The sequence below is a fragment of the Candidatus Nitrosopumilus sp. bin_68KS genome (assembly GCF_054095825.1).
This window is the reverse complement of sequence record NZ_JBSWSP010000004.1, coordinates 1-57,211: the sequence shown is the minus strand read 5'-3', so window position 1 is coordinate 57,211 and position 57,211 is coordinate 1. Positions and strand designations below refer to the sequence as shown.

Annotated in this window: 61 protein-coding genes, 1 tRNA gene, 1 other RNA gene and 1 pseudogene; 42 read left to right on the top strand and 22 right to left on the bottom strand. The window is 32.1% G+C overall.

Features of this window, described 5'->3' with window-relative positions; all coding sequences use genetic code 11:
* The 6 genes from ACW9W3_RS01260 to ACW9W3_RS01235 form a co-directional block, all read left to right on the top strand.
* A partial coding sequence (locus tag ACW9W3_RS01260; RefSeq protein ID WP_457764363.1) for a S8 family serine peptidase occupies window positions 1-1,695 on the top strand: 1,695 nt, incomplete at its 5' end.
* A gap of 138 nt (window positions 1,696-1,833) precedes the next feature.
* A complete protein-coding gene (locus ACW9W3_RS01255; protein WP_457764362.1) occupies window positions 1,834-2,745 on the top strand; it encodes a DNRLRE domain-containing protein in 912 nt (303 codons plus the stop codon).
* A 131-nt stretch (window positions 2,746-2,876) separates the two neighbouring features.
* Window positions 2,877-2,953 (top strand) — tRNA-Pro (locus tag ACW9W3_RS01250).
* A 144-nt stretch (window positions 2,954-3,097) separates the two neighbouring features.
* The gene (locus ACW9W3_RS01245) at window positions 3,098-3,343 is read left to right on the top strand and encodes a hypothetical protein (protein WP_457764361.1); all 246 of its coding nucleotides are present in this window, start codon (window positions 3,098-3,100) and stop codon (window positions 3,341-3,343) included.
* 137 nt (window positions 3,344-3,480) lie between these two features.
* On the top strand, window positions 3,481-6,774 hold the full coding sequence (locus tag ACW9W3_RS01240; protein ID WP_457764360.1) for a lamin tail domain-containing protein: 3,294 nt from the start codon (window positions 3,481-3,483) through the stop codon (window positions 6,772-6,774).
* Window positions 6,775-6,808: 34 nt separating this feature from the next.
* Window positions 6,809-7,300, top strand: coding sequence for a DUF367 family protein (locus ACW9W3_RS01235; RefSeq protein WP_457764359.1), 492 nt, complete (start codon window positions 6,809-6,811; stop codon window positions 7,298-7,300).
* Here the strand turns inward: ACW9W3_RS01235 and ACW9W3_RS01230 are convergent.
* Window positions 7,285-9,747, bottom strand: coding sequence for an ABC transporter substrate-binding protein (locus tag ACW9W3_RS01230; RefSeq protein WP_457764358.1), 2,463 nt, complete (start codon window positions 9,745-9,747; stop codon window positions 7,285-7,287). The genes ACW9W3_RS01235 and ACW9W3_RS01230 overlap by 16 nt on opposite strands.
* Before the next feature lie 80 nt (window positions 9,748-9,827).
* Here ACW9W3_RS01230 and ACW9W3_RS01225 point away from each other — a divergent pair, with 80 nt between their 5' ends.
* A complete protein-coding gene (locus tag ACW9W3_RS01225) occupies window positions 9,828-10,481 on the top strand; it encodes a hypothetical protein (protein WP_457764357.1) in 654 nt (217 codons plus the stop codon).
* Here the strand turns inward: ACW9W3_RS01225 and ACW9W3_RS01220 are convergent.
* From ACW9W3_RS01220 to ACW9W3_RS01210, 3 genes are read right to left on the bottom strand one after another with little or no spacing between them, the layout of a single operon-like run.
* Window positions 10,465-12,213: a DUF2070 family protein gene (locus ACW9W3_RS01220; protein ID WP_457764356.1), complete on the bottom strand. Its 1,749-nt coding sequence runs from the start codon at window positions 12,211-12,213 to the stop codon at window positions 10,465-10,467. The genes ACW9W3_RS01225 and ACW9W3_RS01220 overlap by 17 nt on opposite strands.
* Window positions 12,214-12,220: 7 nt before the next feature.
* Window positions 12,221-12,388 (bottom strand): preprotein translocase subunit Sec61beta, encoded by a 168-nt coding sequence (locus ACW9W3_RS01215; RefSeq protein ID WP_457764355.1) that lies wholly within the window; start codon window positions 12,386-12,388, stop codon window positions 12,221-12,223.
* A 34-nt stretch (window positions 12,389-12,422) separates the two neighbouring features.
* The gene (locus tag ACW9W3_RS01210) at window positions 12,423-12,755 is read right to left on the bottom strand and encodes an Sjogren's syndrome/scleroderma autoantigen 1 family protein (RefSeq protein ID WP_457764354.1); all 333 of its coding nucleotides are present in this window, start codon (window positions 12,753-12,755) and stop codon (window positions 12,423-12,425) included.
* Window positions 12,756-12,859: 104 nt separating this feature from the next.
* Between ACW9W3_RS01210 and yciH the strand changes: the two genes are divergently transcribed.
* Together yciH and ACW9W3_RS01200 are read left to right on the top strand one after the other, a co-directional pair.
* Window positions 12,860-13,168: a stress response translation initiation inhibitor YciH gene (gene yciH / locus ACW9W3_RS01205; protein WP_457764353.1), complete on the top strand. Its 309-nt coding sequence runs from the start codon at window positions 12,860-12,862 to the stop codon at window positions 13,166-13,168.
* 6 nt (window positions 13,169-13,174) lie between these two features.
* Window positions 13,175-14,164 (top strand): CPBP family glutamic-type intramembrane protease, encoded by a 990-nt coding sequence (locus tag ACW9W3_RS01200; protein WP_457764352.1) that lies wholly within the window; start codon window positions 13,175-13,177, stop codon window positions 14,162-14,164.
* On the opposite strand, the gene ACW9W3_RS01195 is transcribed toward ACW9W3_RS01200, so the two are convergent.
* The 3 genes from ACW9W3_RS01195 to cofD form a co-directional block, all read right to left on the bottom strand.
* On the bottom strand, window positions 14,153-15,061 hold the full coding sequence (locus ACW9W3_RS01195) for a transcription initiation factor IIB (RefSeq protein ID WP_457764351.1): 909 nt from the start codon (window positions 15,059-15,061) through the stop codon (window positions 14,153-14,155). The two genes, ACW9W3_RS01200 and ACW9W3_RS01195, sit on opposite strands and share 12 nt — an antisense overlap.
* A gap of 111 nt (window positions 15,062-15,172) precedes the next feature.
* Window positions 15,173-15,811 carry a 2-phospho-L-lactate guanylyltransferase gene (gene cofC / locus ACW9W3_RS01190; RefSeq protein ID WP_457764350.1) on the bottom strand — a complete coding sequence of 213 codons (639 nt, stop codon included), beginning with the start codon at window positions 15,809-15,811 and terminating at the stop codon, window positions 15,173-15,175.
* Window position 15,812: 1 nt separating this feature from the next.
* Window positions 15,813-16,733 carry a 2-phospho-L-lactate transferase gene (gene cofD / locus ACW9W3_RS01185; RefSeq protein WP_048116674.1) on the bottom strand — a complete coding sequence of 307 codons (921 nt, stop codon included), beginning with the start codon at window positions 16,731-16,733 and terminating at the stop codon, window positions 15,813-15,815.
* 116 nt (window positions 16,734-16,849) lie between these two features.
* Between cofD and ACW9W3_RS01180 the strand changes: the two genes are divergently transcribed.
* Window positions 16,850-18,217 (top strand): hypothetical protein, encoded by a 1,368-nt coding sequence (locus ACW9W3_RS01180; RefSeq protein ID WP_457764349.1) that lies wholly within the window; start codon window positions 16,850-16,852, stop codon window positions 18,215-18,217.
* A gap of 20 nt (window positions 18,218-18,237) precedes the next feature.
* Here ACW9W3_RS01180 and rnpB read toward each other — a convergent pair.
* An RNA gene (gene rnpB, locus ACW9W3_RS01175) (RNase P RNA component) lies at window positions 18,238-18,517 on the bottom strand.
* A gap of 33 nt (window positions 18,518-18,550) precedes the next feature.
* Window positions 18,551-19,180 carry a class I SAM-dependent methyltransferase gene (locus ACW9W3_RS01170; RefSeq protein ID WP_457764348.1) on the bottom strand — a complete coding sequence of 210 codons (630 nt, stop codon included), beginning with the start codon at window positions 19,178-19,180 and terminating at the stop codon, window positions 18,551-18,553.
* Between the two features lie 402 nt (window positions 19,181-19,582).
* On the opposite strand from ACW9W3_RS01170, the gene ACW9W3_RS01165 reads away from it, so the two are divergent.
* A complete protein-coding gene (locus tag ACW9W3_RS01165) occupies window positions 19,583-22,540 on the top strand; it encodes a hypothetical protein (protein WP_457764347.1) in 2,958 nt (985 codons plus the stop codon).
* Here the strand turns inward: ACW9W3_RS01165 and ACW9W3_RS01160 are convergent, their stop codons facing one another.
* The 5 genes from ACW9W3_RS01160 to ACW9W3_RS01140 form a co-directional block, all read right to left on the bottom strand.
* A complete protein-coding gene (locus ACW9W3_RS01160) occupies window positions 22,541-23,755 on the bottom strand; it encodes a geranylgeranyl reductase family protein (RefSeq protein ID WP_457764346.1) in 1,215 nt (404 codons plus the stop codon).
* Window positions 23,756-23,809: 54 nt separating this feature from the next.
* Window positions 23,810-24,019 (bottom strand): hypothetical protein, encoded by a 210-nt coding sequence (locus ACW9W3_RS01155; protein WP_457764345.1) that lies wholly within the window; start codon window positions 24,017-24,019, stop codon window positions 23,810-23,812.
* Window positions 24,020-24,252: 233 nt separating this feature from the next.
* Window positions 24,253-25,014, bottom strand: coding sequence for an SDR family NAD(P)-dependent oxidoreductase (locus tag ACW9W3_RS01150; protein WP_457764344.1), 762 nt, complete (start codon window positions 25,012-25,014; stop codon window positions 24,253-24,255).
* Window positions 25,015-25,075: 61 nt separating this feature from the next.
* The gene (locus tag ACW9W3_RS01145; protein ID WP_457764343.1) at window positions 25,076-25,954 is read right to left on the bottom strand and encodes an NAD(P)-dependent oxidoreductase; all 879 of its coding nucleotides are present in this window, start codon (window positions 25,952-25,954) and stop codon (window positions 25,076-25,078) included.
* A 27-nt stretch (window positions 25,955-25,981) separates the two neighbouring features.
* Complete coding sequence (locus tag ACW9W3_RS01140; RefSeq protein WP_457764342.1) at window positions 25,982-26,368, bottom strand: hypothetical protein; 387 nt, start codon at window positions 26,366-26,368, stop codon at window positions 25,982-25,984.
* Between the two features lie 81 nt (window positions 26,369-26,449).
* On the opposite strand from ACW9W3_RS01140, the gene ACW9W3_RS01135 reads away from it, so the two are divergent.
* From ACW9W3_RS01135 to ACW9W3_RS01115, 5 genes are all read left to right on the top strand, one after another.
* Entirely contained in the window at window positions 26,450-26,818 is a 369-nt protein-coding gene (locus ACW9W3_RS01135) for a C2H2-type zinc finger protein (RefSeq protein WP_457764341.1), read from the top strand.
* 339 nt (window positions 26,819-27,157) lie between these two features.
* Window positions 27,158-27,355, top strand: coding sequence for a hypothetical protein (locus tag ACW9W3_RS01130; protein WP_457764340.1), 198 nt, complete (start codon window positions 27,158-27,160; stop codon window positions 27,353-27,355).
* 32 nt (window positions 27,356-27,387) lie between these two features.
* Complete coding sequence (locus ACW9W3_RS01125) at window positions 27,388-28,050, top strand: DsbA family protein (RefSeq protein ID WP_457764339.1); 663 nt, start codon at window positions 27,388-27,390, stop codon at window positions 28,048-28,050.
* The gene (locus tag ACW9W3_RS01120; protein ID WP_457764338.1) at window positions 28,051-28,530 is read left to right on the top strand and encodes a hypothetical protein; all 480 of its coding nucleotides are present in this window, start codon (window positions 28,051-28,053) and stop codon (window positions 28,528-28,530) included. It abuts the gene before it with no gap.
* 83 nt (window positions 28,531-28,613) lie between these two features.
* A complete protein-coding gene (locus ACW9W3_RS01115; protein ID WP_457764337.1) occupies window positions 28,614-29,732 on the top strand; it encodes a tyrosine-type recombinase/integrase in 1,119 nt (372 codons plus the stop codon).
* Here the strand turns inward: ACW9W3_RS01115 and ACW9W3_RS01110 are convergent.
* On the bottom strand, window positions 29,725-30,333 hold the full coding sequence (locus ACW9W3_RS01110) for a hypothetical protein (RefSeq protein ID WP_457764336.1): 609 nt from the start codon (window positions 30,331-30,333) through the stop codon (window positions 29,725-29,727). The two genes, ACW9W3_RS01115 and ACW9W3_RS01110, sit on opposite strands and share 8 nt — an antisense overlap.
* A gap of 75 nt (window positions 30,334-30,408) precedes the next feature.
* Here ACW9W3_RS01110 and ACW9W3_RS01105 point away from each other — a divergent pair, with 75 nt between their 5' ends.
* The 5 genes from ACW9W3_RS01105 (at window position 30,409) to ACW9W3_RS01085 (ending at window position 33,874) form a co-directional block, all read left to right on the top strand.
* Window positions 30,409-30,537 carry a hypothetical protein gene (locus ACW9W3_RS01105; RefSeq protein WP_457764335.1) on the top strand — a complete coding sequence of 43 codons (129 nt, stop codon included), beginning with the start codon at window positions 30,409-30,411 and terminating at the stop codon, window positions 30,535-30,537.
* A 701-nt stretch (window positions 30,538-31,238) separates the two neighbouring features.
* Window positions 31,239-31,787 carry a hypothetical protein gene (locus ACW9W3_RS01100; RefSeq protein ID WP_457764334.1) on the top strand — a complete coding sequence of 183 codons (549 nt, stop codon included), beginning with the start codon at window positions 31,239-31,241 and terminating at the stop codon, window positions 31,785-31,787.
* A gap of 144 nt (window positions 31,788-31,931) precedes the next feature.
* Complete coding sequence (locus ACW9W3_RS01095; protein WP_457764333.1) at window positions 31,932-32,216, top strand: SHOCT domain-containing protein; 285 nt, start codon at window positions 31,932-31,934, stop codon at window positions 32,214-32,216.
* Window positions 32,217-32,255: 39 nt separating this feature from the next.
* The gene (locus ACW9W3_RS01090) at window positions 32,256-33,515 is read left to right on the top strand and encodes a hypothetical protein (RefSeq protein ID WP_457764332.1); all 1,260 of its coding nucleotides are present in this window, start codon (window positions 32,256-32,258) and stop codon (window positions 33,513-33,515) included.
* Window positions 33,516-33,517: 2 nt separating this feature from the next.
* Window positions 33,518-33,874: a hypothetical protein gene (locus ACW9W3_RS01085; RefSeq protein WP_457764331.1), complete on the top strand. Its 357-nt coding sequence runs from the start codon at window positions 33,518-33,520 to the stop codon at window positions 33,872-33,874.
* Window positions 33,875-34,883: 1,009 nt separating this feature from the next.
* Here ACW9W3_RS01085 and ACW9W3_RS01080 read toward each other — a convergent pair.
* Window positions 34,884-35,291: a hypothetical protein gene (locus ACW9W3_RS01080; protein WP_457764330.1), complete on the bottom strand. Its 408-nt coding sequence runs from the start codon at window positions 35,289-35,291 to the stop codon at window positions 34,884-34,886.
* Between the two features lie 34 nt (window positions 35,292-35,325).
* Here ACW9W3_RS01080 and ACW9W3_RS01075 point away from each other — a divergent pair, with 34 nt between their 5' ends.
* Together ACW9W3_RS01075 and ACW9W3_RS01070 are read left to right on the top strand one after the other, a co-directional pair.
* Complete coding sequence (locus tag ACW9W3_RS01075; RefSeq protein ID WP_457764329.1) at window positions 35,326-35,751, top strand: hypothetical protein; 426 nt, start codon at window positions 35,326-35,328, stop codon at window positions 35,749-35,751.
* Between the two features lie 48 nt (window positions 35,752-35,799).
* A complete protein-coding gene (locus tag ACW9W3_RS01070; protein ID WP_457764328.1) occupies window positions 35,800-36,372 on the top strand; it encodes a hypothetical protein in 573 nt (190 codons plus the stop codon).
* An 8-nt stretch (window positions 36,373-36,380) separates the two neighbouring features.
* On the opposite strand, the gene ACW9W3_RS01065 is transcribed toward ACW9W3_RS01070, so the two are convergent.
* Window positions 36,381-36,905, bottom strand: coding sequence for a hypothetical protein (locus tag ACW9W3_RS01065; RefSeq protein ID WP_457764327.1), 525 nt, complete (start codon window positions 36,903-36,905; stop codon window positions 36,381-36,383).
* A 126-nt stretch (window positions 36,906-37,031) separates the two neighbouring features.
* On the opposite strand from ACW9W3_RS01065, the gene ACW9W3_RS01060 reads away from it, so the two are divergent.
* From ACW9W3_RS01060 to ACW9W3_RS01050, 3 genes are all read left to right on the top strand, one after another.
* A complete protein-coding gene (locus ACW9W3_RS01060; protein WP_457764326.1) occupies window positions 37,032-37,334 on the top strand; it encodes a hypothetical protein in 303 nt (100 codons plus the stop codon).
* Window positions 37,335-37,432: 98 nt separating this feature from the next.
* Entirely contained in the window at window positions 37,433-37,681 is a 249-nt protein-coding gene (locus tag ACW9W3_RS01055; protein WP_457764325.1) for a hypothetical protein, read from the top strand.
* 3 nt (window positions 37,682-37,684) lie between these two features.
* Window positions 37,685-38,290: a hypothetical protein gene (locus tag ACW9W3_RS01050; RefSeq protein WP_457764324.1), complete on the top strand. Its 606-nt coding sequence runs from the start codon at window positions 37,685-37,687 to the stop codon at window positions 38,288-38,290.
* A 31-nt stretch (window positions 38,291-38,321) separates the two neighbouring features.
* Here ACW9W3_RS01050 and ACW9W3_RS01045 read toward each other — a convergent pair whose 3' ends face one another.
* On the bottom strand, window positions 38,322-38,858 hold the full coding sequence (locus ACW9W3_RS01045; protein ID WP_457764323.1) for a hypothetical protein: 537 nt from the start codon (window positions 38,856-38,858) through the stop codon (window positions 38,322-38,324).
* Between the two features lie 129 nt (window positions 38,859-38,987).
* Between ACW9W3_RS01045 and ACW9W3_RS01040 the strand changes: the two genes are divergently transcribed.
* The 7 genes from ACW9W3_RS01040 to artG all read left to right on the top strand — a co-directional run bounded on the left by ACW9W3_RS01040 (window position 38,988) and on the right by artG (window position 44,773).
* The gene (locus tag ACW9W3_RS01040; protein WP_457764322.1) at window positions 38,988-40,301 is read left to right on the top strand and encodes a hypothetical protein; all 1,314 of its coding nucleotides are present in this window, start codon (window positions 38,988-38,990) and stop codon (window positions 40,299-40,301) included.
* A gap of 19 nt (window positions 40,302-40,320) precedes the next feature.
* Window positions 40,321-40,977 carry a hypothetical protein gene (locus ACW9W3_RS01035; protein ID WP_457764321.1) on the top strand — a complete coding sequence of 219 codons (657 nt, stop codon included), beginning with the start codon at window positions 40,321-40,323 and terminating at the stop codon, window positions 40,975-40,977.
* A 147-nt stretch (window positions 40,978-41,124) separates the two neighbouring features.
* On the top strand, window positions 41,125-42,297 hold the full coding sequence (locus ACW9W3_RS01030; RefSeq protein WP_457764320.1) for an SDH family Clp fold serine proteinase: 1,173 nt from the start codon (window positions 41,125-41,127) through the stop codon (window positions 42,295-42,297).
* Window positions 42,294-42,479 (top strand): hypothetical protein, encoded by a 186-nt coding sequence (locus ACW9W3_RS01025; RefSeq protein ID WP_457764319.1) that lies wholly within the window; start codon window positions 42,294-42,296, stop codon window positions 42,477-42,479. Before ACW9W3_RS01030 ends, ACW9W3_RS01025 begins: the two co-directional genes overlap by 4 nt.
* Before the next feature lie 278 nt (window positions 42,480-42,757).
* Window positions 42,758-42,898 (top strand): hypothetical protein, encoded by a 141-nt coding sequence (locus ACW9W3_RS01020; protein ID WP_457764318.1) that lies wholly within the window; start codon window positions 42,758-42,760, stop codon window positions 42,896-42,898.
* 6 nt (window positions 42,899-42,904) lie between these two features.
* A complete protein-coding gene (locus tag ACW9W3_RS01015; protein ID WP_457764317.1) occupies window positions 42,905-43,591 on the top strand; it encodes a DUF6338 family protein in 687 nt (228 codons plus the stop codon).
* Window positions 43,592-43,855: 264 nt separating this feature from the next.
* A complete protein-coding gene (gene artG / locus ACW9W3_RS01010; RefSeq protein WP_457764316.1) occupies window positions 43,856-44,773 on the top strand; it encodes a thaumarchaeosortase in 918 nt (305 codons plus the stop codon).
* 9 nt (window positions 44,774-44,782) lie between these two features.
* Here artG and dinB read toward each other — a convergent pair whose 3' ends face one another.
* Window positions 44,783-45,877 carry a DNA polymerase IV gene (gene dinB, locus ACW9W3_RS01005; RefSeq protein ID WP_457764315.1) on the bottom strand — a complete coding sequence of 365 codons (1,095 nt, stop codon included), beginning with the start codon at window positions 45,875-45,877 and terminating at the stop codon, window positions 44,783-44,785.
* A 96-nt stretch (window positions 45,878-45,973) separates the two neighbouring features.
* Between dinB and ACW9W3_RS01000 the strand changes: the two genes are divergently transcribed.
* Window positions 45,974-47,050, top strand: a complete 1,077-nt coding sequence (locus tag ACW9W3_RS01000; protein WP_457764314.1) for a tyrosine-type recombinase/integrase — start codon at window positions 45,974-45,976, stop codon at window positions 47,048-47,050.
* Here ACW9W3_RS01000 and ACW9W3_RS00995 read toward each other — a convergent pair.
* Window positions 47,047-47,484 (bottom strand): hypothetical protein, encoded by a 438-nt coding sequence (locus tag ACW9W3_RS00995; RefSeq protein ID WP_457764313.1) that lies wholly within the window; start codon window positions 47,482-47,484, stop codon window positions 47,047-47,049. The genes ACW9W3_RS01000 and ACW9W3_RS00995 overlap by 4 nt on opposite strands.
* A 502-nt stretch (window positions 47,485-47,986) precedes the next feature.
* Here ACW9W3_RS00995 and ACW9W3_RS00990 point away from each other — a divergent pair.
* From ACW9W3_RS00990 to ACW9W3_RS00975, 4 genes are all read left to right on the top strand, one after another.
* Window positions 47,987-48,622, top strand: coding sequence for a hypothetical protein (locus ACW9W3_RS00990; RefSeq protein ID WP_457764312.1), 636 nt, complete (start codon window positions 47,987-47,989; stop codon window positions 48,620-48,622).
* A 325-nt stretch (window positions 48,623-48,947) separates the two neighbouring features.
* Window positions 48,948-49,454: a hypothetical protein gene (locus tag ACW9W3_RS00985; RefSeq protein ID WP_457764311.1), complete on the top strand. Its 507-nt coding sequence runs from the start codon at window positions 48,948-48,950 to the stop codon at window positions 49,452-49,454.
* Window positions 49,447-51,654, top strand: a complete 2,208-nt coding sequence (locus tag ACW9W3_RS00980; protein WP_457764310.1) for a hypothetical protein — start codon at window positions 49,447-49,449, stop codon at window positions 51,652-51,654. Before ACW9W3_RS00985 ends, ACW9W3_RS00980 begins: the two co-directional genes overlap by 8 nt.
* 57 nt (window positions 51,655-51,711) lie before the next feature.
* On the top strand, window positions 51,712-52,707 hold the full coding sequence (locus ACW9W3_RS00975) for a hypothetical protein (RefSeq protein ID WP_457764309.1): 996 nt from the start codon (window positions 51,712-51,714) through the stop codon (window positions 52,705-52,707).
* A gap of 34 nt (window positions 52,708-52,741) precedes the next feature.
* On the opposite strand, the gene ACW9W3_RS00970 is transcribed toward ACW9W3_RS00975, so the two are convergent.
* Together ACW9W3_RS00970 and ACW9W3_RS00965 are read right to left on the bottom strand one after the other, a co-directional pair.
* On the bottom strand, window positions 52,742-53,638 hold the full coding sequence (locus ACW9W3_RS00970) for a HEPN domain-containing protein (protein ID WP_457764308.1): 897 nt from the start codon (window positions 53,636-53,638) through the stop codon (window positions 52,742-52,744).
* A 1-nt stretch (window position 53,639) separates the two neighbouring features.
* Window positions 53,640-53,786 (bottom strand): zinc ribbon domain-containing protein, encoded by a 147-nt coding sequence (locus tag ACW9W3_RS00965; protein WP_457764307.1) that lies wholly within the window; start codon window positions 53,784-53,786, stop codon window positions 53,640-53,642.
* Between the two features lie 129 nt (window positions 53,787-53,915).
* On the opposite strand from ACW9W3_RS00965, the gene ACW9W3_RS00960 reads away from it, so the two are divergent.
* The 4 genes and pseudogenes from ACW9W3_RS00960 to ACW9W3_RS00945 form a co-directional block, all read left to right on the top strand.
* Window positions 53,916-55,049 carry a hypothetical protein gene (locus ACW9W3_RS00960; RefSeq protein WP_457764306.1) on the top strand — a complete coding sequence of 378 codons (1,134 nt, stop codon included), beginning with the start codon at window positions 53,916-53,918 and terminating at the stop codon, window positions 55,047-55,049.
* 121 nt (window positions 55,050-55,170) lie between these two features.
* Window positions 55,171-56,586, top strand: coding sequence for an ATP-dependent nuclease (locus ACW9W3_RS00955; protein WP_457764305.1), 1,416 nt, complete (start codon window positions 55,171-55,173; stop codon window positions 56,584-56,586).
* 154 nt (window positions 56,587-56,740) lie between these two features.
* The gene (locus ACW9W3_RS00950) at window positions 56,741-56,989 is read left to right on the top strand and encodes a hypothetical protein (RefSeq protein ID WP_457764304.1); all 249 of its coding nucleotides are present in this window, start codon (window positions 56,741-56,743) and stop codon (window positions 56,987-56,989) included.
* A gap of 40 nt (window positions 56,990-57,029) precedes the next feature.
* Window positions 57,030-57,211, top strand: a pseudogene (locus ACW9W3_RS00945) (DNA-binding protein); the annotation flags it as partial.

The following is a 57,211-nucleotide window of genomic DNA, read 5'->3' as shown; positions in this document are numbered from 1 at the left end:
GACTCTACCACTCAAGACTCTACCACTCAAGACTCTACCACTCAAGACTCTACCACTCAAGACTCTACCACTCAAGACTCTACCACTCAAGACTCTACCACTCAAGACTCTACCCCTCAAGACTCTACCCCTCAAGACTCTACCACTCAAGACTCCAAGACTACATACACACGTACTTACGACTCAAAGATTACATACACACGTACATCAGACACTAACACCTTTAACACTAACACCTCAGATAACACTTTTTCAGAAAATGATTCTGATTATAATCAAGTGACAAAAACTGATAGAACTGAAAAAAATTCTGACATCGTTCAACTAAGCGATGCTAGATTAAATGATTCTCCTAATGACAAATCAATAGTAAAAGGTTCATCCAACTCTGAACCATCCAACTTTGATGAATCATCAAATGACAAATCAATAGTAAAAGGTTCATCCAACTCTTATTCCAAATATCCTGTTTCAGAAGGAGTTTTCTCAACTAATGTGGATATTGTTCACGGTTCTGGAATTACCGGTGAAGATGTAAAAGTTGCAGTACTTGATATTGTATTTGATATTGAAAACCCAAAAATCTCTGATAACATCGTAGATTTTAAATCATTCAGAAATTCATTTGAAAATTCTATGGTTCTACAATCAATTGAACAAGGTGAAAGTCAAAGTCACGGAACAGCAGTGGCTGAAATCATCTCTGATGTTGCTCCCAACTCTGGATTGTATCTATATGAGATGAACACTGATGTTGAATTTGGACGTGCAATTGATGAGGCAATTGCAAATGATGTTGATGTTATTGCAATGGCTGCAGGATGGCCAAATTTACCAACTGACGGTTCTAGTCATATAACTAAAAAAGTTGAAGAAGCAATTAATCATGGAATCTCAGTAATTGTACCCTCGGGTAACTTTGCAGAAAAACACTGGGAAGGTTCCTTCTCTGATGCTGATCTTAATTCATGGCATGAATTTGCAGAAAGTGATGAAGGATTATCTCTTTCTGTATCTGAATCTCAAATTAACAACAAAGTTCCAATCATGATATATCTAAACTGGGATGATGGAATGGGTGATTCATCTGACTTTGATTTGGTGCTAGTAGATCCATTAGGTCAAATTGTAGATTACTCTGCAAATACTCAGACATCAAACTCTGATAAAACTGAAAGCGTATTCTTTATGCCCCAAATGGCAGGATTGTATGCTTTGGGTATATCTTATGTTGGTGATTTGAAATCTCCATCAGACGTACCAAAACATTCGACTATGGAATTATTCTCAGTTAATAACAGTATAGAATATCCTGTATCATCAGGCAGTGTTGTAGTGCCAGCTGATGCTAAAGGGGTCATTGTCGTTGGAGCAGTTAACAGTATAGATGGTAAATTAGAATCCTTTAGCTCTCATGGTCCAACAAATAATGGTAAATCTGTTCCAAGTGTAGTAGGTCCAAATGGTGTTACAACAATTGCTTATGGTGGCAACTTGTTTTATGGCACATCTGCAACTACTCCACATGTTGCAGGAATTGTAGCACTTATGATTGATTCAAACTCTGAATTGTCTCCTGAACAATTATTAAATGAAATCGAACAAAATGCAAAGCCCAATTCTGCCCAAGGTAATAATCTCAATGAATACGGATATGGTGTAGTTGATGCTTCATTCATTGCATCTAAAAATTAATTTCTAAATCTTTTCAATCATATTTTGATATTATGCAAAACAATTTCTGAATATTTTGGTTTTTTGAATATTTGAAGAAAATGTATGTAATTGGATTACAAACAAGTCTATACTAACACGATATGATGTTATATAGTAATGACAACTTTGACGACAACTGAACATTCTGGAATTAAACTTCTAAGTATGATGGTAATAGCTGGTGTGGTCTTTTCTGGTATGACTTTTTTTATGCTAGGTAATGGATTTACATCGTCTTTGCTTTCTGATAAAAACTATGAAATGCTTTGCAACACTGGATTGTGTTTTGATCCTTCATCTGCATCATTCCCTACTGGCATATTTATTCAACAGAGCCAAGGATTTGATTCACAAATGATGGGTACAAACACTGATAGCTTCTCAGCATTCAGAGCAGTCAAGACAACGGTTTCTGACATCCAATTCACTGAAAATTCTGCTATTCTCTTTTCATCCAAAGACAGCTTTGTTAGAGAAGGATTACAGGCATCTAATGAAGGCGCAAGCAAAGTATTGCGCGTCATGGGTTCTGGTCCCACAAATAACAGAGTTCTAGTTGGTTTTGATGATGCACAACTAGGAACTGCACTTGGTGATAGAACATTGGATTCTGCAAAACTGAAAATTTTTGTAGTTGACAATGACGGACGATGGCAAGAAGGTCAATCCGTTACTGTTCGCAGTCTAACTGAACCATGGCAAGAAGGCATTGGTTCTAATGCTCCATTTGCAAACTTTGTTGGAACTCAAAAGGGTGTGACCTGGGATTGCTCAGATGAAAATGAATGTGCAAATTGGGATGGTGGTAGCTTTAAGGCCACTGTTACTGATACCGTGGTCATCTCAAATGATATTTCAGGAAAATGGATAGAGTTTGATGTTACAAAAGACATTATGGCATTTCTTGATGGTTCACCAAACTATGGTTGGGTGATCATGAAAAGTGATGAGGACTCCTCTGGTAGAATCAACATTGCAGCAAGAGAGACACAACAAAACATTCCGCAGTTGGAACTAACTTTCACATAAAACCCCTCTTTTTCTTATTTTTATTTAGTCAAAATTCATTCCTACCTGCATGGCTTTTTAATTTGGGAATAATTTTTACTCTAAAATCTCATATCTGTGAAGCTTAAATTGGGCAACTTTGGAAATTCGCTGGGATCGTGGTCTAGCTTGGTATGATTCTGCGTTTGGGACGCAGAGGTCGCGAATTCAAATTTCGCCGATCCCACCATCAATCATTATGTTATTATCAAATCATTACCTAAACTCTTTGCCGGGCAATGAGGAAGAGTTAGAGAATTGACTTTGAAATGAAGTAAACTAATTGGCTCTGAGCTCCGGCATGTTTTTATGAATTCTTTGAGGTGTGTTTTTATTGAAATTTGAGCGGCGTGATGTCCTACTAATTGTAGGGCTTTTACTATTCATGATAGGACTTATTCCATTTATGGCTCCAGTATATGCTGCCATTATAGTAATTCTAATGTATTTTGGAATCAAAGTGTATGTGGGAAAAAGAAAACAATCAATCCAAAAAGACGTGGGTGAGGGAATCTGTATGGAGTGCGGCTCTCAAGTTTTTAATAAAAAATGCCCAAATTGTGACTATCCTAAAGAATAATTCCTACGTGTGCCTTAATAGAGATAAATCTCAAAAATATTCATGTTTTTAAGATATATGACTTTAACAACAAGCTCAACTTTTCCTCAATTTCATTCTAAAAAGAGTCCTATATTCAATCAAACTAGGAAACAACAATGATTCGTAATCTATCTCTAGTTTTATCTTTGATCTTACTTGCAGGAATCATTGTTCCAGTTTATGCTCAAACAAATACTGATCATGTCGTGATAAATGAGGTGGATATCAATCCTCCTGGAAATGATGCGACATCTATCTCAGAGTGGGTAGAACTTTACAATCCTACAAACTCTGATGTTAATTTAGGTGGTTGGAAAATCGCATCAACTACCGTTCTCAAAAAAACAATGACAATACCTGATGGTACAATAATAAAACCTGGACAATTTTTGACATATTCTTATCAAAGTGTTTGGTTTACTGATTCAAATGAACTGGTTGAACTAAGAGACAAGAATGGAGTTGTAGTTGATAAGACTCCTCTTATTGCAGATATTCAAAATGACTTTAAATCTTGGCAGAGACTCTTTGACGGATATGATTTTGACAGTTCTGATGATTGGAAGTTTGCAACATCCACTGCTGGTTCATCAAATGGAAAAATCTTAGAATCTAAAGCATCCAATGATGTAACTGTAACTGCATCAACTGACAAGTCGTCTTATTTGTTTGGTCAAACTGCAAAAATATCTGGAAGTGTATCTAAAGAAGTTTTTATTGTAAAACCATTTTTCCAATCAGAGCAAATTAAAATAGACATTTCCGGTCCTAACTATTTTCAATCTATAAAACTATACCCTGATCTAAATCTTAATTACAAAACAACACTCAATTTACATCAAGTTCTAGGAATCAAAGAAGGTGAATACACTGTATCTGTTTCATATGCTGGTGCAAGTACTACAACAAATTTTTCTGTAGGCTATGAATTATTGGAGCAAAAAACTAAAGATGATTCCTCTCTTAACATCATCACTGATAAATCGCAATACCTTCCGGGACAAATAGTTTCAATAACTGGTGTTACTTCAGAAACAATTCCATTTGAAGGAATGAAAGTAACTGTAAAAGATCCTCAGGGTAAAGTTGTTTCAAGTGGCAATCTTTATCCTACAAAAGATAAATTTTCAACTAGTTTGTTTTTGACTACTGTAAATCCAGTATATGGGACATATGAGGTATATGCTGAATATTTTGATAAATCTGCACTGATTTATTTTGATGTAAATAAGGACATTAAAGAAAATGTTCCTATTTCACTTTGGACTGATAAAGAAGTCTATGGACTAGGTGAAACTGTAAACATTACAGGGCGTCTAAATGATAAATGGGTTGATTCATTTAATTTAGAAATTATTCAGACCAAGAATCTTTCTTTGGGTGGAAGTACTGGTGGTGGCTCTACACTAAAAATTCTTGATGTTGTAAGATTAGACGGAGATAGCAAATTCAAATATTCGTTTAAAATTCCACAAAGTGATACACGATTAGGTGGGTATTCTATCAAGGTCAGCAAAGATATTGGCTCTGCAACAAAATTCATCCAAGTAGTAAAAGATCCTTCAACATATGTCAAATCAACTGCTCCGCTTACTGTATTTACTGATAAAACTCTCTATGAATTTGGTTTAGATAAAACAATCATAATCACAGGACAAATAGCAAATACTGTTTCTCGAGCCAGTTTTGAAACTGAACCTGTTAAGGTTACAATTTTGACAGAAGATGGAAAACCTCTACAAATAATTGGTTCTGCTAACCCCGGTAAATTATCTACCAGTGGTGTTTCTATAGGGTATGATTTTACTGCAATTCCTGAAACTTCTGGAATTTTTACTGTAACCACTGAGTTGACTAAACTTATTTTCTCCGAGGGAAAATACACCGTCAAAGCAAAATATGAAGGACTATCAGCATCTACAAGTTTTGAAACTGCTAATTCACTTGATTTGAAAGATGGTGCTATTTTATCTCTTGATAAAGAAGTCTATGGTTTGGGTGAAACTGTTCATCTAACTGGAATTTTTCCTCCTCTTGCTGACAAGTTCCCAGTAATTTCAATTACGAAACCTGATGGCTCTAGAAGTGATTTCGGTGCAGTTATAGATGATCAACGATTTTCATTTGACTGGAAAACTCCAATTTCTGAAAAAACTCAAACACTAAAGATTGATGACAGTGAAAGAGATGTTAAAAAATCTAATTTTGGTATCTATAAAATTAAAGTATCAACAGCTTCTGAAAGTAAAACTTTATTCTTCAAAGTTTCAGCCGATCCTAAAAATGATACATTATCAAAAACACCTATCTTTGTAACTACTGAAAAATCATTATACAAAGCTGGTGAAAAGTTAAAGGTCGTTGGAAATATTATCAAACGTAATCAAGGTGATGGGGGACAAGGCCTTGTGGTTCCAGAAAGAGTTTCAATCAAAGTTGTTGATGGAAAATTCCCATACAAACAAATTCATGAATCATCGGTATATCCTACACAAGGTGGTGATTTCACAAGTCTCTTTGAACTACCTGCAACAATCTTTAGTGAAGGAAGTTATTCAGTAAAAGCATCATATGGAAATACTAAAACTGAAACAACATTTTCAGTTGTCAATGATTTCACTTTTGGTGTTGATGCTCCATTGTCTCTTTTACTGTTCACTGATAAATCTGAATACTACCCAGGAGATGTAGTAGTGATTACTGGAAAACCAAACAAGCTAATTTATCTTGAAAAGTTTGAAGTAAGTGTTGCTAAAAAAACTGGAAATGAAATTACCTGCGGATCTTTTGTTTGTGGGAAAAATTCTGGTCCAGTAACTACAATACGCCCTAGCTCATCAGGTTCATTTACATACCAATTTACTATCCCATCTTCTTCTTCAGCAATTGGCTCATATGAGGCACTAGTTGATGCTGATTTTCAAGCAAAATCCATCAAATTTAATGTAATTGAAAAACCAGTATCTCCAAAACTAGATACACATATTGAGAAAGAAAATAGGCTTTCTGAAGATGCAATTACTATTTTTGCTGCAGAAAAAACTGTAAATGATCAAACTATTGCGCCACGTGTGATTTCAGGATCTTTGATTACTCCTACTAGAGGTGATGAATCCAATGTAAATCTCAAAGTTTCAAGTGAATCTGGAATTTGTATAATTGGACCTTCTCCTGAGTGTCTTGTGAGTGAATCTACACGAAAACCAGGACAAATCTATGATGTTGTTGAAGTCGATGGAATATCATTGAATGTAAGATATAGTGGTCCTGACGTACGATTGGAGAAATTTAGTATTTTGCCTGAATCCTCTGATGCCTTTTTGTCTGACACGAATTGGGATGTTGAGATTATCAAAGATGATCAGGTGTCTCGTTTCTATTACAAAATTACATACAAAACTCTAGAGTAAATTCAAAATACTCTATATTGTATTATTAATTAAAATGAAATTACAAGTTTTAATGTTTTACCAGGATGATCCAAAAAAATGCACGGCTGCAAAAATGGTGAAATTTGGTCTTGCTCAAAACATAAAAAAAATTGGAACTAAAGGGTTGGTCTTAGATCCCTTCTCAGAAAAAACTCTTATCCCTAAAGATAAGTCATTGATAAATTCTATAATCGGTATTGATTGCTCATGGAATCTTGCTGACGAAGCTTTCTCAAAAAAATTCAATGGAATTAAAAGAAAACTTCCGCCATTACTGGCAGGTAACCCTGTAAATTATTCAAAACTTAACAAGCTTACTACTGCTGAAGCATTATCTGCATCATTAATAATTCTAGGCGATAAAGAGCAAGGTTTAGAATTGCTTAACAAATTCAAATGGGGTCATACGTTTTATGAATTAAACCAAAATCTCTTTGATGAATACTCTAAACTTGAAAATGAATCTCAAATAGATTTAATTCTAAAAGATTATGGTTTGGCTTGATGTCTTTTCTTTAACAAAATAATACTTACAACAAAAACTCCTAACGGGATTATCCAAAACCAAAGATTTGATTCATTTTCTACAAAAATATCATCGCTAGGAATACTTGTGGGCAATTTTTCTTCCTTTTCTGTTACAATGAAAGATAATTCATAAAAATCAGGTTTTAACACAGAATTTGAAATTGCAAATATTTTGATGTTATTTGCCCCAATTCCTAAATCCTTTGTAGTTTCTGAAGGAATTGTAATTGTAATTTCTTTATCATCTAGATTTAGCGTTTTTGATGATATCATATTCCCCTCACTATTTGTTAAAAAGTAAAGTATGTTGTCTGAATTTTCTGCTTCTACAACTATGTTTAGTTCTACTCCTTTTTGGAGTGTATTTTTCATATCTACTTTTTTGATTTCTGGAAACTTTGCATTTTCAAACTGCTCCCACTTTCCAATTTTAAATGGATATGATTTATCAATGAATTCTCTAACTGTTATTGTTCTTGATTCCGGTGAGTATGACTCTAGATAAAATGGGCCATTACTAATCACTGCGTGATTGTTGGTTTCAATCCATTTTATCGATGAATCATATCTGTTTTGAAAATACTCTGAATCTCTAGAGTCCTTTAATGCATTTGGGATGAATCGTGCATTTTTGAATTCTTGCAAATAATTTTTGATGGTGTTTGCATCATTTGGAACTATTAGTGATAACCAGCTTACATTTTTGCTTGTAGCCCCTGATCTTGAAAATGAGGCTTTTCCATCAATTACTGCCTTTTCCATTGCAGCATTAATTTCCCATGGCATTGAACTCCATAATAATGCCCATTCTGCAATCTCCCCTTCATCAAAATGCCAATAATCTACATAAACTTCAATTGTATTCTCGTCAATCACATTAACTCCTTTGATTGTTTGAATACTCTGAGCAGCCCTTGGTGTGAACTCTGTATCAAAAGTTCTATCGTTTTCATCTGTTTGTGTTCCCCATTCTATTGTAAAATATAATGCATGAAGAATATCATTCATGTCCATTTTTTGTCCATTATGCCAATTACTAAATTCAAAATCAAATGTTATCTTGCTAGTTGCCTGCGAATTTACTTTTACAGTAGTCCATTCTTGCAATATTGGATTCCATGTTTTTGTTTCAATTGGAATGTCAAGTTTGTCTTTAGGTCCTGCAGTTTCAACTTGCCAATTTGCTCTAACTGGAATTGTTTCACCAGTGAATGGGTGTTTGAATGTTCCAGGATCTGATATGATTCCCCAAATATGTCTACTATAACTATCAGTTAAACCCATAACTGGATTCCAAGCTCCTTGATAAATTTGCTTGACTCCGATTACAAATTCATCACTATCGCTTTTAGCATTAATTGGTGTGAATCTACTTGGAACTCCTGCACCAAAGTCATTTACAATTCCTGAAACTTTTTCATTTGCTACATATTGATCAACTTTACTTGCCAAAAAAACTCTGACTGATTCATTAATACCTTCCACAACTGCTTCTTGGATTAACTCTGATCTTTTCTCTGATGATTCAAAATCACCTGTGTAAATTTTCTGAGTCAACGAATCTAATTTGTCATTTTTATAATTCCAATATGACATATCGTTAAATCCTGGCATGTTTGAAAACCAGGGGGAATACATTTGCCCTAATCCTACTGAATCATATCTTACAAACGCAGAGCGTGCCCACCCTTCAGTGTATAAACCCCATTTCAAATCTGAAGGATTCGAACCATATACTACAACAAATGCTTTGTTTAAATCCCCGAAATCTTTTTTGACCGTAAATCCAATTTTTTCTAGTTCAACAGATAAAATTTCTCCAATTGATTTTCTAACTGGATCATCACTTCTTATGAAAATTGTAATTTCTATTGGTGTGCTTGAAATTTGCCATTTTCCGTCAATCTTTTGGGCTCCTTTCTCTTCTAGAACTTTGGTGATAATTTCATTTGCAAGAGATGGATTGTATTTGAAATTAAATGACTCTAATTGCTTGATTATTGTAAGATATTCTGGATCAGATGGACTGTAGTAAGAAATTATTGGCGCTCCATACCCTCCCATCAATTCATTCACAATTAATTTTCTATCGACTAAATAATTCAACGCAAATCTGATGTCTCTATCTACAAATGGATTAAATTTTTCAGATTCTGCAGGATTTACTAATATGCTATATGATCCACCTGTAGAATCAAAAACCTGTAATCCTTCTCTTGATTGAAGATTTTCTAATCTATCTGATGAAATTCTATAATAATATACATCAAGATTACCCTTTCTTACTTCTTCTAGTGCTGTATTTTCATCTAAATACTGAATAAATTTAACTGAATCAAAAAATGTATTTTTTTCTGCAACTGCTTCATCATACATTAAAGTTGCAATTGAAAGAGCTAGCAGTATAACTAGCAATTTTTTCATACTCTTATTTTCAAAAGCTTGTAATAAAATCTATATCATAATAACTTCAAGTTAATAGTTCTTAAAACCTATATCTCCCTATGAGTCAAAAAATAAAGTTGAAAATTCATCCTAAAATGGTTAATGGATTAAACGGAATTATTCAAGGTGGCGTATCCGTTGAGGATTTTTCAGCTGTTACAAAAATGAATCTTGTAGATTCTGAAATAATTCTTGAAGAATTTATCAAAAATGATATCGGTACAAAAAAAGATGATAATTATTATTTTGAAGATGGTGACAAATTAAAAATTGCAGTTAAATTGCTTGAAAAAGGTCATCCTATAGATGAAATCTCCATTGCACTTGATTGGAGAGATTTCGAAGGTTTAACTGGGGAAATTTTATCGTCTAAAAATTTTGGAGTTATTAAAAATATGATTCTTACAAAACCCCGTATGGAAATTGATGTGATTGGAATTAGATTGGGTATTGCTATTTTAATTGATTGTAAACATTGGAAGCGATATAGTTCTTCAGCATTAGAAACTGCAGTTAAAAAACAAATAGAGCGCACAAAACACTATGTAGAAAAAACTCCTGGCTCTATGGCTGTACCTGTAATTGTAACATTATACCAAGATAAAATAAATTTCATTGAGAACGTTCCAATTGTTCCTATTTTTCAATTCTCTTCATTCATTGATGAATTTTATGGAAATATTGATCAGATGAAGACTATAGAAACAGACTAGTTATGAAAAACAATACTCCGCCAATGACAAATGCTTTGGTAATTTTTAATGAATTATCTAGTGCTTTGGAATAATCTTCGTATATTCCCTGCCCCATGACTTTGACATTTGACTCGTTTTCTAAAATTTCAAATTTAGCCGGCGTTGTTTCTGATTCTGCACTCTTGGCAATCTCTAAAAACCACTTTGAAAGTTTGTCTGCACTTGTGATTAACCCTAATTGATAATACCCATTTCTGTTTCTAGCTTTTACGGGGGCATAGTGAGTATCTGATGTACAAATTTCTAACAGGTTGTAATCTCTTTTTGAAAAATTATCTATTATTTTCTCTCTAACTCCATTTTCCATGTTGTTTGCATCTGCCCAACCAAGAAAGTATTTTTTTCCATTAATTACTAGGCATACAATTCCTAATCCGCCCATTCCTAAATCCTCTGTCCAAACATCCATGTCATCAGAATTTGCATAGCCAAATTCTATTGGATAACTCTCTTTTGTAATCAGAGAGTCTAAACAAGATTTTGCCGCTTTTAACATGTCTTCTCCATCTTCTTTGGAAATCTCCTGACCCATTGCATTATGACAATCCACTGTCATTATTCTTGCATAATTTCTATTCTTTGCATATTGCTCAATTTCTGTTTTCATATAGCTTGGAATATCTTCCATACCGTGTGGTGACAAGGACAAAAACAATAATGGATTATTTCCAAAAAGTAATCCTGTTACTCTTGCTTTGTTAATTTGAACTGTAACTGGTTCTGTACAATGTAACCCTTCTTCTTTGACCTTGCTTTCTTCAATTTTTTTTAAATAATTTTCTACTTCATTTCTTGATGGTAAATTCAATGAATGATCAGAAATACTGTGCATGACCATTGCCGTTGATGATAAATTTTTGTAAATTAGGTATGGGATGTTGCTTCCACCTACTGGATGATATGGGCCCGGATGGATTTCTGGTAATACCATTCTAAATTCTGTTTCTCCGTTAGGTGATGACAATCTTAATTGTGATGTGGTTACTTTGGTTTCACTTGAACGTTGTTCCATTAGTTCTTCAGCATCTTCAAAATCATTTCCTTGTGATGCAAGATATGCTTGAATTGTTTTATGTGTGCTCTCCATCCCTGGTCTTCCAGCTCTATCGGTAAGAACTGACCAAATACTTGCAATTATCATAAAAGATATTCCGTATACTAATCCAATAGGTTCGTAAAGTATTGAGAACCACATATCTTGTGGAATTAATACAAAATACATTGCTAATGGTTGGATGAAACAAATTGCCCAAGCTTTTTTGAGACTTGCTCCAAGTGTTGTCGTGTAAATTCCTATTCTGAAACTTGCAAAAAGCAACACTCCAAAAATTATAAAGAATAATTCTATCTCTTTTGCTAAAACAACGCTTGATAGTATACCCATCAGTATTGTTACAGTCCATAACATATTTCCAAATAGTGATGAATGCAATGATTTGGAATATTCTTTTTTCTTTGAGAATCTTGTATCTAGTAATTGGGTTACAACTAAAACTCCTAGAACAATTGGTAGTCTGTACCAATTTTGTTCAAAACCTAAACTACTCAAATATCCAAAATATGTTGCAATAACCATCACTGAGGCCACTACCAATGAAACAACTAATGAAAAATAATGTGATGATGGATTAACTAGAGTAAGAGAAAACCTATTGTGTATATTTGAAACATCGTCTGATTCTTGTTCCATTGTTTTTTCACGGAGCTAGGAAAAGATCGATTACCCATGAAATTACAATTAAGCTAATTGGAATGGATACTACTATTCTTGGATCTAATTTGAATCCCTTTGTTTCATCTTCAAAGAATCTCATTAAACCCCCACTTGATGCTGGAAGTGGTGCTGATTTCTTGTTACTACTCATTATATCTCGACATCCGGATTTTTACATAAAAACTTTATTGTTTTCCTTTAATTTTCTCTAATGTCTCTAATACTGAATTTACTGATTTTAGAATTTCTTGCTGTTTCTCATGGTTTTTTTCTGTTTCGAGTTCATTTGATAATACTTGCAACTTTCTTTCAAGAATTTCTTCCAGTCCTGTTTTTTTGTTCTGAGATGATCCATCTAATTTAATATCCTTTTTTTCTGGCTCACGTCCGCAACTGATACATAATGCATGTCCTTCTTTCATTACTCTGACTCCTTTACAATATGGACAAGGATCTCCAAGTAATGTTGCACCATTTAACAGCATTTCAGCAGCTTTTTTTGTAAGATCTTTGGACAATACTGTTCGTTGATTTTCTATCTAAAAAATCCATATATTTTTAATTTGTATGAATAGTTCAAACAAGGCTTAATAGTGCGTAATATCGAATTTATTTCGAACGAATGGCAGTAATTTGTAATACTTGTGGTCTACCAGAAGACTTGTGCGCATGTGGTGAACTTGCCAAAGATAGCACTAAAATCATTATACGATTAGAAACTAGAAGATTTAAGAAAAAAGGTACTATGATTGAAGGATTAGATCCAAAACTAAACAATTTGGAAACTGTAGCCAAAGAACTCAAAAATAAATACGCTTGTGGAGGAACTGCTAAAGAAGGTTATATCTTCTTACAAGGTGATCATAGAGATAGTATCAAAGACACTTTGATTCATTTAGGATTTGCTGCAGACACTATAGAATTACATTAGAATACATTGCAACATTCCAATAGAATTCTCCAATTCCTTGGAATCCCATTCACTGCATTACAATCAATTATTCTTGGTTTGTTACTTGTTTCTTTTCCTATGGGAATCTATATTGTTTTTGCAAGTAACATTGGTGATGATATTAATTTTGAATATCCTTTAACTCATCTAACTATTTTTGAGGGTACTGACTTTTATCAAACAGCCCTTGATGTCACCCTTGGAGATGCTTTTGCTATTTTGTGGATTTTTTATGTTGCATTATTTACAATTGCAATTTTAGGTCCAAAACATGGATTTTTAAAATCACTTTCGCCAATAATCTCTTTTGGTAAATTCAACACTACAACAAACTATATGATTGGAATTACAAAATGGTTTTCAATACTAATCTTGATTTCTGCATTGATTAATTTCATTCAAGAGTCATTTGGTATCGTGACCGTACCTCCTTTAGATGACAATAATCTAATTCAGTTTTTTTATGTCTCTCTTGCCCCTTTGATTGAAGAGTTTGGGTTTCGCTTAATTTTGATTGGTATTCCGTTGTTTGCGTTATATTCAAACAAATCTTCTCCTAAATATTTTATCAAATGTCTATGGGCTCCAAGTTCGCTGCATATCTATGATTATAAAAAAGCATTTTTACTAATTGTCTTTGTTGGAGTCTTTTTTGGATTTGCACATATTGCATTTGCTGAATCCTGGACTGAAGGAAAATTTGCACAAGCTGCAGCTAGCGGCATTGTCTTAGGTTGGGTTTATCTCAGGTATGGGTTTGTGGCTTCTCTTTTGATTCATTGGGCTATGAATTATTTTGTTTTCTCTTATGCAAATTTCATCTCACAATTAAACTTCATTACAATCGAGGAAGCATTTTCTTATCCTCTGATGACTTCATTGGAAATATTGTTGTTAATATCGGGAGCTGTCTCCGTTTCAATTTTATTTGTAAATCGTTTTTACACTAAAAAGGAATATTCATTAGAGATTTAGTGCTACTTTCAAACCTTTGTATCTGTTTCTGATTGTAACTTCAGTTACCCCTGCAGCTTCTGCAACATCTCTTTGTGTTTTATTTTCTCCATTTGTAACACATGCTACATACAGTGCTGCAGCTGCCAATCCCATTGGATCTTTTCCTGCTGAAATTTTATTTTCTTCTGCTGTTTGTAAAATTTTGGTTGCCTTTCTTTTTGTCTTTTCTGACAAACCTGCTTTGCTTGCAATTCTTGAAATACATTTGATTGGATCAACTACTGGCATTTTTAAATTCAATTCTCTTAGTAATAGTCTGTAGCATCTTGCAATGTCTTTTCTTTTGATGTTACTTGCTTGACCTATATCTTTTAGAGTTCGTGGCGTTTCTGTGTCTCTACATGCAGCATAAAGTGCTGATGCAATTAATGCTGAAATAGAGCGTCCTCTGACTAGCCCTTTCTCCAATGCTTTTCTGTAAATGTATGCTGCTTTTTCAATTACTGCATCCCCTACTGCTAGTTTGTCTTTTAATCTATCTAATTCGCTAAATGCCTGTCTGAAATTTCTATCCACTGGTTCGTGAACTTGACTTCTACTATCCCAAGTTCTTAGTCTCTCAATCGTACTCTTCATTGAAGCCGTTAATGGCTTTCCTGTTGCATCACGATTTTGTGGATTGATTACAGTAGCTAGCCCCATATCGTGCATTGCCAGTGATGTTGGAACTCCTGCTCTGCTTTTGTTTTCACCTTCATTTGAAAATGATCTCCATTCTGGTCCTGACTCTTCGACTTTATCTGTAATAACAAATCCGCATTTACCACAAAAATTCTCCCCCGTATTGGCATCAGTAACAACTGTTCCTTGCCCACATCTTGGACACCTGTCTTTTGGATTTACATTTTTAACCATCTTTATATCTCACGAAACCTTTTATGATACTATTTAAAATTTTCTAAATTATAGTTTATAAGTTTGTTGGTGATCTCCATTTAGATTTTCTGATCTTGCTAAAACTGTAAATCAGTTAATTTCCAAAATTTTTTTGATTTTTTCAGCGATATGGGGCTTTTCATTTTGTTCTAATAAAAATTTCAAATCTTCCATATTATCTACATCCCACATTATTCTTTTTACAAAAACCATTGCAACATTTAGTGTATGCTCTTTTGCAGTATTCATATGAATTTTGTAGCTATCCTCATCATAATGAGTTTCCATTAAATCAATAGGCATTCTTGCAAGAGCATTTGTCCCATCAAATCTTCTTGAAGGAATAATTATTGCAAAATTTGGTGGTGCTTTGTAATTTAACATAAAATCAATGTCTTGTGTTTTGATGTATGGGATGTCTTGAGGAAAAACAATGGATGCATCAAAATTATTTTCTAATAGATATTTGTCTGCAATTGCTACTGCACTATTGACGCTCTCTTCTTTCTCATCAATTAGGACTGTAGACTTGAATTTTTTTCCAATCTCTATTGCTTTTTCTTCTTTTGTTACTATGATTATTTTATCAATTTGAGGGGAAATTGAAATTGTATGTATGATCTCTTCTAGCATAATCTCACACAAATTTTCAATTTTTTCTGGAGATAAATCTAAACGTGTCTTTGCATTGGAGAAAGTTTTTACAGGAATTATTGCAGCTATTTTCAAATTAAACGTGGACTTGTTTTAAAATGAAATTTGCTAATGCGTCTTCAGCTAATTTATTTTTCATAGTAATTTTAGTTTCAAAAACTCTCATGTCTAAACTTTGAATTTTCTTTGTAAGTAATCTATCTTTAGAATCTAAGATGATGTTCGAACATACGTCTGAATACATTTTTGCTAATCCGTAAGCATTTGATTCAATTCCTGCTGCCTGCATGTATTTTGCTGCCGGTCCACTTATCGCATTTTCCCCAATTAGTGGACTAACTGCAACAACTTTTTTCTTTATTTTTGATAATTCTTTTCTAATACCTTTAATCTGTAACATGGGTCCGATTGATGTAAGGGGATTTCCTGGAGCTAAAATCACCATGTCTGCATCATGAATTGCATTTACTGCTTCTGGGTTTGGTCGTGCTTTGTCTGCCCCGATATATTGGATTCCTAAAACTGGATCCTTGCCTCTATGTTTTACCCAGTATTCTTGTAAGTGTAATTCTCCCTTGTCCGTTGTAATTCTCGTCTCAATACTGTTATCTGTAACAGGAATGATGTTGGCACTTACTGCAAATTTCTCACACATCCATTTTGTAATGTCGCTGAGGTTTTTTCCATTTTTTAACATGTTAGTTCTAATCAAATGTGTTGCAGCATCTCTATCACCTACTCTGAACCACGTCTCCTCTCCAAAAACTTCCATTTGACGTAAAAAGTTGAAAGTGTCCTTTTTCATTCCCCAACCTCTTTCTTGATCAAGCAAATCTGCTAAACCATAAACAATGGTGTCTATATCTGGACAAACATAGAGTCCATAAAGCCAATAATTATCTCCAACATTACTAATCACATTAACTTTAGACTCTTGAGCTACTAGTCCTCTAACTAATTTGACTGAACCTGTTCCTCCTGCTAATACTGTAATCATACCATTTTCCCCTAAAACTATCAGGTGTTGTTATATTACCTCATATTACTTTTTCAAAAAATTGCGATCAATAAACTTAGGATAAGTTTATTACTGTTATTTTGTGGATTTTACTCGTGTCTAAGGCTGTAATTTTAACAGTTTTGCTGGTAGGACTTGTTGTATTTGGTACTTCTAGTCCTGCATGGGCTGCACAATTAGATGCCCGAATCAATCCAAATGCTGATGAATCCCCATTTACTATGAATTATCTAAAAACTGTATTCATTGAATATCCTAATGGTGGAAAACTCTTTGATGAACTCCGTGGAAAAGAATGGACTGTTTCTGGAGTTGCAGATTCATCAAACCCTGGTGTTCAAGAATTAATCAAAAAATTAAATCAAAAACTATCTGATGATGGAAGTCATGCAAAAATCTCCGATTTGAATGTGGCTTATGAATTCTTTCTTAAAGGAAGAAACATCAATACATCAATAGATTACAAAGTTCTTCTTGAAGGAACTATTTCTGGCTATGTAATTACAAAAGATTCGCAAAGATCTTTGGTAGATTTGGGATGGAGGGGAATGACAGTAAATGATGAGATTAACATTGATGGTGTAGAAATCAACATACCAATTAACATGCTAAGAGACCAAGAACCTGAAGTTTTTGCTGTTATTTCTGGAACTGAAGCTGAACAAGTTCTTCATAGACCTATAATTAATGCTGATTTTATTTTACAACAACCAATTACCAACTGGCACTTTTTGTTTGATCCTACTGGTATCAATGTAGATGCTGGAACATTTGGATTGGATGAATCTATTTCTGGATTCGTTGTTTCTAGTTGGACTATGGGTGAAAGTAGTATTAGAGAAGGCAGACAAGTAGAAAGAGTATTCACTGCCGAAGTTAACGCTGATGAAAAATATGTTATTAGAAGTGTTCAATCTTCAGATCAAGCTAATCTATCTTTGATTGGATTTGGTGCTTTAGATATTTTAGATGGTCTTGAAATTGCAGGTGTTACTCCAACTACTCCTGAAGGTTATGGGACAACATCTACTGGTGACTTTCCAATTTACATTGTTTATGGAATGGCAGGAATGGCTGCAGTTGCAGGAATTGCATTTTTCTTTGTAAGTAGTAGATCACTTAAAAACGAAAAAGTTGGTCAACAAGGAATTGATCCTAGTAGATTAGTTGGTTATCAAACTAGTGCATCATCTGGTGGTTATCAAACCAATAGGGGTGAGGCTCAATTAAAAGATGAAAATAATTATCAACAAACTAGAAGTGTTTACGAAAACACTGCACCACAGGAAACCACTACTCCTCCACCAACAATGGCTAATCGTGAAGAGGCAGCATGTGGATGTGCTGCATCTGCTGAAATGGGTTCTGAATGTGATTGTGAGATGCAGGGATCTTGTTTGTGTGATGCATCTTGTGGATGCGCAGCAGAGATTTGTAAAGAAAACGCTCAATCCATGAGTTAGAATTATAAAAATTAAAAAATGTGTGCTGGGAGTAACCCTCCTTCTGTTTTCACGATATTTCGCTTTGCAGCCTACCTGAACCTAGTACAGGAACTTGAAGTTCTGTTTGGCCTTGCTCCATGTGGGGCGGCTTCTTTCATTCCTTTTATGGAAACCTCAGGTTTTGCCATCATAGTACGCCATATTGGATTTTTTTCTGCTCCGTTGCCAATCATCTCTGATTATCCATCTCCGGATCACATTTCCTGTATGGAGGGAGGAGTTTCCTCTGCCGTAGCAGCGTGTCGTGCTCCAGCTCACATGATATTTGGATATCTTGATTGAATTTGAGTATTACCTTTGGGGTTTTATGCCTATGATGAATAATGTTCCAAATTCACGTTTCCATTTTTTCTTATTTTTCAAATCTTTGATTTGTTTTGTTTTTGTTATGAGTCCTGCATTTTTAAAAAACTCTCTCCATTCTTTTTTTGAATGCAAATGCATCTGAATTTTCATGATTTTTGCCCATTTTGCAGTGGCCTTGTTGTCTGAATAAAAATCAGTTCCGCAGAAAAAACTTCCTCCAGGTTTTAACATGCTACATATTTTTTTTAGGGCAACATCAATTGAATCTGTGTAATAAATCGATTCCATTGAAAAAATAAAGTCAAATTTACCTTTGTCATTCATTGATTCGATATCTGTATGAACAAATTCTTCTTTTTTACCATCTTTTTTTTGTTTTGCTTGAATGATCATTTTCTTACTTTTGTCAATCCCTACTGCTTTTATACAATTTTTCTCTTTTGAGATTTTCTTTACTACCCAACCATTTCCACAACCCACATCCAGAAATGTAAATGGTTTATCAAATGTCACAGATTGTAGAAATTTTGAAACATTTTTTCCATGCTCTACTTCCATTAATTCTGCTCTTCCATTTTGAGCCCATTTGTCAAAAGTCTTTCTAACTTCATCCATGACTGTTGGGGATTTTTCATTTCATTTTAATTTTCGTTTCACTGATGATTGATATGAACGACTTCTACGTGGCGCTTATATTTTATTTCTATTAATTTAGTTTGAAAAGAATTGCCTGATGAATCATGCAGAAACTGTGGTGGAAAATTGTATGAGCATACTAAATGCTCGCATTGCTTGAAGCCAAATAGCATGATTTGTAAAAATTGTACCCTTTGTACACCCGAGCAATTCCATTCAATTTGTATGTTGAAAAATACCGACCATGCCAAAACTGTGCCAAATATCAAGTCTGGCAACTACTTTACTGTAGTTGCCATGGCTTGATTATGTAGATTTGTATTTTTTTACATATCATAGCTACTCAAGTTTTAAGTATGATTAATCTCGGTTTGTAAATTTATGGGGAAATATCCAGTAGTTTTGAGCCTAATAGTATTATTACTGATGCCAGTTTATGCATCTGCGCAAAGTCCTGATAGAATCACAATTCTTGATGATTTTGGAAATTATGAGAGTGGTGAACCTCTATTCGTTTACGGAAATATAGCAAACATTACTGATGATTCTTTTTTAATTTTACAAATTTTTAACCCTGAAGGTGATTTGTGTCAAATCCAACAACTAATGCCTTTGTCAAACGGGGTTTTCATTACTGACGTAATCCCATTAAAAGGTAGGATCTGTGGACTTTCTGGTGAATATGAGATTAAATTATTTTATGGTGATTATTCTAAATCAACAACATTTACTGTTTCATCATCAATTTTTTCTGAACCAAATAATGATGAGAAAATTTCTATGGCTCAAAAACTGGTAAATGATAAAGCATCATCAATTAGTGACTTGTTTGATATTTCATCACCCGTATCCAATCAGACATCAAATAATCTTGTTGAATTAGAATCAACCTATGTAGATCTCTGGATAGAATTTTTTGCAGATGATTTAATTCTTGACGTTGATCCATTAATTCGACCTGCTATATCTTCTTCACTTGACTCTGTTCAAAAATTATTAGATGACGATGAAATATCTTTTGAGATTGCAAAGTCTATTGATAAAACAATCTATTCTTCAATTTTTTACTATCACATTGGTGATAAAACAAAGGCAATAGGTTTGTTAAGTGACGTCTTTGTAGACATTAGGAATGTAAACCCTGAAAAGATAAGCAGTCAAAGAACTCCTACTTTTGATGAGTTAGAAGAGACATTGCTTAACTTGATGAAAAAATCGGATACTGTAATGAGCAAACCTGTGAAAAATGAAGTGGGATTTATTTTTGCAAGGGGAACAGCTCCAATTTATTCAGACGAGCTAGGGGAACTAATTGACATTCTTTCCAAATCAAGGTACCTTGATGTTGTATCACGAAAACAAAGTGATCTTTACAGATTAGTTCAAAATGATTGGGATTCTCTTAAACCCTCTTTGATGAGTAAAGAATCTATTGCTGAATTAATTGAATCAAAAACTCGTGTTTCTGAATTGCATCAATCTGCAATTTTACTGAGAGAACTAGATACTGTTGAGCGATTCATTTCCACTGATTCTGAGGAAAACAGTGATCTTGCTAATCTAATTATGCCTGATTGGGATGATTTAGAAACTGATTTGGCACTGGCAACTTCAGTTCAAAGCATTTTGGATTCAGAATCTGAAATAATTCAAATGGCTCAGATAATGGACATCTCTTCAAGAATTAGCAAGAGTGTTGAGATTTCTCAATCAAGTGGGATCAACTCTGTACTTGTAGCAGATTGGAAATTACTCTTAGAAAGAGTAGAAAATGCCGGATCTACAGATGAAATTTTACAAATTGTCTCCGAATTTGATCAATCTATGACTGAATTAAGAGAAAAACGAAATCCCTTGTTAGTTTTAGAATTTCAGTACAATACAATGAAACAAAAAGCTGAACTTCAAGCAGATTATGAAAATCTATTTTTGATTGACAATGCTCTTAAAATTTTAGATACTGCCAAACAAATGGAATCTGGTAATCCTTCAATCACCCGCATTGATAGAATTGAAGTTTTACTAACTTGGGTAAGTGAGAAGGCCCCACAAATAAAATCTGATTTGGATTCATATGATAAAGATGCATTCAAAATACGTGCAAGTGATATTTTGCAACGTGCAAAATCCCTTGAAAACTTAGTTGAACTTAGTCTTACAAAGAATAGATTCTTACCAAACTATATTGAATTTACAGAGAAATTTAATGAAAAAATAGATGATGTTAGAGACCTTGTAATTAAAAATGATCTTGATCAAGCTGATGCTCTGGTGAGGGAATTGTTTGGAGAATGGACTGATGTTTCACAAGCATATGCAAATGATCCACTTGGCTCTGATGTTGGTTATACTACAGATGAAATAAAACGTATTGAATTTCGTAAAAAACTTAATGCCTTTTCAAATATGGTGTCTACATTTTACAACAATGAATTTTCATCACACGTTGATGAATATAACAAAATGATGGATGATGCCAATGAATTAATCAGCATTGCAAATTTTGTTGATGCAGAATCTAAAATTTTGGATATAGGGGGTTATCTTAGCGAGTATTTAGTTTTAGAAAACCCAAAAATTATTTATGATATTTCATTTGATTCTGAAAAAGACATATGGATTCTAAATGGCGCAACTGAAAAATCTGTATTTGATAGACGTGAAAATCTCTATGTTACTATATTCAATATGGATGGCAGTACTCATAGTAGTTTAAAATTCACTGATACAAAACAAGGCAATTTTTACACTCAATGGATTGCTCCTACGGATCCTGGTCTCTATGTAGTGATGCTACAATATCAAGATTCGAAGGCTACTCAGATTGTTCATGTTGAAGAAGAATTTGACTACAAATACACTACTTCTGATTTGAATTTAGTTGAATTAGCTCGAGAATTCGAAGAACTTGAATCCTTTGCAGAAAAATTTGGTGGTGATGATTTTGCTAGTAGTTCACGATTTTCATCAGTAATCACTGAAATCAAAGCTGGTTTTATTGACAAAGATGCAGCAAGTGTGGGTGAAAATATCGATGAATTAAAGTTGATTATTGAACGATACCTTCCAATTCGCTCCCGAACTGCGGTAATTGAGGCATCCTATGAAGATGATAAATTGATAGTGTCCGGAGCCGTTCAAAAAACAATTGCTTTTAGAGAGGATCTATTTGTTGACATTTTTGATCAGAGAGGAAACCTGGTAGAGGAGATTTCACTCAAAGATAATTCTTCAGGATTGTTCTCTAAAGTAATATCTGAACCATTTGATCCTGGACTTTATGTTATCCAATTAGAATATCATGATATTCGTGTAACTGACTTTTTTAATGTAAAGTGATTATTTTTTCCCTTTAACTAAATTGAAGAGTTGTCTTACTGCAAGTTTTGGATGATGTGTTGCCAATTTTACCATGTTTGATAATCCAAATTCTGCTTTAATAAAATCAATAAATTCTTCTGAGCTCAATTCTTTGATGATATCTAATTCTTTATCCCACGCTTCATCTGATAGTCCAATCCATCTGTTTTGTACTTTACCCGCAGAGTTAATTTTTGACTCAATTGATTTTCTCCAATTTTCTTCATAGGGTTTCAATGCTGCTTTGTCTGTTTTTCCTGATTTTATTGCATCTGCTGATACTTTTCCTGCAATTCTTCCAAATTTTATCGCATATCTGATTCCTTCTAAAACTAATGGATTTGCTTGACCTGCAGAATCTCCAACTAAAATTAAATTATTAAAAACAGTGTCTCTTGACAAGCCATCATTTGGAATTAATCCGTAATGAAATTCAATTGGTGTTATCTTCCCTAATTTTTTTATTGGACCTGTCTTTGCATCCATTAGTTCTTTGAGTCTTTGAGTTGGGTCTACATTTGATTCTGGTTTTCCAATTCCTACTCCAATCCTAACAATATTGTTCCCTAAAGGAAAAATCCACGCATATCCAGCTGGTGAATACTGTTGACCTACCATTAACCACCATGTGTCTGATTCAACATTTTCTGCTTTTACCTCGTACTCTGCACCTGCGCCAAACCTTTTCCATTGAGTAACAAATCCCATTGCTTTGCATACTGTAGATGGAAATCCGCTGGCATCGATTACTACTTTGGAATGAAATATAATTTTTCCATCAGGTCCAATTCCGCTTACTCCTATAATATTTCCCGCCTCGTTTTTGATTACATCGTTGACATTAGTTTTCAAAAATATGTCTACGCCTGATTCCTTTGCTTGTTGAGCTAACCATCTATACGATTTTCTAACATCTAAAACAGCAGCTCGCGGAACTGAATCGCTAATTGTAACTTCATTATTTGGGGAACAAAATGAGAAATTTTTAATTGGATTGTAGCAATCCTCTGGAATCCCAAACTCTTTGATATTTTTAATCCATGTGACTCCGCTGGTTCTTACCGTTTCTGCAATGGATGCCTCTTTTTCTATCAATGCAACTTTGACTCCATTTTTTGCAGCTGCATATGCTGCTGAGGAACCTGCTGGTCCTCCTCCTACTACAACTAAATCATAATCATACTCTTTATCCAAACTTAACTAAATCTGAAACAGCTAGGATATAATTTTGAGGAATTTTTTTCAGACTTATTTCTTTAAAACTGGAGTGCCTGTTGTATCGTTTTCTCTTTCAGAATCAAAGGTTTCCATATGTGCTGGGTCTCTGTGCATGTAACTGTGAGTTTCTCCTTCATTCTTTCTACAGAATTTTGAGTGTATTGTCTCCTCGATCTTTAATGTTGTTTCATTTTCATGAAAAAGACGTTTACCGCAGTCAGGGCATATGAATTCAGGCATATTTTCCGTCCACATCAAATCTATTTAGATGTTTCATGCTGTATTGAAAAACTATTTTCCCCTTGAACAGAAACTTTAGATGGTTTCTAATTTTTGATTATTTGTGGATGAATCACAAATCTCATCTTTTGTAATGTGGTCGGCAATTACAGGAATTGTTATGGTCATAACGGGATTGAGTTACCGTGCATTTTTGAGGGCAAAAAACACTGACTCTAAATCTTGAAAAAGGATTATCCTTCTGAAGCTGTCTTTCCACCGTCTACATTGAGAATGGTCCCTGTTACCCAGTTTGCCTCATCTGATGCTAAATAAAGTGCCGCATTTGCTACATCTACTGGTTCCCCAACTCTTGCAAGAGGTAATCTTTCTTCTAAAACTTTTCTTGCTTGTGGATCATCCAAGTATGGTTTGATCATTCCAGAATTGATTATTCCTGGATTTACACAATTGCATCTGATATTTCTTCTTGCATATTCAACGGCGATTGATTTTGTAAACATGGAAATTGCTGCCTTGGTAGCTGAATATACTGCTAAATGTACTCTTGGTATTGCTCTTTCACTTGAGATGGAACCAATGTTTACAATAGATCCATTCTTTACATCTGACATTTTTGAAAGCACTGCCTTTGTCATATGGAATACTCCTAACAGATTCACATCTATGAGTTTCTTTATTTCCAAATCTTTCATTTCATGAAAGTGTACTGGGTCATTTATTGCTCCAGCATTATTTACTAAAATGTCTATTTTACCATAAGTATCCATGATTTGATTTACTGCTTGAAGCGCCTGCGATTCATCCGTCAAATCACAAGTAACTGAAGCTGTTAACTCTTCGTTTCCGATCTCTTTCCTTGCTTTTTCTAACCCTTCTAGGTTTCTTGCAACTAAAACTACTTTTGCTCCTTCTTCAGTAAATCTTTTCACAATACCTTTACCTATGTCACTTGATGCTCCTGTAACTATGGCTACTTTATCACTTAGTCTCATACTGTCATCAAGAACTCATAACTTATAGAATTTTTGTTTTGCTTTATTCGTGATTTTGGTATTATTTAGAATCATTAATTCTTTTAATATGTTCGATGATTCCTGTATAGTCTATATTTCCAAGTCCTTCATTTAACGCATCTCTGTAGACTTCTTCAGCTTTTTCAATCATTGGTAATTTTATTCCTAAAGATTTGGCAGTTTCTATAATCGTACTGATGTCTTTTTTTAGATTTGCAAGAGTAAATGTGGCTTCATATTCACCATTTGCCATTTTGTATGCTTTTTTTTCACTCATTCCTGTTTTGAAATATGTTGAGTTTAAAATTTCAAGAAATAACTTGGGTTCTACATTTGATTTTTTCACCAGTATGATTCCTTCTGATAGCGCAAGTGCTAGCATAGTAATTTGAAGATTCATAGCCAGTTTGACTGAATGAGCCACTCCACTTTCTCCTAGGAAAAATACTTTGTTTGCAATGGTCTTAAAAATATTTTTACAACTATCAAATGTATTTTTGTCCCCTGATGCCATCATCACTAAATTTCCAGTAATTGCAACATTTGGTCCTCCCATCACTGGAATGTCTAATTTCTTAATATTGTACTCTAGAAATTTTTCTGAAATATTTTTTGATTCTGATGGGTTAATTGTACTCATGTCTGCAACAATCAATTTCTTATTTTTGCTTTCTATTATTCCTCCTTTTTGAAATGATACTTGTTTTACTGCATCAGCATCTTTTACTACAATTATGACAAGTTCCACTTGATCAGCAACTTCTTTTGGCGATGGTGCAATTTTTGCTCCTTTCTCTTTAATTTGTAATGTTTTTTCTTTTGTTCTGTTGTAAACTGTTACTTCAAAACCTGAATCTATCAAATGCAGTGCTACTGCATTCCCTAGCATTCCTAATCCTATCACTCCCACCTTTTTCATTTTTTACACTTCCGATAAATTGATCTTTTAATGACGTTCTTCATTTTGTATCTCCCATTGATTATTTCCAAACCTTGATGCTGCAAATTCTAATTGACCAATCGTCTTTTCTCCTTTTTTGACTTTGGCAAAATCAAATTTTTTTAATCTTAGTAATTTCTCTTTTGGTTTATATCCTCCCTCAATCACTCTGACCTTGAATCTTTTACTAGCTTTGATAATCATTTTTCTTGCAATCTGAACATCTCCCATCCATGAAAACATTTCAAAATCTCCAAAATTCTTCGTGGAGATTTCATATCCGTATAACCTTGCTTCTAGTTTAACTCCTTGTGTTTTAGCCTGATTATTCAACCATGACACTACCTCATCACCGTGACCTTTCTCAACTCCAAATGTTTCTGAATCGCCCATTTCAATCAAACTTCCCATCAAACCATAATAATCATTTTCAATTATTGTTAGACTAAAATATTGATAAAATCTTCAAATTTTATGCTCACAATTGACTGTAAGGATATCTCATCAATAAAAAATGAATTACTAGTATATGTTGCAGATAAGGTAGAAGCCATTCCTACTCTAAAACAACATCAATTTACACTATCTACATTTGACGATGATGTCTCAATTGACATTGATTTGGTAATTTCATCTATCAAAGAATACTTGGATTCCATTAATGAAGGAAAAAATTTTGCAGTGATTTCAAATAATGAACGAATTAGCATTACATCGATTTCAGGCCGAGTCATAGAACGAGAGACTGCTCAGCAATCTGACATGTTTTCTTGTACTCACTGTGGATTTGTTACAAAATACGAAGTTGAACTTAATGTTCACATGAGAATTCATTACCTTTGAATTTTTTTAAAAATTTTAAAAACTGGGTTTTTGATTATTGGTAAATCTTGAACCATTGAAAAACTATGTCCTTCAAAATGTTTCTGATACTCTAAAATGTAACTTTGTATAACTTCTAGTGTTCTAAAACTAGTTCTTATCTCATTTATTTGGGATTGTTTCCCAAAAATATCATATGCTGTGATTTTGTAGTGACTTGGTTTGACTTGATACTTTGAACTACAATACCACAAAATTTCAAATACTACTACAAAAACCCTGTACCAAATTTGTCTAGATTTTTTCTCACACTTTGATTTTCAACAGGAACTTTATAAGCACTAGTTTCCAAAAAAAATAGTGAACAAATCTTCAAAGAATAATACTAGAAAAGTGTATTGTGAAAAATGTGATCTTGTTTTAGAATCTAGAGAAAAATTTGAAAAACATCTTGATGAACATTCGTCAAGTATTACATGTGAGGTATGTCCGATTGATGTGGCAATTGCAAAATTTGTAAATTTGTTTAAACGAAAATCATCACGTAATTTGGAATAAGTTTTTTTAACCAATTAACTCTGTTTTCAAATATGAATAAAAAAGCTGTAATTTTAGGCGTAATTGCTATTGGAATTATAGCAGTCATTGCAGCGTCAATCTCAACATCACCTTCAGAAACTCTTAATCTTGATATGGGTAGAACTCATGGGACGATTTCTACAGCTATGGGCTCTGCAATTTTAGGAGATCCATCTGCTCCAATAACTATTGTCGAATTTGGTGATTATCAATGTCATCAATGTTATAATTGGTTTCATAACACAAAACCTGCAATAACACGTGATTATATTGAAACTGGAAAAGCAAATTTAGTTTTTGTTGATATGGCATTTTTAGGAAAAGATTCCCCTAAAGCAGCTCAGGCATCATACTGTGCTGAAGATCAAGGGATGTATTGGGATTATCATGATTTACTTTACACTTCACAAGAATCAAAAATTGATGGAGGATGGGCAAATTCTGAAAGACTAAAAGCATTTGCGTTTAGTTTGGGACTTGACATGGAACTTTTTGAAAGCTGTCTTGATTCTGGAAAATATTCAAAACGTGTACAGTATAACACACAACAAGCAAGAGATAACGGTGTACGTGGAACTCCTGGATTCTTTATTGTGGGACCCGATGGACAACAGCAACTTGGTGGTGCCCAACCATTTTCTGTCTTTAAACAAATCTTGGATCCATTGGTCTAAATGGTAAAAGCAACCCAACTAGTATTTTCTAATCCGAAATATGTAATTTTGGCATTTGCAATTTTTGCATCGATGTTGATTGGGTTATTGATAATGTCTGAATATATTTTTCTAGAACCATATGTTGTAAGCCATATTCCATCTGGAACTGAATTTGGGTTTGTACTCATTGTAATAATTTCAGGATTATCTGCATTAGTTCTTCCAATGAATATTTTTCGTATAAATATTCTAAAAAGTTCTAAGCAAAAAATGAGTGGTGGTATTTTCGGTTCAATCATTGGAGCAGCAGCTGGTGCTTGTAGTTGTGGGCCAATAGGATTTGCAGTAATCTCAACATTTGGTTCAATTGGTGCTACTGCTACTGCGTTTTTGACAAACTATGAGATTCCAATTAGAATAATTGCAATTGGAATATTGACAATCACCTATTTTACAACAATTAGATCACTCAAAATTGAATGCAAACTAAATTCTTGATTTGATGTATTAGAAATTACCAAATAGGCAAACATTTGGTATATGATTGATACCTTTTAGTACATTTGAAATTATACAATACCATGCGTAAAGTAGACCCTATTTCAAAAGATGATGCATGGGATAACTTTGTTTCAGCAATTAACAATGACAAAACTCTGGAGAACTATGTTCGAGCACTAAATGAATTCATGACATTTCATAAACTGAAAACCTATGATGATTTTATTTCACAACCTGTAAACGAAATCCAAGATTTGCTCAAGGAATGGATTAATCATTTGAAATCAAAGAATTTGAAAGGCAATTCAATTAGCACCAAGCTTAATCCTGTTGAATTAATGTTGGAGATGAATGAAATTGTCTGGGCTAAACGAAAGATCAAAAAGATGATTCCAAAATCAGTACATGAAAAAGGCGGTAAACGACCAATTACCAGTGAAGAGATTCAGTCACTCCTCAAAACCACTAATGATTTTAGAATGATTGCAATAATTCATTTTCTAGCTAGCACTGGAACCCGCCCTGCGGTAATTACTGATCCTCCTTTACAATTTAAACATCTGAAAAAATTAACTGATGAATGTTATACCGTAAAAATCTATGATGAATCCTCTGAAGGTTACTGGGCATTTCTTACTCCTGAAGCTAGTAGTTCCATGGATGCCTACATACGAACAAGAAAACTAAATGGTGAACATATTGATGAGTCAAGCTATCTCTTTGCAACAAAACCAAATGCCAGGACAAGAAAGAATGATTATCTTAGTACCCAGTCTGTCGCTAAAGCATTGTCAAAACTCTACAAAAAGGCTGGAATTATTCGTGAAAAGAATGGAAATCGCTTTGATTTAGCCATAACTTATGGATTTAGGAAGAGATTCAATACTATTCTCAAGCTGAATAATGATGTTAATTCCAATATTGCCGAGAAGCTTATGGCTCACAAGCGTGGGTTGGATGGAACCTACCTCCAACCTACCAGAGAAGAGTGTTTTTCTGAATTTCTAAAGGCAGTTTCAGGATTGACTATAGATCCTACTGAGAAACAAAAAATTGAGATTCAAAGTCTTGAGAAAGAAAAATCTGAATTGTCTAGAAAAATTGAAGAAAATGAAATGCAATGGGATGAGATTGAAAGACTAAGACAATCTGTTAACACTCTGATGAAAGAACGTGGAGAAAAAACACTTTCTAATTGATTTTTTTCTCATTAAAATATTTTAACAATGCTTCTCCTTTCAGTCTACCATATTGAGCAAGTTCTATTCTATCTTTTTCAAATTCTTTTAGTAATAAAAAATATTCATAATTTTCTCTGATTTTCGGACTCAATTTTTCCATTATTTTTAATGATTGTTCAAATAACAATGCATATTTCTTCAATTCGTTTTTGTATTTTCTTTTAAGCGTTATATTTGCTTCTTTTAAATTCATTAAAATTGTAATTCGTTTTTGTTTTTCCAAACATTCCATTATGTTTTGATTTAAATGTTCTAAAATCTCTTCTAAATGTTTTTCAGCATCTCTTCTAATTAATATCTCTCCTTTAGAATTTAACATCATGTTGTTGTTTGCAATAATTCTGTCTATCACTTCATTTTCTTTGAATCTTGAAATTTCCTGTACCTTTTTTTGATTTATAGTATATTCTATTGTTTTTTTATTATTTTTTCTTTTGATATAATGATCTTTTTGTAGCTGTTTGAGATGTTTATCAAAAGTTGCTCTACTCATTTTACATGTTTTTTCTGCAGCAGAAAGAATATTTCCATATCTGTTATTTCCTTGTATTATTGACATAACAATCGCATCATCCACATCCATTAGTCTAGTATGGTATACTAGACTATATATCTAATCTGTCTAACTAGACTTATGCAACAGAGACAGACAGTTGGAATTTCATTTGATAATGATGTTTTGGATATTATTGACAAAAAACGTGGATTTGTGCCTAGATCTCGATATGTTGAAGAAATTCTAAAAAAATCATTGGATGAGTAAAAATGAATTCCGTTATTCTGCAATGTTGTGAAAATAACCCAAAATTTCTGATTACCTATAAAATTGGTTCAAAATTTTATGTTTGTACTTCTTGTATTCAATCTGGCTGTTGGTCAAGAGGAGTACAAGAAAAAATACCAGTTTCAGAGACTGATGATCCGGGAAGGTCACACTCAATCTCTGAACAGGAGTTGATTAACAATGGCTAGCACAGAGATCCCAATAAAAGATTCTGATATCTTATTTCTATTGTGTAATATCTGTAAAAAAAATAAAGGTCGTTCACGGAAATTTTATAGTTTACATAGTTTGAAATGGCATAACACTCACGAACATCAGAATAAAGTTCAATCCTCATTTACAGTTTCGAATTTGAATAGAATAACGGATTGTGATCTAAAATAACGCTTGATGATGATTTTAACGATTATCTAACAAACAATTGTAACGGTTTACGTGTTACTACAAAACCAAGCTTGTTTTTTCTTAGGCGAGCTTATCAAATTAATGTAGAAAAGAAAGAACCTTTTTGTTGTACCCATTTTCCTAACCTCACTGGGAACAACTTTAGGCAATTTATTCATAAATTTAAGAACATAATTAAAGTTGAAATTAAAAGTAACCCTTGTTTTTACAAATTAAAAGGACTTGACGTTGGAAATTTTAGAACTTTTGTAACGGATGAGGGTAAGGGGTCTGTAATGATTTCCTTGCTTGAAGATGTAAAGTCTCAACCTGCTGCAATTCATGATCTTAAATTTACTTTCGAAACCAATCTTCATGAACAATTAAAAAAGATGGGATATGCTGAAGATTCAACTAACAAAGGAATTAAAATTGATTTTCCTTCATTTGATTCTAATATTGTAGTAAAGGGATTTGTATATAGAACAAAAATTCAACTGGATTTAGGCTGCAGTTACAAACCATTTGTTTATGATTTATCGGGAACTCTCAACCTGTGTTCCATTTTGGGCCAAATCCAACTCTATTTACGCCTAATTTCCCATCATGATACCCGAATTCCTTCTATCTCTTCTTGGATTATAACTCATTATCATTTTGCTAAAGATGGATCTCAAACATATTCTGGAAAATCATTCCATATCACTTTTGATGATGCATTTCACGGAATGTCTAGATTCTATTCTAAAAGATATCCTGATGGTAAAACGCTGTCTAGGTTTGAAAATATTATTACTCCTAAGATCCGATTGGAACAAGAAATCACTAAAATGTTGAATTCATAATGTATCTCTCATCATAAAATCTCAATTAATACCCGTTAAATTATCGGACTAATTATCCGCTGTTAGGCATACAAAAGAGCAAGTAGCCGGACATGATAATCAAAATTTCACTACATTAATTGGAAAGTTATCATAATTATTGTTATGTCATTGGAAAAACTATCTGGCGTAACTAACTCATTGCCATTTGCAATATTCTTAATCTTCGCTGGTCTGTGGACATTGATCTTTTGGCAAGAAGAAATATGGCGGCTTTTACTTGGCATGTGGATTTTTGGATTTGGCGTGTTTCGTATTTATAAAAATAGAAAAAATAATACAAAAAATCCTAAACAACCTATAGACTATCTGAATGAACGATATGCGAAAGGTGAAATATCTAAAACTGAATATGAACAAATCAAACATGATTTAGAATTTAATCCATAATCAAATCCTTTTTTGGTTACTACCACACATTCATTACAAATGGTTGAAGTTCCCTTAAGCTGGCGTTTAGAAGTTAAAGGTGCAGAACAAGTGAAATCTAAATTATCTGAGATCAATTCACAGTTCCAACGTGGGGAAATATCTGCATCTGATTACGGAAAATCTCTCAGAGAAGTACGACGTGACGCAAATGTCTTTACAGGAATTTCATCATTACAGAATAAAATTTTCCTAGCTCAACACCCGCTGATAAACCGATTATCTAAAGTGGGTTCAACATTATCTAGTGTGACTAGAACTCTGCTTTCAATACAAAATGCTTGGAACTTGGCAACAATAGCTAGTCAAGGCATATCATCACAGCTTGTAGACGCGCAATCTGACCAAGCTCGTTCTCAAAGATTGATTAACAAATTGACTTCTGAATCAAAACAAGGAACTGAAGAATATGCAAGAGCTCAGGAGGATTTAGCAATAGCTACAGCTCGAGTTGCAGAAATAATGAATGATGAGAAATTTCAAACATTTTCTAATTTTACGACTCAATTACTTAGTGCAACAGGTGCTATTGCCACTATTACTGCAACTCTTAGAACATTTGGTGTGTCTTTAGCTGGGATTGCCAGCTCTGTAGGTTTTCTAGTGACTGGTATAGGTGCAGCATTTGCAGGAACACCCATAGCTGATTGGATAGTATCACAGATTCCTGCATTACAGGATTTCAGGGATAATTATCTAAAACCCATCCTTGATACTTTCTTTACTCAGACAATTCCTCAAGCTCTTGGTTCTGCTGCTGAATTCTTGGCCAATTTTTTCTTGAATGATCTTCCAAATTGGGGATTATCTGGACTCACATTGTTACACGGTGCATTTGTTGCAACTTGGAACAGTATCATCCAAGCTACAGAAGGATTTGTAAACAATGCGTTATCTGGAATTGAGAGTTTCATAAATTCTGTAATTCGTGCAATCAATAGAGCAATTAGTGGGTTAAACAAATTACCTGGTGTCAGTATAGGACATATTTCATCAGTCAGTCTTGGGCGTGTAAGTATTCCAACAATTGCAGCAGCTAACGGATTTGAAGGTATGGTAAACAATCCTACAAATTTCATGGTTGCAGAGAATTCCCCTGAATATGTTTCAGTGACTCCTTTAAGTAAACAACCATCTACAGGTATAACGATGAATATTACTGTACAAGGTTCAATACTGTCTGAAAGACAGTTGCAAAAGGTGGTATCTGATGGATTGAAAAGCAGACTTAAACAACGAGGTAATTACCAGTTCATCTAATAATGATAAATATTTCTCAAGAAGAAGCTGAGAAACTTCCTGAATATATTACAAATTATAAAAAATCTATAACAGATATGTTGGAAATATATTCAAAATTTAACCAAGCTAAAGGAAACGTCTCCAAACAATTAGAAATTAAACAATTCATTGAGAAAGATATTGGCTTAAATCATAGAAATATACATAATTTCATTTTTGCAGTAATTTCTGCATATAATCATAATCCTGAGTCTTGTTTCTTTTTAGCTGAAAATACAATCATTGATGCACAACTTGCATTGGATGAATGCTTTGCAAAATTCGAAGAATGTGGAATTCCTATAGTAAGAGCGAAATTATCAAAAGATTCTTTGTAATTTTATATGTTTAAGCGTGACAAACAGCTCACAAGCTGAGCTTTTAGGGTCTGAAATAATTCAAGTCACACTAACAACAATTGCTTCTTTTATGATCTGTTTTTCTGTAACTAGGCACAATGAAGGTCATAAATATGAAAATCAATTTTTAAATTTTCTCTGCATATGATTTGTTTCTATGCTTAGAATGTACAATGTTTTTCGTACTGCTAAAAACTAAAATTTTTTGATTATTCTTAAGAATTTTATAAACTCAGTTCTCTGCAACATTAATCCTTTCGTGGTTTATTCCAATACGGAGAATTGCAGTTTGAGCAGTGTACTGGATTTTCATTTTTTGAGGTCCATTCATACTCACATCGTTCGCATTTGTGAAGCCATAATTCCTTGGAGATTTTCTTATTCACGATTGTTTGTATCTTTTTTATTATATTGCTGTTGTCTATATAGGTAATACCTATATGTAGGTATAACCTACATAATATTGCTCGATTTGAATTCCTGAAATTACTGGAATGCAATCATGACAAACGACCAAGATGTTTACAGAACATGTGTTTCCCTGCCAGACCATTGGACTTCATGGGGCAAGTGGTAATCATGGAAGACTCCACAGAAGGGAATATTCCCTTCTGTTGGGGGTTCGATTGAAAATGAAATAATGTATAATGCAATTTTCCTAGGAATTCAGAGTATGTAAATGAGTGCTAAACAATTACAGTGTATTTTTTCTCTAAAACTACGAGATGTTCTCAAAAATATTTTTTACATACAAATAAACTCGATTACCTTCAACATCCCTCATGTCTGAATTACCTGATCATAAAATTTTTTACCGTAATTGTGGACATGGCAACTTTGTTGTAATCAAGATTGTAAAATTAAATTTACTTTCTACCCCTACAACTTACAATGTTCATGTTTGTAATCTCTGCCAAAATTCCCCATTTTTCAAAAACTATCCTGAGAAATCAATTTGATTTTCTAATAATTACTAATAAATAATTCTTCAATTCTTCCTATCAAATACTATATCTTTCTCAATGTTTGGATCTGATGATTCATAGTTTACTATGTTATTTTTTGTCAGCATCCACAAACTTGATAAAATTATAAACACTAACAATATGATATTAATAGTTGTACTAAAATCATTTAATGCAATAACTGATGATAGAATTATCACTGTCAATGAAAGACCAAAATTTGTAAAATTGACATATTTGTGTTTGTTGTAAATTTTATATCTAAATGTACATGTACTACTAACTGGGATTCTAATGTCTTCTTTTTTGTATTTGTGAGTTTCATTGCAATGTTCACATTTTATTTCTTCAGTAAATTCTAAAAACTCTATTTTTCCCCCACATGATTTACAATACACTTTGTCATTTGTCATGAATTGTTCGTGTGACATCAATGTTATAAGTCATAAATTGTAATTATGGGTAATGACCAACAAAATAAAATTGTCTGAGGAGCAAATCCATTTTTTGTCTAATGAAATCAAAGAGGGTGTTTCTTTGTATGACTCCATATCTAAATGGAATCAAAAACAAGAACTTGCTAAGAGATTGGAATCTGGTGTTATGGTAAAAATAATTGGTGATCCAAAATGGAGTAATTATTACAACAGAAAAGGTTTCATTGCAAAAACCTTGGTTGAACCTGGCATGGGCTTTGATCCTGAAAAATCTGGCAAATTTTCTGTATATTTGTTAGATGGAGAACAACCTATACATGGTGATTTGATAGGACGTTTATTGAAGCCACTAGGCGAATATGTTGAAAAAGAATTTCTCTTGGACTATCGAGAAAAATATGGTGTTGATAATTTTATTCGTGATGAATTGAATTCGTTAATTGAACAATTGTAATATTTGACTGAATTGTATTTTATTTTTCTATTTTGAAAATCAAGAAATATGGTTCTTCCTAATTTGTTTCAATATCCGCTTTCTAAGAAAATCATAACTGAACAATTCTATCCTTTACGAGTCATATTCTATATTCATCTTACAAGCTTCTTTATCCCTGAATTACATTTAAGCTTGAAAACTTCTATTTTTATTTTTAATATGGTTCCTGTATTGGTATCTGCAAATATTGCAATGGTTATTTTTCTTGAACATGACAAGCTACGCAAAAAAACAATCTTGTCTGCTTTTTCTTATCTTCTCTTGCTCTTCGTTGGACTATTGACTGTTGAATTTTTAGGAATTGCAGTTCATACACAAACAAGCTTCTTTGATCCTCATGATCCTGAAGTAATTTATTGGAACATGATTGCCTTATTGTTTACTGGGATTGGAGGTTATCTGTTACCTGTTACTAATTACATTGGTGAAAAACTAGATGAACGATTTAAACCCACAAGAAAACAACAAAAAATTCTGAGTGTTTTCTTGTTAGTTATTGCAATTTCAGTTAATATTTTCTCTATGTATGTTAATCCTCAATGGGAGAATTTTTTTAATTATGTTACAACTTTGATTTAGAATTCTTTCTAATCTGAAATTGTAATTGGTCTTCTACATACTGGACAATTGATATTGTTGCTGTATCTCATCCATAGGTTAAACCTTGCATTACAATCTTCATATGCACATATTTTTGGAATGTTTTCTGGTATTCTCACGCTATTTGTTTTAATTTTGAATATGTTATTGATAACTTGACCTATGTTTTTTCTATCTTCGTTATTGTTTAATTCGTATTGGTAGTAATCAGTCACATATGGAATTGGAAAATCTGTAATGTTGTTAATTTCTTCTAATACTAGTATTGGCTTGTTACAACCTGCTGCTACTCCTACTTCAAAAGTAACCCAATTCTGCGTATAATGTCTATTTGGAGGATTTGCTAAATTTGGCCCCAACAGAACAATTATCATATTGATATTTTCCATCCAATTTGATTTTATTATATCTGAAATTCTTTTTGCAGGATACTCTTTCTTAAGATCTTCCCATTCCATGAAATAATTTTTTATTCCTTCTCGAGATGTAATGTTTGTAAAAAAATTAACCATTTCTACATCATATTTGCTATGAGAAACAAAAACTGCACACATTCATATTTTGTATGAGCATATGGTTTTTAAGACAACCGATTTTGATGTGGCTATATTTTTTACATTGACATGAAATAAGATATTATGATCAATTCTTCTCACAGTTATTTTTTACCTGCAGTTGCACAGGGATTGTTTTTTGTAATTCTATCTAAAACTGGTATTGATATATCTCCATCTGGAATCAGCTTGATATTGTTAAAAGTATTTGAACCAATAATACCTGAACAAATTGTATCTTATCTTCCCACAATTGAATTTGCATTATATTTTGCTCCATTACTAAGCTTGATTGGTGTGATATACCATCATGGTAAATATGGATTGGTTGGTTATGTTGCAATCACTGTGGTGTCATTTGTGTTTTTTTCATCTATGTGGAAATAACATATTCTTTTGGGTTTCACTATTTTAATTGATAATGCGGGTAATGTATCATTTAATTCCAACCCCTCCTTTATTTATCATGTGTGGTCTCCTATTTCATGGTAGATTTTAGAACTGTTATGATTACTATTGCAATTGTTGTTGTAGGAATTCTCCTGATTTCTGGTGGTCTAACTTTGTGGTCTTATACTGAAAATCCTCCTGAAAATATTACTGAACCTTGGCTTCAGGATATTGTAAATTTTGCAAATGATCTTGGAAATGTTGTCTCTCAAGGAATGTTTTATCTTGGAATAGTTGTTGTCATAGGTGCTGGTATATTTTTGTATTTTAATAGAGATACGTAAACTATGTCTGAATCATATGCTGATCTACTTGTAGATGTTGTTAGACAAAACGAAGATTTTTTCAAATCTACAAAAACTCGTGAAAATTATCTTCGAGAAATTGTTGATTTAACCATGGATTCTATTGATTTGGTGCCCAAGTCTAAAGACATGTCTGACCCAAAACTGGCTTTTTGGATTCATGCTATGCAACCCTTGTCTAATGGAATCTTTACCTCTTTGGTGTCTGGAAATATTCTTGCTTGCTTTATGCAACTAAGATTGTTATTGGAATATCTTGCACTAAATTCAGCTGCAGAAAAAATACCTGGTGATAATCTGCTTGAAAAATACAAAACAGTCCGTTCTGATTATGGCGATAAATATATCTCCGATTTGTTACGGGATTTTGATGTCAAAGCACTCAAACTATGGAAAAAAATCTCTAAATGGCATCATGCTATAACCTATTCAAAAAGAATTGAGAAAACTACTGCTGATGAGGGTGCAAAGCTTTGGTCTTTAATGCAACCAGCTTTTTACAGCAAAGAAGATGAACGAGAATTAAAAGAACTTCACAATTCTGTATCTTTATTTAGAACAATTCTGAAAAAACACATCTCATTCTAATTTCATATTACTCATTAACTCAATTTTTATTTTATCTAATTCCAGCTAATTCAATTTCCACAGTTTTTTTGATAGGTTCTATGCCGTCATAACTGTACAAAAATTCTAGTCTTGGATTGTCATTATCTATTTCTTTATAAATTCCTGTATCTATCGCTCCTGCAAATTCAAGTATTACTGAATCTCCTTTGGGAATAATTCCAATATGACATTCGGTTGCTGATGCTAAACTACATGGTAAATAATTTTGTGTTTGTATTGGAACTGTACTGGGATCCAACCAAGAAGTATTTGGTATTCTGTTCATCTCTATCAAAAAATTCCTTGCACTACTTCCACCATCATTGACAATTTTTATTTGAAACTGAATTTTTTCTGTACCGTTCACTGGATAACTAAGCAATCTTATTTTTGAATAATCTGGCTCTACTTCTGCTTTATTGTGAATTGCACTTGCGATACCAATTTCAAGAAATATGTCTGGTGGAAGTAAAAAAATATTGTATACCAATAATCCTACTATGATGAGACTAATTCCAATAGTTGCTATCTGTAATTTGTCTCCCATTCCAATTGTTTTATGATGTGTTATTCTATAACTTTATTCTAATTAGATTAATTGGCATTTCTGTATTTTTCATCCTATTTTTCCTATATCTCATCACTGTTATAAACAGTAAATTGTGAATTTATGATGATGACTGTTGGAGAAACATTACTAAAAATCACTGATTACCCATTTGCCTATTCTCTTGTTGGAATTTTGACTCTCTGGATTGGTATCGATGTACCTGATGATAAATTCACTTATCTGTTAGCTATTTCTGGTTCTCTTGGAACTCTTTTAGTTATCTCAAATCCGATAGGGCGTTATCTTGCAAATACTTTGAAACACAATTTTGGTCGCAGAAAAATCGCTTCTTTTCAATCTAATCAATCAAATGATTTCAAATATTGTATTCGTGCAATTGAAACCAATTCTATAAAAACTGAAATCAACAAAATTGTTAGTCTCATGTATTTTGCGTTAATTATTGCCATTTTTGGTTTTGCTGTGGGGTTATCTGAAACTCTACGCCAAAGTCTGATTTTTTATCAAGACAATATCCCTTTATGTGATTCGAACTGTTTGATGTTCACTATTCCTCCCATCTGTACAATTTTTCTTGGAATTTTGCTTCTTGTACTTGTAAAAGACTGGCCAAAAGTTATTCATTATGCTGAGATTGCAGGGGTGTATCAACTCAGCATAAGCTCTGAATTTGTAACCTCTGTTTCTCGTTCAAACATGGGTAAGGTTATTGAACAAAACGATTGGCCAACTGCAGAAGAATGGGCAAAAATAATTGAAACTGAAATCAAAACTGAAAAAGGCAAAAAAGATTTCAATATTGAAGCAATAAATCAGATCTATAGGCCACTTTATGAAGAAAGTATTCAGAATGACGTTGCTGCAAAAAATATTTTAGAAAATAAAGTAAACACAACATTTTCTTCAAAAGAATGGGACCATATTCAATTAGTCACAAGAAATTTAATGATCAAGGATCAGAATTTGATAAATAAAATCGATTTATTATATGCAAAAATTAAAGACTACAATCAATTTCCTCCAACTCTGGAAAACCAAATTAAATCAATCATTCACAGAGAAGCTACAAAATTCTATGGCATGAATGTGGATGATGTACATTATTATTTTAGACTTAAAACTAGTGGCTCTTCTCCTGCATTGTGGGATTGTTTAAGGGCAAAACAACATCCTTTAGAAAGAAACACCTCTCCTTATGATTATCGCGTTATTGAATTAAGAACATCTGATAAATCATCTAAGGAATTAAAAGATCCAGAAGAAGTTGTTCGCTTTGATGAATTATGGGATATTTTGTTAGAGAAAGTAGATGGAGAAATTAATCTGTCAAAACTAGAAGAACAAGTTAAAGAAATTCAATCTCTCAATAATGAATTAAAACCTGTATTTGAAGAAAAAATAAAGAAACAATGGCTATGATGTTGATTGGGATTAGAAAATGAATTTAACTAAACAATCTGCCCTGATCAAAATATTTATCATGCTGGGAGTTATTTTCACAGGTGGCACTGTGATCATTATTGGCTATTCGATTTATGTCCAAGAGCCTTTCATAGTTACGAATGATCCTTTTGATGATGACATCCAATTAAATTCAAATTATGCAGAACTTGTAATTAATTTTCATGCACAAGGTGGATTCTTTCCTGATAGAAACGTTGATCCATTTATTCAAATAACATTGCATGAACAGATAATAAATTCATCTGATATCAAAGTGACTTTTTTTGATGGTGATATCATTAAAATTGTAGATCGTAAACAACTTTCAATACAAAATGATCCTGTTCATCTAAAATTCCATGATACTGCAATTCAAGTAGGAACTAATGTGTCTAGATATGTTGCAGAACCCTATTTGTCTTATGACTCTCCTGGTGAAAAAGGTGCAGAAATACATATAGAAATGGAAGATGGATCTGAAACTTTTGAAAAAACATGGATTGATGTTATAGAAATAAAATCCAGGGAAGACTATTTGAATCAAAAAAATAAAAATGAAGATCTTGGAATAGCTTTGATTATTTTAGGAATTGCTTTAATTACGACCGCATCTACATTTGCTAAAGTTTTTGAATATTATGAAGAATTATAATCTCTGATAAATTTATAATTTTTAAGACAACCGATTTTGATATGGCTATATTTTTTACATTGACATGATGATATGAATTTAGAAAAGACTCCTATAACTCTACTAGTTAATGGTAAGTATTAAATTCTCAAAATAACATGTTACTTCATGGGTGTTTATGCGGACTATTTGAATACTTTACAAGATATTGATTCAATTAACTTAGAGAGAAAAAAATTACTGAAAAAAATTTCTGAACTACGGGATAAACGTGATGTGTTAGTAATAGCATCTGATTTATCCAAAGGCAGAGCCCCGATCTCTATTGACTATACAGATATTTTACCTGTCCATGATCAATTACAAAATCTTCATGGTTCTGCGATTGATATTATTTTGGAAACTCCTGGTGGTTTTGCAGAAGTAGTTGAAGATATTGTTAAAATGATCAGGGAAAAATATGAACATGTGGGAATTATAATTCCTGGATATGCAAAAAGTGCTGGAACCATCTTTGCAATGGCAGGTGATGAAATATTGATGGGAAGTACATCTGGATTAGGTCCTATTGATGCACAAATCACATTGGCAAATGGAAAAAGATATTCTGCAGATGCGTTTTTGAAAGGTATTGAGGACATTAAAAGAGTAGTTGATAAAACTAGAAAATTAAATGCTGCATACATTCCAATATTACAAAATATTTCCCCTGGTGAAATTCAGCATTGTGAAAATGCACAATGTTTCTCAAAAAAATTGGTCACAGACTGGCTTGCCAATTACAAATTCAAATTTTGGACAAAACATTCAGATGGACGAGATGTTACTGAATCTGAGCGAAATAGTCGTGCAGAAGAAATTGCCAATAAACTCACTTCCCAAACTACTTGGTTAACACATGGACGTTCAATTAGAATTAAAGACTTGGAGGACCTGCAATTGAAAATTTTTGACTATTCTAAACAAGCTGAACTTGATAATGCCATAACTAGTTACTATACTTTATTGAGAATGACATTTGAAGGTTCAAATCTCTACAAATTATTCGAAACACCTGATTCTCAAATCTATCGTCATGTCGTATCTAATACCCCCGTACCTAATGCCGTCCCTCTACAAGGTGCAATCGGAGATTCTGTTTCCTTTGATCTCTCTTGTAAATTCTGCTCATCTAGTTTTAAAATGCAGGCTAATTTTAAAAAAGATATTCCAGTTCCTGAAGGTGTTATATTGCTCACTAAAGATTCCAATACGATCAAATGCCCTATTTGTGACAAAGAACACAACATTTCTGAACTAAAAATTCAAATAGAATCACAAACGAAAAAGGAGATAGTATGACTGAATCTGAACAAACGTACACGATTTTGAAAACCAAATTACAAGAATCTTTAGATGAGCAGATCGATCTTCAAACTATAGATATCAATGATGTCTTGAAGCAAAGTTTAGTAATACGGGAATTAAGTGATGTTTTGAATGACACAGTTGATGATGAATTCTCAATATTTTCCAATTCCTAAACTTTGATAAAATTTTCTTAATTTGCTGATTCTAAAATTATGTTGTTAGTATAATTTGCCATTTGTCCGTCTATATTATTTTTATGTCGTGATAATTCAAAAGTAGATTTTAGTATCAAATATGCACTAAATAGGCAAACAGTGGTTATGAGTATTTGTAAGATCTGATATGCTTCACAATATTTTGGTCATTGAAAATTTTAGTTAATACCAAATTCTTATAATAGTATATTATGAATTCGATAAATATTGAAATAGTCTAATCTTTATGATTAAGCATGACAAAGAAAGCAAAAGTATTCAGAGTTGCAAAAGAAGGTGTGCAATCTAATGGTCCTTCTGGCGATGATCCTCGTAAAACCCCTCCGACTACGTCTACCGCTTCTCAATCAAAACCTAAACCAAAAGCTAAGGGATGAGATTAATTGGCTGATTTTACACCTGAAATTATTCAGGACATAGCGTCTGCAGTAGCAAAGGAATTATCAAAAACACCTGACGCTGCTGCAAGTCTTGGTACTGTGTCTGACATTTGGGTATTTCTTGTATTAATCATTCCTGGTTTTATCACTCTTAAAATCATCACTTGGTTTCTCAAGGATGAAGTAAGCCTTACTCAATTTCTTTATACTGTGTACAGTTTGATTGGAAGTGTAGGTCTGATTGTACTTCTAGCTAATTTGGGAATTGATGGGGTTGACATTACGAGTATTGATCAAATTCGAACTCATGCCACAAATCCTGACATCATAGCTATTCTTTTTGGCTTAGCTATAGGAATTGGAATTGCAGTAGGTGTTACGATAAGATTCACTATATACAAAGACAAATTTGCTGGAAGTGCATGGGATGAATTTGTTAAACGCAATGTTAGTAATTATGTAAAAATTCATGCAGTCTATAACAATGGCTCTCACATATTATCTGGTTATATCAAGACGGCTTCTACTGGAAACAAGGAAAAGAAAGAACTTACTTTGGGAGAACCAGCTGAATGGGAAAATGATGCGTGGACGTATTTGGAAGAACAAACTCCCAGCATTAAAGAATTGTATCTGTCAGAAGACTCTATCAAAAGAATAGACCTGTATACTCCTATCCATAATACTTGATGAAATTGCTGTCAAAAGTAGATTTTAGTATCAAACATAGACCAAATAGGCAAATTTTTGCAACCTTGGAATGTATCTTGAAGTCATCAGAATTATTACTATGACATTCATTTTTGTTCCAATAAGGCCAAGTAGGAGAGATCCTGAGGCAGATGAAATAGAAGATAATGAAGATTAGGGACTTTTTCCAATTTCAATTAATGAATAAATTTTAAAATGTTTGCAAAGTTCAGCTATTTATTTGCCATTTCTCAGGTTTAACTAATGCAGAATTGGATGCTGATTTTTGGAATTATTATAATTGCAAGTCCAATTCTTTTTTCAATGATTGCTTATCCTGATTCTATAGCTTGGAGTTGGAATGAAGGTCGTGGCGGTTATTTCTTTGCCCTTGTTTTCATAGTAGCTGAATTAATCGGTCTTAAAATTGTCATATCAAAAAAACGATTACTTTCAGTTATTCCTATGGCCCTTCTAACCATAGCGTATCTAATTTCATTAGAATATGGTCTTAGGGATTTCATTGTTGAATCTGCAGAACAGTTTGATGTACAATTAATCTATTCGTGGACATGGATGTGGGATTTTGTTGTCATGGCAATTTTTGTCGTAGCTGCATTGACGATTTTCTTTGGAAAGCGATGGATTAGAATTGCCCCAGCTGGACCAATCTTTCTAACTGGCACTGCAATAATTCTCTCCCTTGATGCATTTTTCCCATACGATACTTTGGGTCCTCTACAATATGTTGTTCCATACTTTGTTCAAGCAAACGTGTGGATTATCTCAGCTCTTGATCTTGGAACTGCCGTAGCAAAAGATAATGTGATGTTCCTGAGAGGAGACCATGGTTCTATGGCTTTACAAGTATTCTGGCCATCTGCCGGTGTACATAGCATTATCATTTTTTCATTAGTCATTGGTGCATTCATGCTAAAATTGAATATTCCAAGACCTCGAAAAGTAATGTATTTTGTTTTAGGAATAATAGGCACAATCACTGTTAATCTAATTCGAATTTTTTCATTATCTTGGTATGCTCTTAAAGTAACAACAGATCCTGTGGCATGGGAAGAATATCACAAAATTGCCGGTGAAATAATGTTTTTGCCATGGCTATTTGCATTTATTCTGATAGTGATATTGATAGAATCAAGACGCATGAAAAAACTTGAACAATAAGTTTCATATTTAAAAATAATTTGTAATGCTACTTTGACCTTGAACTTCTGAAAGCTCTGAAACTTTGACACCTAATCTCCTAATAGTATCTTTTTGGTTTTCTAAGGCTTCTTTTAGTAATTGAACAGCATTTTTTTGTAATTCTTCAAGATTTTTTGTTGGGTTCTTGAGCATTCTTGATTTTGATTTAGTTGACAAATCTGACTGAACAATATGAATTCCAACAGATTTGAACATTCTATTATCTTTCATTAAAACATCATGTACTTCTTTACATAATTCAACAATATTTTCATACAAAAATTGATAATCTTTTGAGTCTTTTTTCAATGTAGAAATTTTGCTATATTGTATGCTTGCTTCTCTTTCTTTGACTGGTTCATTATCAATCCCTCTTATTGCGTTGTAGATGTAAGTTCCACTTTTTCTCCCGAACTCTTTATTCAAAGAAAAAATATCTGATTTTTTTAAATCTTGTATGGTTTCTAATTTCATTTCGATAAACCTCTCTTCAGTTTTTTTCCCAATTCCTGGAATTGACCTTATTTTTAGTGGTTCTAAAAATTCCTCCATATTATCTGGAGTTACAACTGTGAGACCGTCTGGCTTTCTAAAGTCTGATGCAATTTTAGAAATTAACTTGTTGGGTGAAATTCCAATTGAACAACTCAGTTTAATTTTTTCTCTAATGGAATTTTTAATTTGTTGTGCAAGGTGACTTGCTTTTTTAAAATCACCCTCCACTCTTTTTGTTACATCTAAATATGCTTCATCTCTTCCAACATATTCAAAAATATCTGCGTTAGACCTCATGATCTCCATTGCTTTTTGTGAAATTTCTGAATAAAAGTCAAAATCTACTGGTAAAAACACTGCATCTTCTCTACCTTCTAATTTTTTTTTTGCAAATGAAATTGGAATTCCTGATTTTACACCATATTTTCTTGCAGTATAGTTTGCTGTAGCAATTGCGCCGCTATCGCCTCCTCTATCTGAAAAAACACAGACACATACTGGCTTTGTTTTTAATTCTGGAGATCTTGTCTCCTCACACTGAGCATAAAAATAATCAAAATCTATGTGGAAAACTACTCTTGTTTCCAATATTTTCTCATATTGTCTTGATTATTACTATATTGTGTATTCATCTAAATAATTGACCATACTCGTAATTATTTACTAGACTTACATATTCTCAGTATGAAAAATCAGCATAGTTTAATCATGTTTCAGGAGTCATTGCAATCCGAACATACGCGCAAGAAATACACACAACTAGTATCTATGTTCAAAGACTATCACAAAATCCATGATTTTGATGGTATTCTAAATTTTAAACAATCCGATCTTCAAATGATGGTTGAAACTTATGTAATTCATATTAAAAAAATCATCAATCCTAATACGATTCCAACGTATATCAATCCTATCAAGACCTTTCTTGAAACAAATGATGTTGATCTAAATTGGCGTAAAATTAAAAGACTCTATCCATCTAAGATAAAACGTTCTGGTTCATCTGCATATCAAACCAAAGATATTGAACTAATGTTAAAGGTCACACCTCAAATTAGGAATAAAGCAGTAATTCACTTTCTTGCATCTACTGGTTGTAGAATAGGGGCATTGGTTGATTTGAAAATTAAACATCTTAGAGATATGTCATTTGGATGTAAAATGGTTACAATCTACGAAGATTCAACAGAAGAATATTTCACATTTCTCACACCAGAGTCTAGTAAAGCATTGGAATTGTATTTTATTGAAAGACAGAAAAATGGTGAAATATTCCATGATGAAACTCCAATATTTAGGATAAGATACCAGTTAGCTAGTATCAAAGCCAAATCTCTATCTACTAATTCAGCACAACAAATTCTTCATAGAGCAGTATCTAATGCTTCATTGAGAGGACAAAAAAAGAACGGTAGATATGCAGAACAGCTTGCACATGGATTTAGAAAAAGATTCAACACTATTCTCAAACTAAACAATCAGGTAAATGATAACGCAATTGAGAAGATGATGGGACATAAAAAAGGCCTTGATGGTACTTATTTACAAATAACACCTGCGCAACTCTTTGAAGAGTTTAAGAAAGGAATTGCTGATTTAACTATTGACCAATCAGAAATACAAAAAGTTAAAATTGAAAAACTAGAGAGTGATAAATCTGAACTTGAACAAACTAAAATAAAATTAGAAGATGCTGTTAGCAAAGTTGAACAATTGTGGGCAGACAAACAAAGAATGGAGCAATCTCAAAAACAAAATTAATATCTATTTAACAGGCGATCAAGCATTCTTTGCTTGTCATCATCTTCTAACCTGCCAAATTTTTCTATCATTAAATCTAGTATTCTTTCCTTGGCTTTTTCTATTTCTTGTATTTTGTATTTGTTAGAAATTACACATATGGCAAATAGTTCTCCTAAAATTAATTCTCGATATTTTTCTAGCATGTTTGAGAAATATTCTAAGTTTATGATAAAATTTTCTTCATTATTTGTTTTTTTGAAACTTCGTGTCTCTATTTTTTCTGTGTTTTTCAAAAATGATTTAATCTTTTTTTCAAAATCCTGATCAACCCGACTAATTTTTAATTTATTTCCAATTTTCTCAACTGTAATCAGGCCTTCTAATTCCATCTGTTTGAGATATTCTTTCAATATATTTGGATGAAAACCTTTACCTTTGCCCGCTTTACGCAAATTATTAAATCCAATGATAAAATTTTGATTGGAGGCAAGTACGTCTAGAATCTCTTTTTCATAGTCATGTTTTATCAAGTGTTACAGTTCTGTAACGATACACCAAGTGTATTAAGTATTACCAGTCATTTCAGTTTACTGTGGGCACAATTAAACTAAAAGACAGCACAAAAAAACATCTCAGCACACTAGGGGTTTTTGGCCAATCTTATGATGAAGTAATATGTGATTTGTTATTTTGTTTTGAATACTGTTCTGACTGTAACCGTAGATTTAAAGAGTTGAATGTTAATGGATGAATTAATATTTCATTGCTGTGATGGAGTACCAAAATTTCTTGTAACTTATTTGGTTGCTGAACACGAAAAAACTTATGAAATTTGTGATTCATGTATTAAGTTAGAATGTTTTTCTAAATTTGTTATTAAAATGGAAAATATCTATGGATCTGAATAATTTTATTTGCATTTTTGTCTCTCACTCAAGTAATATGGTGTAGTGTATGGTTTACACAAATACGCTTACTGCAACACAAAAAGATTACAAAATTCCTATAATTCAGAAAAGAGATGGAGATATTTGTTTTTATTGTTTGATGCCATTTGTTAATGACGTTCCTTCATTAAGAAGAACAATTGATCATGCAAACAACAATCCTGTAGATAATAGAACTGAAAATCTTCTTCTATGTCATCTAGAATGTAATGAAAAAAAGAAAAGAAACTCTGATTGGCAAATTAAAGCAAATGAAAAATTAATGCAAAATGAGATTGATGCTGAGTCTCTGTGTGAGAGAGGGAGAAAAAAATATGCAGAAACAGGTAAGGACATAGACGAATTAAAAGAAGGCGATATCAATCTTATTGTAAACAAACTAACTTTAATGGAATTGGAATCTAAACTGCCAAAAACAAATGGTTATTCTGTATTTCCTTACAATAAAATGCTCAAAAATATTCATTATTTACTAATAAAACAAACTGGAGGACGTGGTAGTGAACAAGCAGTTAGAAGAGCGTTAGATGCACAATGCTCTGATTATGCTCAATGGAAAAGTGAAAAACTTGGAAAAGGAAATAGGATAATTCGTCGTAGAAAATTTGATGAATTAGGGTATTTTTTGGAAGATCCTAAATAATCATAATATTTGTAGGCATGAAACAATGAGCTTTATTGAGCTATTTTTTAAAGAAATTATTTAGTTAGGCATGGGTGTGAAACCACCGATCAACCTTAGCTTCTTTTGATGCTAAGGTTATGTAAATCCAAAAACTCCCTAGGTGACAAGAATGTTGTTATTGTAATTATAAATGATGAAAACCTTTGATGTTTTAATTGTAATTCATTAAAACATGAAGAATGGCTTAAAAAAGACAAATTATTCTATAAGTTGAGTTATAACATTGTCAAATAAATTTAGAAAGTTTTCTAATAAAAAAATCACTATAGGAGTACTTCTAACAATGGTTCTTGTAACAACAATCTTTGTCATTGTAAATTTTGGTATTGAGTGTCAAGAAATCCCTGATGGTTCTCAAAGATGTTTTTTCAATGAACAGAAATGGGAAAATAATGATTTTTTTAATGTTATTGCAACAATTCTTACTGCATCTGGTGCAATCTTAGCAATTTCGTTTTTTATAACTCAAATGGTAATTTCAAACATTGGTCAAAATTATAGTATTAATGCTCTAGACAGCTATTTGAAAAAAAAACATCCTCACTATGTTTTTTCTGCATGGATAATTATTGTTGCATTTTCATCACTTAGTCTATTCGTTTTAAATTTTGTACCTATTTACACTTCGTTTATTATTTCATTAGTTATTATCAATGGTTTTTCTATTTCATTAATTTTGTTTGTAAGACAATATCATGATATGATGAAACTTGTTAATCCATATGATTTTATGGATGATATAATGGAAACTGTCTTTGAACACATTAGAAATGTTGAGGAACATGGCTAAAGAAATCCATCCACAAGATTTAGTTGCTGCTGAATTAATTGAAGCACTAGGTGATATTTCCGTAAAGGGGGTAAAAGAAGATAAAAATAACATTAGTAAAAAAGGAATAGATAATTTAATAAAAATTGCCTTAGAATTTTTAGAATTAAAAAAGAATAATGAATCTACTTACAAAGTCGAAGATGATCCTATTTTTTCCAGACAAAGTTCACCAAATCAATATGTAAAATATGTCTCAAAGGAATTAATTCGTATTTTTGATATGGCATTAAAATACGAAAATGAAGAAATCAAAAGACATTTGATTTTACATTCATCTAGAATTTTAACTAAAGCGCTAGAGGGGGATGATAATTGGTTCATCATTCAAATTTTATTTGAAACTAGGGGTTATCGAGGCTCATTTTATTGGAAATTAATGGATGATGCATTGAGAAGAGGTTCGCAATTAGATAAATCTCTACTAATTCAACACCTGGTATCTGTTCCACAATTTGCAATTTTAGAACAAAAGTTTGATTCTAATTATTTGAATGATTTCATCACTTATCATATTTTTAGAATTGTTCAAATGATAATAGACGAAAATGATTTTGCAACATTTAGCGATGTGATGGATTCATTCAGTAATAATTTTTCTTTCAAAGATCCAGTTGATATTGCAAATGACATTGTTTACAAATTATATCCTCATTATTATGGTCTTATAGATCGAGACTATCAAGAGAAATTTGAAGAACTAAATTTTCTAATATCTCGTACATGCGTTAGAGATCTTTCAAAAATACCTGATTTTATAAAAAAACTACATGAATATTTTGAATTAATTTTACAAAAACAAGATTCGTCTGAAGATGTTGAAAAAATTACTCAAATTCTTACTAAAATACATAATAAAATTGGCGAATTTATTATTTCTTCAAAACTGTTCGGTGTGTTTTTTAGGATTGGTACGTATATTATTTCAAAAGGAATGGGATATAAAAAATATCTTGAAAAATTATGGTATTACCAAAGTAGCGGAGATGAAAGATCTTTCTATATTAACAAAACACCCGTGTCTGATTCCATAGATTGGAATACATTATTCGCTATTTATTCTGGAATTGGTTCTAGTATATATGATGAAATAGATCATTTTGATAATTTCAACTATTCTAAATATCGTTATGAATATTATGTTATGATTCTTTTGAAACTGAATAAAACAATTTCTTTACCGTCAAAAGACGATATAACTAAATGGAATGCAAAAAATGAAGAATACAAAAGTCGTTATTATTATGAATATGCATCCCAATTACCCACAGACAAATTTTTAGAAGTACTTGATAATATTATTTTAAACAAAAATGATTTTCTGTCTGTCTTAAGGTTGGATGAGACCGATACAATCGAAAATAGAATGAATGAAATTAAAAAGAAATTAATTGGTTTGAAAAATTTACAAGAAAAAACTACTGAAAATACAGTGTTGTATAGTAAACTAAACAATCAGAAAATTGAAGAATTTAAACAACAATCAATAATTGGTTCATATAAAAAAGGTTCAAAAATAGAAAAAATTGCCCAAATAAATTATGATACAAATATTTTAGATGCAGATTGTGAAGTTATTCAATCTGAAATAAATGTTCCAAGAGATTCATTCATTGATCAAGGGATAATTGCTCATATTTTCAATGACATGGGATTTTCTTCGTTAGCAATAATTGAAATCTATAAAATTTATAAAAAAATTAAGAAAAATATTAAACCCGTTGCTGAAGATGGTGATGACTTTCTAAAACAAATTCAATCAAAAACAACTGAATTAAAAAGAAAAGGATTTCATCCTGATACCATTTTCATCCCATTAAATGTTGAAACAGAATTAATGAAAAAACAACATGTTATGTTTTATCCAGAACGTGGTCTGAAAGTTGATGATGAAACTACATTGTATATGATTAATTCATGGAAAAATTTTGATTTTACAGATATCATCATTTATGATTCTACTCAATTATCTGTAATTTACAAAGCATTGGATACATTAGATGTTGTAAAAATTACAATCTCTGATATTGAAGAAGGTAAAAAAGCGGTGAAATTTTCTAGCGAAATCAAATTATCTATAACTCTTACTGATGAAAATGGATTTGCTAGGATAGTCAACTCACACATTTCTAAATTAAATCCTGACAATCCTGATATTTAGATTTGAATATATCCTTCATAACTTCATATACTTGAAGAAAAAATCTAAATTAATCTTATGAATAATAATAATTTTGGAATACTGACTACTATTTGTATTGTTGTTGTTTTTGTTACTCTGTTATTTTTTATGACATCTGAACAGTATTCCCCTCAATCAACTTTGTTTGTGATGATTATTGGGATAAGTATTGCTGTTTTTATTGGAGAAATATCTAAAAAAATTTTTCCAAAAAAACGAAATAAAGATACGGTAACACATAAAATTAATCATGAAAGTCGAATAGTCATTGGAATTATGGCTCTTGGAATTGGTGCCATGTTCATATCTGGAGGGATGATTATAATGGAATTTTCTAATTTGTTAAAAGAAGATATTGCACAACGAAATTATTCAATTGATATTCCAACAAGAATTGATTTTGAAGATCCTGAACCATTACGTGAGTGGATGATACGCGCTGAGATTATTAGTAATGATGATAGACCTCTTCTAGAAGGCATTGAAAAAAGATTAGATGTGACGGTCGAATCAAAAATAATTCCTGAAGAACTAGTTATTCACATTTTCCATGAAGATATGAAGGATTTCTTTACAAATGAAAATGATCCATCAGCGTTTAGACAAATTACAAAAAGTTTAGATCGAATCCCTACATTGGGTTATGGACCGATGTTTTCTCTACAAATAAACACAACAAAATACGAAAAATGCGTTGTTGATCAGGAAATATGTATTTACAATCTTCAAGCAACAGATGTGGGGGAATTTTCAAAAGCAGGTAAATACCTAGTTCAGTTTTCTGCAAAATTAGAATCCAATCAATATGAACATCGACTTAGCCCTTTTTCGTTACCTGATATTGTTGATGAAAAGACTGAAAAATTTAATGAACAAATTAGCAAAATTAGTAAATCTGTGGATGAACAAAAAGCAGATTCTAGAAATTCTCAAGGATATGCATTTTTAGGCATAGGAATAGGTATGGTTTTTTCAGGTGTTTCTCTAATTTTACCTCAAAACATATTGAAAATTCGAAATCAAGATGAATAAAATCTCTGATTATTATTTGATAAAAATATTATTTTCAAAATGTAGATGACAATGCAGTTTTAATTTTATTACAAATTATTGTGATTGATTGTATTAGTTGCAATAGGTTTTCTTTATTTTCTTCATAAAGTAACTCTGAATTGGTATTCTCAATTATTGTGGGGTATCTGCCTATTTCTTGATGGGGAAAAGTCAATAATCCATATTCATACCATTCAAATGCAGTATCGATCATTTTCATTTTTATCATAAAATCGGTTGCATCTTTAGATAAAGAATTTGGACCACTTCCATAAAGATATGGTCTGATCTCAAGCATAAATTTATCTAAAATTATTTTTGCATTTTCTGGATTATTGTTTTTTAATGCATTAAGATAATCCACAATAAATAGAGGAAGTTTTGATTTTAGTTTATCTGGCATTTTCTTTTTTAATAAATTGGTTAAAAATGATGTTGATCCTAAATAATTATGAAGCGTAGCAAGATATTTTTCTGTACTTAAATCATTTTTTACTCTAATTCCATTCAAAATGTTTTGTTCGTTTTTGTTTAAGGTTATACCTAGTGAGCTCTTCCAAAAAAGAATTTTGTAATCAAATGATTTTTCTGCTTTTTTAAAAGTTAATTGCAACGTTGAAAAATGTTTGATTGTTGCTTCTAAGACTCTGATAATTTCTTCATCTTCTTCAACATTTTTTTGATTTTCTAATATGCTAATGGCTTCATTTAAAATTTCAAAATATTGTAAATGTCCTAATTTGTGTACATCGTTAACTAAATTAAATTTCAAAAGATATGCTTTAAGATATTTTTCTAATGCTTGTTGTATTGAATAAGCAGCAAATCCATAATCCCCGATTTCAAATAACATTGTTGTACGCTCTAAATCGTATTCTGCTTTTTGTAAAAAATCACGATAATCAATCATATTAATCTCCAATATTTGATCTACAATTAGCACATCTTCTTGCACTTTTTTTCACAAATGCTCCACAGTATGGACATCTACGCTTATCTTGTGATATTGCGTAGAGTCCAGCTGCGCCAAGAATTAATGCTAAAGCTGCCCAGGACATTAAACCTGTTATTTTATCGATATTAGTAATGTTTTCGAATTTATCTTTAAGAAAGGTGTGACTTTAGTAGTTTATTCAAATAATTATAAAATACAAATTAATTTTTAATATGTATGGTAATAAAATTCAATGAAAAAAAGAATTAAAGAAAAAGAACTAAATGATATTGTACACTCATCATACGAAAAAATTTGGAAATTTAAAGGAAAAAAGAATCAGAATTGGGAAGATCGAATTTTTAAAACATATGATTATCTTAAAAAACGAAATAAAATTTTTTCTGAATTAGTTACCAAAGATGATTATTTCAAACAAATTAATAGATTGTATCATGATGAATTAACTCAAAAAGAATTCACTGAAAAAATTATTCAGAATTTATGCACTATTGAAACATTTAATTTTTATTTTCAAATTCCCAAAATGTATAATTTTAACAAAAATCTTTCACTTGGAAAATGTAGGTGTTATGCATTTACTGATCTGCCAAAACGAGTTGCATACGAATTTTTAGAATGGACTAAGATTATAGAAAAAAATGAATATTCTGAAGATCAAGAATATAGGATAGAAGAACTCAAACAAACTCTTTTTTTAAAAATTGTTGTCAAAGGAATAGGTTATGATAAATGTATGGCTCATGCAGAGGAAATCATCGAACAAAATATGAATATTTTGCGATACTTATTCGAATCTAACATACATTCAACCATGATTGTTGTAGACCTATTTGATAGACATTATGTTGATGCGGCATATGGGGATTTTACTCAACGCTTTGAGAATATACAAGGACATGGTAGATATGATCTCATCTATGAAAATGAATTTAAAAAATTATCCGATATTTTTAAGAAAAAATCTCCTACAGATCTTGAAGCTCGAATAAAAAGAGCGACTTGCATGTTTGGTACATCATTAACCATTTCATTTTTACCTTTAAGATTGATTGCATTATGTTCAGGATTAGAATCCTTAGTTGTGAGTGAACGACAAGATATTCGAAAGCAAATTTCTATAAGAATAACTGATATTTTAAATGAATCCAATAATGCTTTGATACAGCAAAAATTAGTTGAACTTTACAAAAAAAGGAATTTGAGTGTGCATCAACCTACTAGTATTTGTATATCTGATGATGATATTCAAGAATGTCAAAAATTTCTTAAATTCACTATCTCTAATATGTTAAAACTTTTAGATGATGGCTATAAAACTCTGGACAAATCAAAACCTCTCTCGCACAAATTTGGTTGGGGTTAGCCTCGTGCGAAAATACGTGAAATATCTTCTGTATCGTTATTTTTTGTCTCCTTTCTCTCAAATTTGTTAGTGATTTTAACGATCTGTCATATTTTTATTTCTAGACTTATACTCTTTAATATTGTCTGAAGTTTATGATATCCCACCTTTAGAATTATCTTACATTAAGCATACTTGGGAATTAAAAAATTTGATGCCTATTACATTAATTTTTGGAAAAAATGGCAGTGGAAAAAGCACTTATCTTAAAACACTTAATCGAGTGAAGAACACAAATACAACACAAAGTAAAGATTTCAATTTTAAATATTCCGCATTTTATATTCTTCCTGAAAGAACTGGTAAATTTGAAATAACTAACACTCATCCATCTAATATTCAATCCCAACAAAATAATATGCAATTTAGTGAATCAAATTATGTGGCAAATTTTAACGAATATGCTTTGTTGGAATTTAACAATTTATTCAGTAAAATTGGGCATAGATATAACAAAGATTTCAAATTTGATTTAACATCTGATTATATTTTAAATGAAGTTAGTACATTTTTTCCAAACTATAAAATTGAATTTAATACAATGGCATCTAGATTAGATGTGTTTAAAGATGGTGAAGGAATAAACTCATCTTTACTAAGTAGTGGGGAATCTCAATTAGTATCTATTTGCATTTTATTATTAACTCAAATTGCAAATTGGAAATTGAATAATGAGGAAGGTGTTATACTGTTTGATGAGCCTGATTTGCATTTAGACCCTCAAATGCAAGAACGACTTGCTTTACTTATTTCAAACTTACAAAAAAAATATAATGTTAAATTTTTGATTGCTACTCATAGTATAATTTTTATGACTACTTTGAGTCTATTACATAAAAATATTGGAAGTATACATTTAGATCGTTCTAAAAAACAATTATTTGCTAAAAAATTAAATGATAAAATGATTGATTTTGAATTGTTTTTAAATGGTAAATTTTTGATGGGAACTTTGAATGAAATTCCTTTATTGTTGGTCGAAGGATCTGACGAATCTTTAATTTTTCAAACTGCTACTAGAAGTCATTCTTTTAATGCATATGTTTTTCCATGTAATGGTGATGAAATTTACCGTTATCAAGAATTCGCTGAAAAATTATTCAATAGTTGTTATGATCATGATAATATTTTTGGATGTGCATTGTTGGACAGTGATAAAAAGATGAAAACTACTGCTCAAAATTTTATTAAATTTATTAAATTATCTTGTAATGAATCTGAAAATTTGTATTTCACTAATGAAGTGTTAGAAAGTATGATGCCTGATAAAACCTTGTTATCAGAAAAACTAAAGAAATTAAATATCGGTGATAAATTATCTGATAAACAAAATGCTGATTTTAAACCTATTATTCATAATGTTGCAAAAGAGTTAGATCCTGATAATTTGACTTGGCAAGAAAGAGTGGGAAAAAATATTGGAAAACAAAGACCTACGGGCGAACTTGCATCTTTTTTAGGTGATGATTTACTTAATGTTATTTGGCCGTTATCATAATTTTTTATTTTTTAGACAAAATTCCAATTCAAACAAATAACTATGTTCATTTCTATACTCAAAATACTGATGAGTGTATGTTATGTTGAATTTGAAAAATACTTACGAATAGTTGACTTGATTCATCTAAATACTGATGCTGTGTCATAATTTTATGGATTATCCGGTTTCTGCAGATGAAAATGGAGTCAATTTAAAACCAGAGAAAATGGAAAAAGAAAAACTATATCATTGTATTTTTAAAAATAAAGCAATGCTGGTTTTCAAAGATTCTCAAGATGTCTTAAATTGCTATGAGATTGAACAAGAAGATTTAGTTGAGAAAATAAGAAAAGCTAGTAATGAAGATGATCTTGAAAAATTACTTGAAGACTATCTTGATGGGCAAAACCTGAAAAATTAATAAACGCCGGAGAAAGTTTTGTTATAACAGGAATTCAAAATTGAGCGACCCTAAAAAATCAAAAGATGCTGAAGACATTTTGTCTGAATTTGACTCTAGAATTAAACCTGAACCAACACCAGAACCTGAACCAACACCAGAACCTGAACCAACACCAGAACCTGAACCAACACCAGAACCTGAACCAACACCAGAACCTGAACCAACACCAGAACCTGAACC

Excerpts from the sequence above, each read along its gene's own strand:
- ACW9W3_RS00985 (WP_457764311.1), top strand. The coding sequence starts at position 48,948 with ATGGTTCTTGTAACAACAATCTTTGTCATTGTAAATTTTGGTATTGAG.
- ACW9W3_RS01115 (WP_457764337.1), top strand. The coding sequence starts at position 28,614 with ATGCGTAAAGTAGACCCTATTTCAAAAGATGATGCATGGGATAACTTT.
- ACW9W3_RS01215 (WP_457764355.1), bottom strand. The coding sequence starts at position 12,388 with ATGAGTAGTAACAAGAAATCAGCACCACTTCCAGCATCAAGTGGGGGT.
- ACW9W3_RS01110 (WP_457764336.1), bottom strand. The coding sequence starts at position 30,333 with ATGTCAATAATACAAGGAAATAACAGATATGGAAATATTCTTTCTGCT.
- ACW9W3_RS01030 (WP_457764320.1), top strand. The coding sequence starts at position 41,125 with ATGGGTGTTTATGCGGACTATTTGAATACTTTACAAGATATTGATTCA.
- ACW9W3_RS01105 (WP_457764335.1), top strand. The coding sequence starts at position 30,409 with ATGCAACAGAGACAGACAGTTGGAATTTCATTTGATAATGATGTTTTG.
- ACW9W3_RS01035 (WP_457764321.1), top strand. The coding sequence starts at position 40,321 with ATGAATTTAACTAAACAATCTGCCCTGATCAAAATATTTATCATGCTG.
- ACW9W3_RS01060 (WP_457764326.1), top strand. The coding sequence starts at position 37,032 with ATGATCAATTCTTCTCACAGTTATTTTTTACCTGCAGTTGCACAGGGA.
- ACW9W3_RS01140 (WP_457764342.1), bottom strand. The coding sequence starts at position 26,368 with ATGGGCGATTCAGAAACATTTGGAGTTGAGAAAGGTCACGGTGATGAG.
- ACW9W3_RS01155 (WP_457764345.1), bottom strand. The coding sequence starts at position 24,019 with ATGCCTGAATTCATATGCCCTGACTGCGGTAAACGTCTTTTTCATGAA.
- ACW9W3_RS01135 (WP_457764341.1), top strand. The coding sequence starts at position 26,450 with ATGCTCACAATTGACTGTAAGGATATCTCATCAATAAAAAATGAATTA.
- ACW9W3_RS01065 (WP_457764327.1), bottom strand. The coding sequence starts at position 36,905 with ATGGTTAATTTTTTTACAAACATTACATCTCGAGAAGGAATAAAAAAT.
- ACW9W3_RS01095 (WP_457764333.1), top strand. The coding sequence starts at position 31,932 with ATGTCATTGGAAAAACTATCTGGCGTAACTAACTCATTGCCATTTGCA.
- ACW9W3_RS01170 (WP_457764348.1), bottom strand. The coding sequence starts at position 19,180 with ATGGATGAAGTTAGAAAGACTTTTGACAAATGGGCTCAAAATGGAAGA.
- ACW9W3_RS01075 (WP_457764329.1), top strand. The coding sequence starts at position 35,326 with ATGACCAACAAAATAAAATTGTCTGAGGAGCAAATCCATTTTTTGTCT.
- ACW9W3_RS01125 (WP_457764339.1), top strand. The coding sequence starts at position 27,388 with ATGAATAAAAAAGCTGTAATTTTAGGCGTAATTGCTATTGGAATTATA.
- ACW9W3_RS01080 (WP_457764330.1), bottom strand. The coding sequence starts at position 35,291 with ATGTCACACGAACAATTCATGACAAATGACAAAGTGTATTGTAAATCA.
- ACW9W3_RS01195 (WP_457764351.1), bottom strand. The coding sequence starts at position 15,061 with ATGGTTAAAAATGTAAATCCAAAAGACAGGTGTCCAAGATGTGGGCAA.
- ACW9W3_RS00975 (WP_457764309.1), top strand. The coding sequence starts at position 51,712 with ATGAATAATAATAATTTTGGAATACTGACTACTATTTGTATTGTTGTT.
- ACW9W3_RS00960 (WP_457764306.1), top strand. The coding sequence starts at position 53,916 with ATGAAAAAAAGAATTAAAGAAAAAGAACTAAATGATATTGTACACTCA.
- yciH (WP_457764353.1), top strand. The coding sequence starts at position 12,860 with ATGGCAGTAATTTGTAATACTTGTGGTCTACCAGAAGACTTGTGCGCA.
- ACW9W3_RS01255 (WP_457764362.1), top strand. The coding sequence starts at position 1,834 with ATGACAACTTTGACGACAACTGAACATTCTGGAATTAAACTTCTAAGT.
- ACW9W3_RS01085 (WP_457764331.1), top strand. The coding sequence starts at position 33,518 with ATGATAAATATTTCTCAAGAAGAAGCTGAGAAACTTCCTGAATATATT.
- ACW9W3_RS01090 (WP_457764332.1), top strand. The coding sequence starts at position 32,256 with ATGGTTGAAGTTCCCTTAAGCTGGCGTTTAGAAGTTAAAGGTGCAGAA.
- ACW9W3_RS01045 (WP_457764323.1), bottom strand. The coding sequence starts at position 38,858 with ATGGGAGACAAATTACAGATAGCAACTATTGGAATTAGTCTCATCATA.
- ACW9W3_RS01040 (WP_457764322.1), top strand. The coding sequence starts at position 38,988 with ATGACTGTTGGAGAAACATTACTAAAAATCACTGATTACCCATTTGCC.
- ACW9W3_RS01120 (WP_457764338.1), top strand. The coding sequence starts at position 28,051 with ATGGTAAAAGCAACCCAACTAGTATTTTCTAATCCGAAATATGTAATT.
- ACW9W3_RS01230 (WP_457764358.1), bottom strand. The coding sequence starts at position 9,747 with ATGAAAAAATTGCTAGTTATACTGCTAGCTCTTTCAATTGCAACTTTA.
- ACW9W3_RS01070 (WP_457764328.1), top strand. The coding sequence starts at position 35,800 with ATGGTTCTTCCTAATTTGTTTCAATATCCGCTTTCTAAGAAAATCATA.
- ACW9W3_RS01050 (WP_457764324.1), top strand. The coding sequence starts at position 37,685 with ATGTCTGAATCATATGCTGATCTACTTGTAGATGTTGTTAGACAAAAC.
- ACW9W3_RS00980 (WP_457764310.1), top strand. The coding sequence starts at position 49,447 with ATGGCTAAAGAAATCCATCCACAAGATTTAGTTGCTGCTGAATTAATT.
- ACW9W3_RS01235 (WP_457764359.1), top strand. The coding sequence starts at position 6,809 with ATGAAATTACAAGTTTTAATGTTTTACCAGGATGATCCAAAAAAATGC.
- ACW9W3_RS01145 (WP_457764343.1), bottom strand. The coding sequence starts at position 25,954 with ATGAAAAAGGTGGGAGTGATAGGATTAGGAATGCTAGGGAATGCAGTA.
- ACW9W3_RS01165 (WP_457764347.1), top strand. The coding sequence starts at position 19,583 with ATGGGGAAATATCCAGTAGTTTTGAGCCTAATAGTATTATTACTGATG.
- ACW9W3_RS00990 (WP_457764312.1), top strand. The coding sequence starts at position 47,987 with ATGGTTTACACAAATACGCTTACTGCAACACAAAAAGATTACAAAATT.
- ACW9W3_RS00965 (WP_457764307.1), bottom strand. The coding sequence starts at position 53,786 with ATGTCCTGGGCAGCTTTAGCATTAATTCTTGGCGCAGCTGGACTCTAC.
- ACW9W3_RS01000 (WP_457764314.1), top strand. The coding sequence starts at position 45,974 with ATGAAAAATCAGCATAGTTTAATCATGTTTCAGGAGTCATTGCAATCC.
- cofD (WP_048116674.1), bottom strand. The coding sequence starts at position 16,733 with ATGATTACAGTATTAGCAGGAGGAACAGGTTCAGTCAAATTAGTTAGA.
- ACW9W3_RS01025 (WP_457764319.1), top strand. The coding sequence starts at position 42,294 with ATGACTGAATCTGAACAAACGTACACGATTTTGAAAACCAAATTACAA.
- ACW9W3_RS01240 (WP_457764360.1), top strand. The coding sequence starts at position 3,481 with ATGATTCGTAATCTATCTCTAGTTTTATCTTTGATCTTACTTGCAGGA.
- ACW9W3_RS01220 (WP_457764356.1), bottom strand. The coding sequence starts at position 12,213 with ATGGAACAAGAATCAGACGATGTTTCAAATATACACAATAGGTTTTCT.
- ACW9W3_RS01150 (WP_457764344.1), bottom strand. The coding sequence starts at position 25,014 with ATGAGACTAAGTGATAAAGTAGCCATAGTTACAGGAGCATCAAGTGAC.
- ACW9W3_RS01225 (WP_457764357.1), top strand. The coding sequence starts at position 9,828 with ATGAGTCAAAAAATAAAGTTGAAAATTCATCCTAAAATGGTTAATGGA.
- ACW9W3_RS01055 (WP_457764325.1), top strand. The coding sequence starts at position 37,433 with ATGGTAGATTTTAGAACTGTTATGATTACTATTGCAATTGTTGTTGTA.
- ACW9W3_RS01020 (WP_457764318.1), top strand. The coding sequence starts at position 42,758 with ATGACAAAGAAAGCAAAAGTATTCAGAGTTGCAAAAGAAGGTGTGCAA.
- artG (WP_457764316.1), top strand. The coding sequence starts at position 43,856 with ATGCAGAATTGGATGCTGATTTTTGGAATTATTATAATTGCAAGTCCA.
- ACW9W3_RS00970 (WP_457764308.1), bottom strand. The coding sequence starts at position 53,638 with ATGATTGATTATCGTGATTTTTTACAAAAAGCAGAATACGATTTAGAG.
- ACW9W3_RS00950 (WP_457764304.1), top strand. The coding sequence starts at position 56,741 with ATGGATTATCCGGTTTCTGCAGATGAAAATGGAGTCAATTTAAAACCA.
- ACW9W3_RS01100 (WP_457764334.1), top strand. The coding sequence starts at position 31,239 with ATGATTTCCTTGCTTGAAGATGTAAAGTCTCAACCTGCTGCAATTCAT.